Here is a 57,513-nt window from a genome sequence, read left to right as displayed (position 1 = left end):
GCCCTGAGCGCCAGCGCACCGCATGACAGCGTCAACACCATCAACCGGCGCATCCGCGTCCCCCGGGTAGTGGTGCTCTCCGCCTACGAGTACCTGCCCAAGGGCCGGGTCCGTTTCTCACGCCTCAACATCTACGCGCGCGACCACGACACCTGCCAGTACTGCGCCCGGCAACTGCCGCGCTCGGACCTGAACCTGGACCATGTCGTCCCCCGCTCGCAGGGTGGCAAGACGAGCTGGGAGAACGTGGTGTGCTCGTGCGTGCCTTGCAACCTCAAGAAGGGCGGACGCACACCGGCGCAGGCGAGCATGAAGCTCCTCAAGGTGCCCACGCGGCCGCGATGGACGCCCTTCTTCCGCGGTGCTTCCCGCCGCATCACCTACCGCGAGTGGCTGCCTTTCCTGAACCTGGCCGACGCCTCGTACTGGAACGTCGAGTTGCTCGACGACTAGGCCGCCCGCCACGGCGCTGGAGTTTTCCAAGCCGCTTGTATGGCGCCCGGGCCGTTGTGGCCGCTGTAGGCCCTGCGGGGTCTCCCACGAAGCACGGATTCTGTCCGCGCTCGGACTTTCAGGGAGACATCCATGGTGGGAAATCGCTGGCTGGTGCTGGGCGCGCTCGCACTCGTCATGAGCATCACGGGCTGTAACTGTGGCGGCGTCGATGGGCCGCCGGACTCGGGCGTCACCGACGACGGCGGCGGAAACAACAATGACGACGGTGGAGATGTCACCCCGGATGACGGCGGCGATGGGACGCTCCCGGATGGCGGTGAGCCCCAGGCGTGCCTGGCCACGGGCGCTGCCTGCAGCCGTGCCGAGGACGCGGGGACGGGTACCTTGTGTTGTAGCGGCGTCTGCGGTGCGGATAGCCGTTGTGCGGAGCCCGACACGCTCTGCCGGACCCCTGGCGAGGCCTGCACCTCCGGCATCAACTGCTGCACCAACGTGTGCCTGAGCAACGGCACGTGCGGCAGCACCCAGTGCCTCGACATCGGTGGCTCCTGCTCCGTCAACGAGCAGTGCTGCACCAAGACGTGCACCAACGGCACGTGCGCCCCGATTCCGAGTGACACCACCTCCGCGTGCAAGGTGGTGGGCCAGGGCTGCGGTGTGGATGGTGATTGCTGCTCCAAGAATTGCCAGGCCGGCATCTGCGCCCGTTCCTACTCCTGCCAGGCGTATGGCGACATCTGCACCTCCAACGCGGAGTGCTGCGGCAACGCGTGCTCGGCGACCGCCGGGGGCGTGGGCCGCTGCCAGATGATCACCGGCGGTGGCGGTGGCGGCTGCATCCAGGACGGCAACCCGTGCAGTGGCGGCTCCGGCTGCTGCTCGCGCACCTGCGTGGACCTGGGCTACGGCGCCACGGTCTGCCAGCCGGTGGGGGGTTGCAAGCTCACCGGAAATTACTGCCAGCAGGACAGCGACTGCTGCGGCGGTGGCAAGCTCCCCGATGGCGGAGTGATCAACCCCAACGGTACCGTGAAGTGCGTGGGCGGCCGTTGCGACAACGGCCAGTCCTGCAACGGCGTGGGCAACATCTGCGGCGCCGGCACGCTGCCGGACGGTGGCTCCGTGGACATCAACGCGTCCCAGAACTGCTGCGACGGCAGGAAGGAAGTGTGCCGGGTGGACTCCGCCGGCGTGCCGCGGTGCTTCGGCGGCGGTACCGGTCCGAGTGGCGCCTGCCCCACCGGCTACACGGGCGAAGCGCCCTGCTGCATCGCGCAAAGCAACACCTGCCAGTTCTCCGAGCAGTGCTGCGATGGCGCCCTGTGCCTCCCGGCGGGGGATGGAACCGGCCGGCTGTCCTGCCAGAAGCCGACGTGCGCCCCGGTGGGTACGCCCTGTGACGGCGATGGCGGCGTGACGTGCTGCGCGGGCACCGAGTGTCTGGCGACCTCCGAGCTGACCCGGGCGTGCCAGGTGCGCTACACCCCGCCCCCCTACGACGGGGGAACGCCTCCCACGGACGCGGGCACGGGCGGTACGTGCCAGGCCAACGGCACCACGTGCTCCTCCGGGTCGCAGTGCTGCTCGAGCATCTGCTCGGCGGGCAAGTGCGCGGCACCCGAGGCGTGCCAGCCCCAGAGCGGGACGTGTACCTCCGGCTCGGACTGCTGCTCCGGCCTGCGCTGCGAGGTCCCGCTGGGCTCCACCACCGGCACCTGCGAGCCGGGAGCCACCTGCTCGTCCAGCGGCCAGGCATGCTCGGGGAGCGGCTCGTGCTGCGCTGGCCTGGCCTGCCGCACCTCAGGCGGGGCGTCGTGTGATGGGACGTCGGCCTGCGTCTGCCAGATCGTCATCAACTAACTTGGCCAGGGAGTCGACGCGGAGCGCGGGACAGGTTTTGATACGGGTGCTTTGAGTCACCCCAGTCCCTCCTCCGCGTCGCAGCCCGCTCGTTCGTCCCCGCCCGCCCAGCCCGCGGGCGCGGCCGCGCGCACGGACCCCGAGTCTCCGGGGGTCGTCGCGCGCCACCGCCCCCACCGCATCATCGCGGTGGGAGGCGGCAAGGGCGGTATCGGCAAGTCGCTCGTCTCCGCCAACCTCGGTGTCGCGCTGGCCTCGCGAGGCCAACGCGTGCTGCTGGTGGACGCGGACCTGGGCGGTGCCAACCTCCACACCTGTCTGGGCGTGGCCCAACCCACGGCCACCCTGTCGGACTTCATGCTGCGCCCCAAGGCCCGGCTGGAGGACGTCATCGTGCCCACCGGTGTGGCCAACCTGTCGCTGATCGCCGGCGCGCTGGACGTGCTGGACGCCGCCAACATCAAGTACGCCCAGAAGCAGCGGCTGCTGCGCAGCCTGCAGACCCAGTCGGTGGACTACCTCATCATCGACCTGGGCGCCGGCTCCAGCTTCAATACGCTCGACTTCTTCATCATCGCGGACCACGGCGTGCTGGTGCTGCTGCCCGAGCCCACCTCGGTGGAGAACGCCTACCGCTTCATCAAGGCCGCCTTCTACCGGAGGCTCCAGCAGGTGGAGTCGCAGTACGGCATCGAGCGCCTGGTGGAGAAGGCCCTGTCCACCCGCGAGGGCGCCGCGCGCACGCCCCATCAGATCATCCAGCACGTGCGGCAGCAGAACGCCGCGCTCGCCGAGCGGCTGGAGAAGGAACTGGCCGCCTTCCGCGTGAAGCTGGTGCTCAACCAGGCGCGCTCCGACGGGGACCTGAACGTGGGCGCCGCGGTGGTCTCCGCGTGGAAGAAGTTCTTCGGCCTGGAGATGGATGACCTGGGGGCCATCCGCTACGACGACGAGGCCTGGCGCGCGGTGCGCAAGCGCCGGCCCATCGTCCTGGAGAAGCCCGAGTCTCCCGCCGCCATCGGTATCCAGCGCATCGCCGATCGCCTGCTGGCGCTCGACGGGGTGACGGAGTGATGTCCGCCATGAAGCACTTCGAGCAACAGTCCTATTACGAGCTCCTGGAGGTGGCAGTCACCGCCTCGGAAGATCAGATCCTCGACGCCTACGCGCGCGCGATGGAGACGTACTCACCCGACTCCATCGCCGTGTACACGCTGGCGGATCCGGAGCAGCTCGAGGCTCTGCGCGAACGGCTCACCCAGGCCATGGAAGTGCTCTGCGCGCTGGATCAGCGCATCGAGTACGACCGGAAGATCGGCGTAACGCGTTCGCCCGAGGAACTGGCCCGTCTGCGCGCCGAGTCCCTCAAGCGCGCGGCGGAGAACTCTACCGACACCGCACCGGCCAACGGGGCAGGGGAGGCGCCGGTCACGCAGGCCGCCGCCCCGGCGGAGCCCGTGGCCGAGGTGGAGCCGGAGGTCCAGGCCCGTCCCGCCACCCAGGAAGAGGAGCTGCCCGAGGCGGAGGTGGTGAGCGGGGAGGTGGTGGCCGAGGTGGAGCCGGTGGCCGAGGTGGAGCCGGTGGCCGCGTCCGAGCCGGTGGCCGCCGAGGCGAAGCCCACCATCCAGAAGCCGCCCTCCGAGCCGCCCGCCGAGCCGCCCGTCGCGGTCACTCCGCCGGAGCCGAAGCCAGGGCCGGGGCCCGTTGCCGCTTCCGCCGTTCCGGAGGACGAGGTCCCCGCGGCGGATCCATCCGAGTCCACCGACGCCCCGGCCGCGAGCACCCCGCCGCCCGCCGAGCCCACCCCGGCCACCCTCCCGCTGGTGCCCCTGGCCGCGAAGCCGGGCCACCTGCCCCGGTCGCTCACGCCCGCGCCCGTCTCGGGGTTCAAGCCGGCCATCCATGCCCGGCCCATGGCTCCGACGGCCCGTCACGGCTCGACCGTGCCGCCCCCGTTGCCGCCGCGCAATGGGCTCCGGGCTCCCGTGCGCCCGGAGGCCGAGTCCGCCCGCCCCGCGCCGCCTCCTTCCGCCACCCGTCCCAACGGCCAGCAGCTCGGCGAGGCCCCCGTGCTGGCGGAGGCCTCGGCCATCGCCAACGCCGAGTCGGCGCTCGCCCTCGTCTCGGCCAAGGCGCGCGACTCGCGCACCCGCCTCAAGACGGTGATGGACATCCCCTCGGATGCCGAGTTCAACGGCGAGCTGCTGCGCCGGGTGCGCGAGAGCCGCAACCTGTCGCTCCCGATGCTCGCGGACCGCACGCGCATCTCGTCCCGCCACGTGGAGAACATCGAGGCGGACCGCTATGACATCCTGCCCGCCTCCGTCTATCTGCGCGGCATGTTGATGAGCATCGCTCGCGAGCTGGGCCTGGATCCGCTCCGGGTGTCGAAGAGCTACATGGGGCTCGTCGCATCCGGTGAGAAAAAGGCGCGTTGAGCCTTTCCGGGACTCTCGGGCGTCCCCCAGGTGCCCATGGGCTGTCTGCGAAGTTGACACCCTGGGGGGGCCTGCTTAGAAAGGTCCAGGATGACTGAAGAAGAAAAGATCAAGGCCATGCGGCTGGCCCGCGCGATTGCCTCGGATATCTCGCTCTACAACGAGCAGAAGATCATCAAGGGCATCGAGCAGGACAACCTCTTCGAGGTCCTCAAGGAGGAGCTCGAGGAGGGCCGGGAGCTCTACAAGAGCCGCGTCAGCCCGGAGATCTTCCAGAAGATGAATTTCTTCGAGCGGGCCATCAACGACATCGTGTTGCGCTCCAAGGCGCACGTGAAGTCGAAGATCTGGTGACCGCCGAGGCGCGAGAGCTCCGTGCCCCGCCCGAGTCCCGTGGCGAGCGGCTGGATCAGGTTCTCGCGCGAGCTTTTTCCGATCTGACGCGCTCGCGCATCCAGGGTCTCATCGAGGCCGGGCATGCGCGCGTCGACGGCAAGCCCGCCAAGGTGGCCCAGCGGCTGCGCGGCGGTGAGTTGCTCACCCTCCAGATTCCCGCTCCCGTGGCGGCGGTGCCGGTGGCCGAGGAGCTGCCGCTCGCGGTGCTGCACGAGGATCGGGATCTCGTCGTGGTGGACAAGGCGGCGGGGATGGTGGTGCACCCGGGAGCGGGCCATGCCTCGGGGACGCTGGTGAACGCGCTGCTGCACCGGGTGAAGGACCTGGCCGGGGTGGGTGGCGAGCTGCGTCCGGGGATCGTCCACCGGCTGGACAAGGACACCACGGGCTGCCTGGTGGTGGCCAAGCACGAGTCGGCCCTGGTGGCGCTGCAGAAGTCCTTCAAGACGCGGGTGGTGGAGAAGACGTATCTGGCGCTCGTGCACGGGACGCCCAAGGCCGCCGAGGCGCGCATCGAGACGCTGTATGGCCGCCACCCGGTGCACCGCCAGCGCTTCACCGGCAAGGTGAAGGAGGGCAAGCCCGCCATCACCGAGTACCGCGTGCTCGAGGCCTTCGAGGACGCCGCGCTGGTGGAGGTGGATCTGCTCACCGGCCGGACGCATCAAATCCGCGTGCACCTGTCGGAGGCGGGCCATCCGCTGCTGTGTGACGGCGTGTACGGCGCGAGCCGCAAGGCGAAGGGGAAGGCGGCGGAGGCGGAGGAGGTGCTGGGCCGCCAGGCGCTGCACGCGTGGAAGCTGTCCCTTCCGCACCCGCGCACGGGCAAGGTGCTGCACGTGGAGGCGCCGCTGCCCGCGGACTTCACCGCCGCGCTGAAGGTGCTGCGCGCGAGTGGTGCGCCCACGGCTCCACCCAAGGCCCGGGCCAGGAAGAAGTAGGCCCGGCCAAGGGTTCTCCTGGACGCGAGGGGTGGGGCGCGGTTATTCCCCACCCTGTCTGGCGGGCTCATTGGGGAGCGCGCCGGGCCCGGACGAGGTGCGCCGTACCCGGTCACGACAAGACGACGCCTGAGAAGGAGTGTGCGTCATGGCGTGGATCCTGCTCGTGGTGGCCGGGTTGCTCGAGGTGTGCTGGGCCATTGGACTCAAGTACACCGAGGGTTTCACCCGGCTCGTGCCTTCGGTGCTGACGGTGGGTGCCATCATCGCCAGCATGGTGTTGCTGGGGGTGGCGGCGAAGAGCCTGCCGATTGGCACCGCCTATGCCGTCTGGGTGGGCATCGGGGCGCTGGGCGCGGCGGTGCTGGGCATCTTCCTGTTCCACGAGCCCATCACCCCCGCGCGTGCCTTCTTCCTCGTCCTTCTGCTGACGTCCATCGTCGGCCTGAAGGTCACGAGCGGCGGGGAGCACTGAGGGGCGGGTCTACACGCCGCCGAGCGTCATCGACTGCTGGCGCCGGCTCAGCACCTTCACCGGCTGGATGGCCATGACGCGCATGAAGACCTGGAGCAGCTCCGGGTCGAACTTGTGGCGCATCTCCGTCCACATCAGCATCAGTGCCACCTCGGGGCCGTACGCGTCGCGGTAGGGCCGCCTCGACGTCAGCGCGTCGTACGCATCGCAGATGGCGAGGATCTTCGCGTACACCCCGAGGTTCGTCTTCGGGATGATCATCTCGATGTTGCCCCGGCCGTCGCGCACCGCCGTGCCGAAGTCCGCCTTGTGCTCGAACGTCGTCACCACGCGCAGCAGCGTGGAGCGCGTGAAGCCCTTCTCCATCAGGATGTTGCGGATGGAGATGAGCGGCGCCTTCTGGATGAGCGCCTTCTCCTCGGAGCTCAGCGCGCCCTTCTTGGTGGACAGCTCCTCGGGCAGCGTCGCCATGCCCGCGTCGTGGAAGAGCGCCGTGTAACCCAGGTCCCGCAGCTGGGCCTTGGTCAGCCCCAGCTCCATGCCGAACACGACGCTCATCAGGCACACGTTCACCTGATGGTAGACGAGGTAGTCCACCTCGCTCTTCTTCAGCGTGGTCATCCCCAGGAAGTGCGTCTTCTGCTCGTAGGAGATGTCCACGAAGTCCTGGACGATCCGCAGCGCCTTCGCCGTGTTCATCGGCTTGCCGGCCTGCACCGACTCCAGGTACTTCGTCAGGAAGAACACCGCGCGCGAGTACACCGTCATCGCGTACTTCTTGCGGTCCACCTTCTGATCATCCGGGTTGGCCAGCTCGTCCCGGTTGAGCTTCTCCTTCAGCTTGGAGAAGCGGGTGACCTTCATGTTGAGCAGCTTGCGGCCCGCCAGGCCCTCCTCGTCCACCGACGCCGACTGATCCTTGCTGAAGATCCAGATGAAGTTCTTCAGGTCCGGCACCGTGACGAGCTTGTTCAGCGAGATGCCGCCCACGTCCTTGGCCCGCATCTCCCCCAGCAGGTAGCGCTGGTTGTCGATGGAGTTCAGGTCCACCTTCACCAGCATGTTGTTGAGGTAGAAGGAGTCCTTGACGCCCACCAGCTCCAGCCGGCCTTCCTTGGAGATGATCTGGTTGACGATGTCCTGCAGCTGGAGCAGCGGCTTCTCGAAGACCGAGTTCTCCGGGTCGTACATCTTCACCGAGCGGATCAGCATGTACAGGCCCGACACGAGCCCGCGCGCCAGCGTCTGCAGCTTCTCCGAGTAGCCGCGGCCGAACTCGCCGAGGTTCTCTTCCTGGGCCTGCGTGACCTTCAACGGGGTGTCCATCATGGCGTTCAGGCCTCCTCGGTGGTGGACGTCTCGCCGAACAGCGTCTTCTTCGTCTGGTACATGGCCTTGCGCGCGGCGTTGAGCACCTCGACGGGCTGGTTCTTGTCCTCCACCACGCCCTGCAAGGCCTTGTACGAGGGGATGGAGCACGCGCCCGCCAGCCCGGCGATGGCCAGCAGCTTGTCCTCCAACACCTTCTTCTTGTTGAGCAGCGTGGGCTTCACCGCGATGAGCTGCAGCAGCATCGAGATGGCCCCCGGCAGGCCCGTGGAGCCCAGCGCCGTGTAGACGGACGTGCGCTCCTCGATGCTCTTCTTCTCGAAGTCCTGGTGCTTCATCAGCTTCACCAGGTCCACGTAGGCCTTGTCCCGGTCGAACTCGGGCAGCAGCCGGGCCGCCAGCATGCGCACCTGGGCGGCGGGATCGTTGAATGCCTCGAAGATGAGCTTGCGCGCCTCGGCGGTGCGGCCCCGGGCGATGATGTTCATCACCTCCAGCTTCACCGCGAGGTTCTTGTTGAGCATCACCAGGCCGAACATCTTCACCCGTTCCGGGTGGTTGCTCTTCTCCAGGATGTAGACCATGTCGCGCACGGTCTGCGGCCGATCGGACTCCAACCGCTGCACGAAGGGCTGCGGATTCTCCTGCGCGAAGCGCGCCAGCACGTCACACACCAGCAGGCGGTTCTCGGGGATTTCGATCGTCTCCAGCGCGTTGAGCATCGTGAAGATGGTGGAGGCATCCAGCGCCTGCAGGTAGCGGGTGATGTCCACCGGCTGCTTGGGGCGCGTGCTCTTGAGCATCTCCGCCACGCGCATCACGCGCTGCTCCTCGCCCATCTTCAGGACGAAGTGCTCCAGCAGCGAGCCGATGCTGCTTCCGGGCGAGCGCTGCGCCATGGAGCGCATCTTCAGGACGATCTGGTTGATGGTGCCGTAGTCATCCTGGATGAGCATGGCGTCCAGCAGCTGCACGAAGACCTCCTCGAGCAGCGCCGTGTCGTCCACGCCTCCTTCGATCACCTGGAAGATGGCGCTCATCAGCTTGGGGAAGAGCCGGGCGTTCTCCTCCTCGGTGATTTCCCGCTGGAGCCGGGCCTTGAGGTCGTCCGAGGCGTAGTTGCCGGCCACCACCAGGCCGCGCATCTGCTCCACGCCCTCCAGCTTGGAGTCCAGGTCCTCCGCGTTCAGGCGGGCGAAGCGCAGGTAGTCGTCCGAGTTCGTCTTGAGGCGCGAGTAGAGGTAGCCGACCACCTTGTCGACCTCGACCTCGACCTCCTGCTCGGAGACCTCGTCCATCTTGAAGCCTTCGACGACGACGTACTCGACGTGCTCCAGGCCGGAGCGCCACAACTGGGCGAGCACGTCCTCGGCGCCGCGCTCGGGCTCGGACAGGGCGATGAGCGTGAACGTCACCAGCTCCGCGACGGTGAGGCCTGGCCGGAAGATGAGCTGGCGGATGCCGTCCCGGAAGAACTTGTAGGGCAGCGGCGTGTCCTCGGAGAAGGTGGGCTCGCCGTGCAGCATGAAGTTCTGCTGCTCCACCTTGAGGGACAGCGGGCCGTGCTTGCCGGTGTACGCGGCGAGCGCCTCGGTGGCCCGGGAGAGGAACTCGGGGAAGCGGGCCTCGTTGTGCCGGTACATGCCGATCTGCTTGATGCCCTTGAGCAGATGGAAGGTGAAGTTGCGCGCCGACTCCAGCTTCTCCTCGACGGCCGGGTCCGTCGTGGGGGCCTGGGAGGCTTTACTAGCGGTCTGTGCCTGGGGGGCCATGACGTCCTTGGCTGGGCGAGCGGGGGGGTGGGGGAAGTTCAGTCTACCCCGTTTCTTCCCGATTCGCCTCCCCGGAAAACGTCAGGAACCCGGAGGGTTTGCCCGCCACTGTGTCCAGTAGGGGTTACTCCGGGTGTAGGGTCTGTGCACCCCTCCTCGACCAGGAGGGTGGGCCATGGCGGAGGCCTTGGGGGGAGCCCACACTGTGGGAGCGTGCTGGCGGCGGTTTTCGGACGGGGCTTGGAGGAACACGCGGATGGGGCGTAGGAGAGAAGAGCCATGACGACCGCCGGAAACATCATGCGGAGCAAGGCTCTGCTGGTCAGCGAGAGCCTGCGCTACACCTCGGGAAACGTGCAGGGCCACCGTGTCGTTTCGATGTGGGGGGACGGTTTCATCGGAGTGGCCGCGGAGCTGAATGCCTCGGAGTATGTGGTCCTGCTGCTGCCGGGGGTCACGCTGCTGCGCGAGCGCAGGCCGGACACGAGCGTGGGGGAGGCCCTGTTCTGCGAGGCCCAGGTGCAGCGGGGCACGGTGGTGCTCACCATCAACGTCGCGTGGCGCGAGTCGGCGGCCACGCCCCAGCAGTGGCGGGACAGCTTCGCGGAAGACCTGGACCTCGAGCGGCAGTCGGCGGTGTTCCGGGACAAGCTGGAGTTCGTGGACGTGCCGGAGGCGTTCCAGCGCCTGCCGGATCGCGTCGTGCGCCGCTACGTGCCGAAGTCGAACCCCGCGCGGCTGTTCCAGGACGTGTGGCTGGGCGCGTCGCGCATCAACTTCGAGATCATGGCCTCGGTGGACAACCCGAACGAGTCCGCGCCGCGAGGACTGGATCCCCTCATCGAGGGGGCCGAGGTCTTCATGGATCGGGAGCTCATCTGCTCCTGGCCGGGTGTCGAGTCGGGGCCCATGAAGGCGCCGTGAAGCGAGCGCGAGAAGGAGGCCCGTGGGGGGTTACTCCTCCTCGCGCTTCCTGCCACGGCTGAGCCGTTCTTCTCCCGCCTGTCTTTCCCGTGCCAGATCGTCGGCCAGGGTGAACGGGTAGATGGCCCGGTGGTTCACGTTCTTCCAGTGGGCCGCCACATGGTGCTTCCCGCCGATGGTGATGAAGGCATGCCTTGGCGGTTCGGAGAGGGCCGCGAGCCAGGCCTCGGCCTGCTCGCGCGTGTCGAATGCGGCCACTACGGGAGGAAGACCTTTTTCCAGGCGGAGTTCGATGAACTCGGCCACGAGCGGAAGGGGAATGAAAGGCCAATCCCTGTCTTCGCGAGTCGCGAATACCACGTGGTATTCATCACCAATCAACACCATGGCCTTGTAGGGCGGAACAGGCTGCTGCTCCAACCAGCTCTCTGCCTCCTCAAGTGTCTCGAACGCGGCGATGACGGGTGGAAGCGTACTGCTTCGCCAGTAGGCCAGGTAGTCCTCGAGCCCCTCGTGCTGGCCAGAAGCCTCGATGAAGATGAGTGCGTCACTGGCGCCCCTCAGTGTTTCCTTCTCTTCGGCTGATTGCGCCTGGGTCCGCAGTTGCTCAAGGTAATGAACCACGTCGGCGAAGGAGAGTGATCGCACATGACCTGGCTGCAGGTTCTTTCGGAAATCCTCGAACCGGTACAGTTGTCCACTGGTGGAGAGAAACGACGATGCGCCGCCAGCGATTTCCAGGAGCTTCCTTTCCTCGTTGGAGCGGCTGTTGCGCCGGTATTCGAGGAGCAGGAGAACTGCGTCGCCAAGGGGGTTGTCGGAGCTCACTGAAATACCTCCGCGAGGTGGGGAGCGGCGGGAGCATTGGGCGACGTCAGGAGAAAGGCGGGTGCCAGTATCAGGATTCCCCCGCTGCTCATGACGACGTAGAAGACCACGCCCGTGATGATGACCGTGGCACCCACTGCGATTTCTTCTTTGTGGCGCTTCAGCCAATCGACAGCTTCGCCAGTAGCTCGAAACTCCAGGACTTCTGCCGCCTGTCGCTCGAGTCTTCTACGGCAGTTGTCGCTCTCCTTGCGACACTCATCCGTGCAATACGCCTTAAGGGCGGCTCGAGCATTCTTGTAGCTGGCAATGTAGTGCTCGGCATGAGGTGGAAGAGGGCTTTCATTGCACCTCTTCACGCATTGCTCCCATACTTCAAAGCAGGCACTGCCAATCGGGTCGTCATTCGTGGAATTGCTTGCCCGCTTGATGACGCCTGCGCTGCCTGCCATGCCAGGCTGGTACTGATACTGCTTCAGATCAAAGTCCTCGAGCGGCCTCCAGTCGTGCGTCACCCGCCCGTCTGGGGTCTCCTGGAGAACGAGCACGAATCTGCCCAGGTCGTGCGGGCCGGTGGGACCCTGGGCGGTCGTCGTTACAGGCTTCGTTGCCGTGCAGGAGACGAGGAGGAGGGCGAGGCTCGACGCCGCGAGCTTCTGAAGGAATGCGCTGATGCTCATGTCGCGCGCGTGTAGGGCAAGGCCTGATTCATGTCCAAGGGAAACGGATGAAGGTCCGTGCTCCTCATGCGGTGTGCGCTACTTCGCGGGCCGGGCCTGCGCGCCGCTCTCGCCCTTGAGGCCCGTGAAGAGCAGCAGGACGGTGAGGACAGCGAAGAAGCCGAGGCCCCACAGGTTGGACTCCTGCAGGAAGCGCGAGAAGGGTGTGTCGCCGAGCATCCCCGGAATGTCGATGGCGCGTGTCCAGGCTCCGTCGCTGGCGATCTCCAGGAAGGCGATGAGCACGCCCGCGATGGCGCCTCCAGCGATGTAGCCCGAGGAGAGCAGGGTGCCAGGGGAGAATTCGGCCTCGGCGGCGGTGCCCCCGCGCACCTTGTCCACCACGTAGCGCACCATGCCGCCCACGAAGATGGGCGCGGTGCTGGAGATGGGCAGGTATACGCCCACCGCGAAGGGCAGCGAGGACACGCCGCACAGCTCCAGCATCAGCGCGATGAAGACGCCCACCAGCACCAGGTCCCACGGCAGCTTCTGCGTGAGGATGCCGTCGATGATGAGCGCGAAGAGCTGCGCCTTGGGCGCGGGGTAGCGGGTGAGCGGAACGCCCTCGTAGTTGGTGATACGGCCGCCGATGCCCGGGTCCACCACGTAGTGGATGGCTCCCGCCCCATCCACCAGGTACGTGCCCGTGGGCACCGGCGTCTCCGCCCCCCGTACGTAGCCCACGCGCCAGGTGCGCTCGGGGCCCGGCGTCACCGTGCCGAGCTCCGACACCTTCACCGTCTGTCCCGATGCCAGCCGTACCTCCGTGGCCGCCACGCGCTCCACCGGATGCGCGGTCCAGCTCCGAAGCTCGAAAGCGCCGCCCTGTCCCTGCGCCACCTCGAGGCCCTGCTTCCACAAGGGGCCCTTCAGCTCGGCCAGCTTCACGCCCCTCGCCGTCAGCGCCTGCTCCGACACGCCCCACGGGTACGTGTGCTGCGTGCGCGTCTGGTCACCCACCGCGCTCACCGTCTGGCCCGGGTGCGTCTCCGGGATGACGGTGGTGGCGCCCCGGTTGAGCACCACCAGCACCAGTCCGATGAGCAGCGAGCTGGTGAGCACGCCCACGAAGAGGGCGATCTGCTGCCGCCGTGGCGTGCCGCCCACCAGGTAGGCCGTCTTCAAGTCCTGCGCCGTGGTGCCGCCGTTGGAGGCCGCGATGCCCACGATGGCCGCCGTGGTGAGCGCCATGAAGCGGTCCTCGGCGCTCGTCCACCCCAGCAGCAGGTACACGAGGCACGTGAGCAGCAGCGTGGCCACCACCATGCCGGAGATGGGATTGGACGAGGAGCCGATCTCTCCCGTGATTCGCGCGCTCACCGTCACGAAGAAGAAGCCGCACACCACGATGAGCAGCGCGGACAGGAGGTTGACGTGCAGCGGCGGCGCCAGCCAGATGGTCAGCACGAGCAGCGCGCTGCCCGCCAGCACCACGGTGATGGGCAGGTCCTGCTCGGTGCGCAGCATCACGGGCGCCGCTTCCTTGCTCCGTGAGGCCAGCAAGGTGTCCAACCCGCGCCGGAAGGCATTGATGATGGTGGGCAGTGAGCGGATGAGGCTGATGAGCCCTCCGGTGGCCACCGCGCCCGCGCCGATGTACAGCACGTACGCGTCGCGCACCGTGTCCGGATCCATGTCCCGGATGAGTGTGCCATCCGGTTGCAGCAGCGGCTGCTCGAGCCCGCCGCCGAAGAAGGTGATGAGCGGAATCAGGATGAGGTAGCTGAGCACGCTGCCCGCGAAGGTGATGGACGCCACCTGGGGGCCGATGATGTAGCCCACGCCGAGCAGCTCCGGGCTCACCTCCATGGACACCGAGCCGCCCGTGTAGCCCACCCGCTGCGCCACCCCGGCCGCCGTCGTCTTCACCCAGCTCAGCGCCGTGCCCACCACCTCCTTGAAGAGGTGCAGGCCCGCGTAGGCGAACTTGTAGAGCCCTCCCACCCCGAAGCCGAGCACCACCGTGCGGGCATTCGTCCCGCCCTCCTCGCCCACCACGAGCACGTCCGCCGCGGCGGTGCCCTCGGGATAGGTGAGCTTTCCGTGCTCGTGGACGATGAGGCCCTCGCGCAGCGGAATCATCATCAGCACGCCCAGCACGCCGCCCAGCGCCGCCACCAGGAAGGCGTGCATGAGATCGATGTCGTAGCCCAGCAGGAGCAGCGCGGGCAGCGCCGCGGCGATTCCGAAGGCGAGCGACTCGCCGGCCGAGCCCACCGTCTGGACGATGGTGTTCTCCAGGATGTTGGAGCGGCCGAACGCCCGGAAGATGGCGATGGACAGCACCGCTATCGGAATGGAGGCGGACACCGTCAGGCCCACCTTCACCGCCAGGTACACCGACGAGGCCCCGAAGACGATGCCCAGCACCGAGCCGAGCGCCAGTCCGCGCAGTGTCAGCTCCGGCCGAGACTCGTTGGCCGGCACGTAGGGGGTGTGGGCCAGGGGCGTGGCCGACTGGGCGACAGGGACGCGATCCTCGGAGATCGGCGGTTGGCCGTGGGACAAAGGGGGCGCTCCTCACTGCGAGGGAAGCGGCCCTTCTAGCAGACGGACGAGCCCGTGGATCGCCACTCGCTTCGCATGTGCGGCCCCGGAAACACGAAGGCGCCCCCACCGCGAACGGTGGAGACGCCTCGGGTGCTTGCCCCTCGGGGCTCCGCTGGCACTACTGCATGGAGGCGGCGGTGTCCGGATCCACCTCGGCCATCAGCGCGGCCAGCTCGGCCTTGAGCTTGTCCTTGGCGCGGATCTCCAGCTGGCGGGCGCGCTCGCGCGAGAAGCCGAAGTGCTCGCCCAGCTCCTTGAGCGTCATGGGGCGCTCGTTCATCACGCGCTGCTCGATGATGAAGCGCTCGCGCGGATCCAGCCGCATCAGCGCCGTGCGCACCCGGGCGTTGATGAGGCCCGCCTCCTCCTTGTCCGCGAACTCGTCGTCCTGCGGCGCGCTCGCGCTCACCACGAAGTCCACGTGGCTGTTGCCCCCGTCCTCGCCCATCGGCGCGTCCAGCGACAAGTCCCGCCCGCCCATGCGCTGCTCCATCTCGCGCACCTCGCCGGGCTTCACGTGCAGCCTCTTGGCGATCTCATCCACGTTCACCACCGAGCCGTCCGCGTCGCCCAGCTTCTCCAGCTCGCGGCGCGTGCGGGCCAGGCTGAAGAACAGCTTGCGCTGCGCCTGCGTGGTCCCGAGCTTCACCAGCGACCAGCTCTTGAGGATGTAGTTCTGGATGTACGCGCGGATCCACCACACCGCGTAGGAGATGAGGCGGATGCCCTTGTCCGGATCGAACTTCTGCACCGCCTTCATCAGGCCGATGTTCCCCTCCTGGATGAGGTCGGACATCTTGATGCCGTAGGAGCGGTACTCGTACGCCACCTTCACCACGAAGCGCAGGTTGGAGGTCACCAGCCGGTGGCCCGCGGCGAGGTCGCCCTTGATGAAGCGGCGGGCCAGGGCCTGCTCCTCTTCTACCGAGAGCAGGGCGTACTGGTTGATCTCCGAGAGGTACATGGCCAGCGAGCCCGAGTTGGACGACTGCTCAGTAGAGAGCTGCATGGTTTCTCCCGAGTGACCCCGTGCCGGGGCCGGTGAGAAGTAGTTTGGAACCGCGTGACAACCCGATGCAGGGTGGCTAGAGCAACGTGTGTGCCATGGCCTCACGCGGGAATTCGCCAGTCGCAACGCATACTTGGCCGATGCGAGCGCACGACGGTGGACGGAAGTCCGTAAGCGTTACAGCGCCGGTCCGCTTCCACCGGGCGAGGGGGGCTGAAAAGAATGCGCCTCGATTCTCAAATGGCCTCCAGGTCCCCCGTCCGCAATTGAACTGTGGGGCAGGGGAGACGGGGGGCTGTCATCGCCCCCTTCGTCCCAACGGGTAATAAGGAGGCCCCTTGCCGCTGGCCGGAAAAGTCCTCGTGCCCCGCCGGAGAGCAAGCGGAGGGACGGGCGCTCTCCGCCTCAGGACGCCCGGGCGCGCGGGGTCTGCTGCTGCTGCTTGTGCACCTCGACGCTGTGCTTCAGCTCCTTGAGGAGCCGGGCCGACTCGCCGGGTTGCAGCGGACGCTGGCCGAAGCGGGCCTCCAGGTAGCGGCGCGTGAGCGGCGACACCGCCGGGGCCAGCGGGTGCGCGTCCCGGGTGAGCCGCGCCGACACGTCCTCGAGCGTCTCGCCGTCGCCCGCGCGCACGCCCGCCACCGCGAGCTGGCGCTCCACCGAGTCCACGAAGCGCGTGGCCTCGAGCACCGGGGCCTTGGCCTTGCGCCGCGACAGGTACCTCCACGTCCAGTACACGGCCGCGCCGGCCATCGCCGCCGTCAGCCAGGCGCGCAGCGGTGGCAGCTGGGTGCGCTCCTTGCCCGGCTCGTTGCGCGGCGGACGCGACATGTCCCGCAGGAAGTTCATCTGGTCGCGGAACGAGTAGTCGACGACGGACGAACGCCACATGCCCTCGATGGCCTCGTAGAGCGAGATGAGCGACTCCAGCAGCTCCAGCGACTGGTTGGCGCGGAACGCGGGAGGCGTGGCGTCCACCGTGACGAAGCCGCGCCCGGGCACCAGCACGTGCGTCCACGCGTGGGCATCTCCGGCGCGCACGAGGTACTCGTCTCCCACGCGCTCGCCTCCGAAGAAGCCCGTGGCGAGCCGGGCCTCGAAGCCCTGGGTGCGCAGCATCAGCGTGAGCGCCGTGGCGAAGTGCTCGCAGTGGCCCGCCTTGCGCACGAAGAGGAACTCCATCAGCGGATCCGCCACGTCCCCGCCCAGCTCCAGCGTGTACGTGTACTCGCGCTGCAGCCAGTTGGAGAGCTTCTGGGCCGCGGCCAGCGGATCCGTCTCGTTGCCCACCACCTGGTGCGCCAGCTCCTCGATGCGCGGATCGATGTTCTCGGGCAGGGCCAGGAGCTGATCCAGCTCCTTCTGCGCCAGCTTGCCCGGATCCGTGTCCGTGCCCGGTGGCACGCTGTACACCTCGTACGAGTACCCGAGCGCTTCCTCCACGAAGCGCAGCTCGTCGCCACCCAGCTCCTGCAGCTGCGTGCGCCGGTCGCCGGTGGGCGTGTGCATGAGGGCGTTGCCCAGCTTGGAGGGAGTCTCCAGGGCGATCAGCGTGCGGGCGCCATAGGCGGGCAGCAATTCGATTCGCTGGTACACCTGCTTCTCCGCGCCCGGGCGCAGCGTCACGCGCGTGCGGCGGCGCTTGCTGGGCGCGCCGATCGTCGACCACTCCTGGCCGTTGAAGGTGTCATAGGTGCGGCCCAGCCAGTAGGCATCGAGCCGCTGGGAGCCCGGATCCGGCGTCAGCTTCGCCCGAAGCACCACGCGGGGGTTGCTCTTGAGGGTGCCCGAGCCGCCCAGGCGCACGGTGTCGGAGAAGCCGCTGGTGGCCGGGCCGAGCCCGGGAGCCGTCCGGCGCACGCCCACGTTCCAGTTGAGGCGCGGGAAGAGGACGAAGAAGGCCACCGCGCCGGCCATCGCGACGATCACCCCCTTGGACAGCGGGCGCAGCACGTGGCGCACGGGCACCGGCTCGCCCGGGGGCACCGCGGCTTCCACCACCGCGAGTCCCAGCGACAGGCTCGCCAGCACGGCGAAGGCCAGCAGGAACACGGCGAAGAGCAATTCACCGGAGAGCGCCGCGCCGCCGGCGATCATCAACAGGCCGGCCAGCAGCACCTGCCCGTCCGTGGTGGGGCTCGTCTCCGACAGCAGCCGTTGCGAGGCGACGAGGCCCGCGAAGGAGCAGGCGGCCACCACGAGGTCCATCTGCCCCGCGGCCACGGCCAGGTAGAGCGCGCCCGCCAGGGGCACCAGGAGGATCGCCGTCAGCCGGGGCGCTCGGGCGAAGGGATGAAAGCCCATCAGCGACACGAGCACCGCCACGATCACCAGCCCGAGCGCCCACACGGGCACCTGGCCGGACACGGCCATGGAGGCGAAGGCCGCCGCGGTGCCCAGGTCTCTCAGGATGAGGCGCAGCCGGTTGGGCCGGGTCGTCATGCCGCTTCCTCCCGTTGCTCCTCGAAGCCCAGCCATGCCAGGGCCCGGAGGATGGCGCGCTCCTGCCCGCTGCCCGCGCCCGGACGCAGCCGCTGCTGGGGCAGCTCCAGCCCCACCTCGTGGCCGGCCTCGAGCAGCCGGTGGGCCTGCTCCGCCACCTCCTCGCAGCGCCGCTCCAGCGCGTCACCCGTCAGCCCGGCCTGCACGCCGAGGATGTACGTGCGGCGCTCCTCGCGCTCGCGCTCCACCTTGAGCAGCTTGCCCACCGAGGCGCTCTTCAACCAGTGCACGCGCCGGGCGTCCTCGTGCTCGCCCAGCTCGCGCAGGCCCGCGATGTCTCCGGTGCCGTCCAGCCGGTGGGGGTTGTTGGCCTCGCCCACGTGCCCCACGGCCGCCTCGCCCGGATCCGCGCAGGCGAAGCCCCGCCGCGGGTAGACGAGCAGGGTGCCCTCCAGCGCGAAGACGCGCGTCTTGGCGAACAGGCCCAGGGGCCACGTGGTGGTGATGCGCACGCCCGTCAGCTTCACCGGGCCCCGGCGGGGTGCGGTGAGATCGGCGCGCACCACGTGCTCGGCGCCCGCTGGCAGGTAGCCCACGCCGCCCTCGCCCGCGAGGGGCGAGTCCACCTCGGACAGGGTGAGGGCGAAGGCGTGCCCCTGGCGGCGGGTGATGCCCCAGCGGAAGGCGAAGGGCTCTCCCGCGAAGGCTCCGTCCGTGCCGACGCGACGCACCGTCAGATCCTTGATGCAGCGCTCGGACAGCACGCCGGAGAGGATGATGACGCTCAGCAACAACCCCAGCACGAGGTAGAGGAGGTTGTTGCCGGTGTTGAGGGCGCCCAGGCCCACGCCGAACGTCACCACGAGGTAGGTGCGTCCCACGCTCGTCACCTTGAGGGTGCGAGGCGGGCGGAGGGCGGCCTTGATGCGGCGCCAGAGGGAGGGAGGCGGGGGGCTCACCGGGGCGCGACGACCTTCCGGGCGACCTCTTCGATGAGGTGGGTCGCCTCGTCACGGGTGTAGGCGCCCTGGTTGGCGCTGCGCAGCAGGAGCCGGTGGGCCAGACACGGCGCGAGCACCGCCCGCACGTCGCCTGGGGTGACGAAGTCGCGCGACTCCCAGAGGGCATGGGCACGGGCGGCCATGCCCAGCGCGAGCACCGCGCGGGTGGAGGCGCCGCGCTCGATGTCGCCGTGGGAGCGCGTGGCCTGGGCCAGCCGCACGATGTACTCGGCCACGGTGTCGTCCAGACGCTGGGCGGCCACCTGGGCGCGCAGCTCCGTCAGCTCCTCGGGCGAGGTCACCGCCTTCAGTGCCTCCACGGGCGAGGAGGCATCGCGCGTGGTGAGCAGGCGTGCTTCCACCTCGGGAGAGGGGTGGCCCAGCGACAGGCGCATGAGGAAACGATCGAGCTGCGAGTCCGGCAGCGGGTAGGTGCCGGAGAAGTCCACCGGGTTCTGCGTGGCCACGACGGTGAAGGGGCGGGGCAGGGCGTGGGTGGCACCGTCGAGTGACACCTGGCCCTGAGCCATGGCCTCGAGCAGGGCGGACTGGGTGCGAGGCGGGGCGCGGTTGAGCTCGTCGGCGAGGACGAGCTGGCGGAAGAGGGGGCCGGGCCGGAAGGAGAAGGTGGCCGTCTGGGCGTGGAAGACCTGGGCGCCGAGGATGTCGGCCGGCATGAGGTCCGCGGTGAACTGGACGCGGGAGAAGGAGAGGGCGAAGGAGCGGGCAAGGGCCTCCACCAGCGTCGTCTTGCCGACTCCGGGGACGTCTTCGAGGAGCAGGTGACCACCGGCGGCCACGCAGGTGACGGCGAGGCGGACCTCCTTGTCCTTGCCCTGGACCGCCAGGGAGAGGTTGGCGGCCACACGCTCCAGGGCGGCCCGCGCCGTGGCGGGAGAGGGAAGGGGATTGATGGCTCTGGCAGGGGAGTTCATCGCGGCCCGCACTCTACTCCAGCGGTGCCAATGCTGAACCCCTGGGGTTGCGGGAACCTGTGCTCGCCAGCCCGTACTCTGGGTAAAACGGGTTTGAGTGGGATTCGCCTCCCGCAAAGGAAATCGCCGCCCACCCCATGTCGGGCGAGCGGCGATTCAGAACCCCTGGGCACTGCCTTCCCTGGGGGAAGTCCTCAGGCGAGCACTTCTTCCGGCGTGTAGTAGGCCCGCGGCGGCGCGATCGTCCCGGTGCTCAGGCCGAAGTAGCGGAACATCCGCTCATGGTGGCCCGCCAGCCCACGGAACCGCACCTTGCGCTCGGCCAGCGGACGGGTCAGCACCGCCACCGCCGAGTCACGGAACTCCTTCAGGTGCGTGAAGTCCACCACCACGTCCCGCGCCTCCAACTCCTCCAGGGAGCTGCGCAGCGCCATCGCAGTGCGACCATCCAGCGTGCCCGTGAGCCGCAGGGTCAACTGCCCCGCGAGTTCTTCCCGTTGAATCTCAAGCCCCGCTACCATGGTTCGTCTCTCTCCGTCATGCCGCGTGCGTCCACTCGGAACCGGGCGTGTTGAGGCACCCGGTCCGGAGTGGACCCATCCACCCCGGCGCTCGTCTCTGGCTGCGTACAGTGCGTCCGTTCTCTTGGGAAAGGCAGTCACATCACTGAAAAAACCCCCACACTGTCGGAGATCAGTCGAGCTGACTGTTCTCCACCCATCATCCCGGTCCGCCAGAAGTTTGCTTCTGGGCTTCCAGCAGGGAGACTTGGCGCGCCTGCTGGGCCTTCAGGCGGCGGAACTCCTTCATCACCTTGGCCGGATAGCCCGCCATGAAGCGCTCGCGCTTGTCCTTCTTGGCGAGGATCTTCTTCGCCAGCCCCGGCCCCGCGTTGTACGCCACCAGCGCCCGCTCCGGAGAGCCGAAGCGCTCGATGAGATCGGCCAGATAGGCCGTGCCCAGCTCCACGTTCAGCTCTGAATCGAACAGATTGGTGTGGCGCCGCAGCTTGAAGCCCGCCCGGTCCGCCAGGTAGTCGCCCGTGTCGGGCATCACCTGCATCAGGCCCATGGCCCCCACGTGCGACACCGCGTAGTTGTTGAAGGAGCTCTCGCAGCGGATGACCGCCACCACCAGCATGGGGTCCACCTTGTTGCGCCTGGCCTCGCGGACGATCGCCGTGGCCAGCCGCCGCTGCTGGCGCTCGGGCAGCCGTGAGGCCTCCACCGCCGCCACCACCCCCAAAGCCTCCGCCTCCGTATAGAGCGCCGCCTCCTCCTCGAGCCGCGCCAGGTGGGCCTCCTGCGCCGCCAGCTTCGCGCGCAGCTCCGCCACCTCCGGACTGCTCTCCCCTGGGAAGTAGGGCTGGAAGGCCCCCGCCTCCATGCCCACCAGCATCCCCGCCGTCACCATCGCCACCGTCCACCCTCGCATTTCACACCCTCCCCACGCGCTCCGAACGGGCCACGCGTCCGTGTGGCAGATGAACGCGGCACAAAGCACCCCGCGTGCCATCCGGCAAACGCCTGGAATCACGAGGACGACGTGGGAGGTGGGAAGTGGGAGACCGGAAAAAATGTCCGATCTGGGAACGCCTTTGCCCACCGTGAGACTGTCGAAAGGAGGGGTTGCCGCAACCGGCCAGGCGTCCCAGCTTTGCGCTCGGTTCCGAGACCATCGGGAGAGGAGTGGGCGGCGTGTACTGGACGATGAGTGCGATCCTGTTCGTGCTGTGGGTGCTCGGGCTGATCAGCGGCTCGACCGAGGGCAGGTGGATTCACCTTCTATTGATCTTCTCCATGGTGACGCTGATCCTCGCGCTGGCGCGGCGGGGCAGGGGAGCCCTGGCATGAGGCAGGCTCCATCCATCATCGATCTGGAGCTGCCGCGGGACGCGAGCGGCTTCGTGCGGCGCGAGTGTCCCCAGTGCCAGCGGGACTTCAAGACGCGGCCCTGCCGCCACGACGCGAGCATCCTCCAGAGGCGGCTCGCCTCGCTCTTCCCCTTCGAGAACGCTCACGAGAGCTTCGACGAGGTGCCGGACTGGTGGTGCCTCTATTGTGGCCACCGGGCCTCGGGGGACGAGTGGCTCACCCCGAGCCAGCAGGCGCATGTGGAGGCCGTGGCGCGCGCCTGGGCCAACCACGTGCGCTACGAGCAGCTGGCCTACGTGTCGCGCACCCTGTCGCTCAACCCGCGGCCCACCTTCGTCAGCGTGGAGCCCGAGGCCCTGCCCGGACCCATGGCACCGGACACGGATGACCTGCGGATCATCCCCCTGGTGTGCTGCGGTGAGGAGGTGAAGGCCCTCTGGGACTGGGAGGGTCCGCTCTTCTGTCCGCGCTGCGGCTCCCGGCACGGGGGCTTGAGTGGCCGGCAGCAGATCCACCTGGAATTCATCCAGGAGTAGACGGAAGCCCGCCCCCGGGGGCAGTCTCCGGGCCGATGAGGCGGACGGCCCGGCTGGCGCTATCGCTCGTTCTCCTGGTGATGGCCGGGAGCGCGAGCGCCCACGATGCGGACATCCTCTATGCGCAGCTCTGGCGCCCCGTGGCGGGGGGGCCGGAGGTGCATGAGCGCATCACCCTCACGGCGGACTCGCTCGCCCTGCTCATCCCCGCGGACGCGGACGGGGACGGCGTACTCGCCCAGGCGGACCTGGACGCGCGGGCGCCCGCACTGGCCGTGGGCATCTGGGACGCCATGCCGCTGAGCGCCGGGGGCCAGCCCTGCACCCGTGGCGCCACCACCGCCCGGTTGCGCGCGTCCTACGTGGAGCTGAACGCCACCTTCCAGTGCGCGCCCGGCGAGCTCCGCCAGCGCTTCTCCCTGCTGTCCGTGCTGCCGTCCAACTACAAGGTGGTGCTCGGCAGCTACATCCAGGGCGAGCAGGGACAGCGCTTCGCGGATGCCTCCGAGCCCACACTCGTCGTGTCTGAATCCGGAGTGTCCGGGTCCGGACAGCCGGAGCGCGAACGTGTCTCGGGGCTGCTCGACTGGGTGGGCCTGGGCCTGGTCCACATCTTCGGGGGAATCGATCACCTGGCCTTCCTGCTGGCCCTGCTGCTGGTGGGAGGCAGTTTCCGGCGGATCCTGCTGCTGGTGACGGCCTTCACCCTGGCCCATTCCCTCACCCTGGGGGCCACCGCGCTGGGCTTCATCCTCCTGGACGACGCGCGCACGCGCTGGGTCGAGGCCGCCATCGCCCTCTCCATCATCTGGGTGGCCATGGAGAACCTGGTGCTGCGCGAGCACCGCCACCGGGCCCTGTTGACGTTCCTCTTCGGACTGATTCACGGCTTCGGCTTCGCCAGCGTGCTGGGGAGCTACGGCCTGGGCGACTCGGTGGTGACGGGCCTGTTCGGCTTCAACCTCGGCGTGGAGCTGGGGCAGGCCGCCGTGGTCGCCCTGCTGTTTCCCCTCGTCCGGCTCGTTCAGCGCCGGCCCGTGGTGCACCAGCGGACAGTGCGTGCTCTGTCGCTCCTCATCCTCGCGGCCGGCGGATACTGGTTCATGGAGCGCGCCTGGGGCCCGATCGGTTGAATCCGCGCGAGTCCATCCCTAGTTTGCTCGCGGGATTGGGGGCAGCACCTGGGGAGGGCCGATGGGCGCAAGGCATACCCGCTTGGCTGCAGCACTGGCCGCGGCATGGGAGTCCGAGGTTGTTTCGGCGCGTCGTATGACGATGTTGGCCGAGCGACTCGGTGATAGCCGCGGGCGGGCGCGGCTGATGGTTCTCGCCGCTTTTTGCAGGGCGCACGCCTCGCGGCTGCTGGCCCGGCTGGCGGCGCTCGGTCGAGGGCCCCTGCCGGTCCCGCCCGAGGAGATCACCCTCGACGATGACACGGTGATGGAGCTGCGCCGGGAGGGGGCCTTCGCCCGCGCCTCGGCCGCCCGCTACGAGTCCACCGCCGAACTGGCCCGCCAGCACGCGGACCTGTCCAGCGCCTGGGTCTGCGAGCTCAACCGCACCGAGGAGCAGGACCGGGCCCGGGAGCTCTTCGCCCTGGCCGAGGGCGCCGCCCAGGCCGCCGCCGAGGCCAGCCTCTCCTCGGCCGCCGCCGCTCCGGCCGATAGCTGACATTCCGCTGGCCTTGGGCGTAAAACACGCCCATGGCCAAGGTGGAGAGCTACAACGATCTGATGTTCCAGCTCGGCGACCTCGCGAGAGATCGCCTGGCGGGTAAGCCCAACTGTCCGCGGACCATGGACCGTGTCTACCGCGCCGAGGCGGCGCTGGTGGCCCGCCGGGACGAGCTCGCCGCGCTCGAGCAGCAGATGAACGAGGAGGACGCGGCCTGGCAGGACTACCTCGCCCAGTACGAGGACAAGCGGGCGGCCGAGTTCGAGATCGTCAAGAAGTGGAAGAAGGCGGTGGACGCCGTGGAGGGGCAGACGAAGACCCTCCGCAAGACGCTGTCCAACCGCCGCGCGGATCTCCGCTATGCCCAGGACGCGCTCAAGAAGCTGGAGAAGAAGCACGCGGACCTGGAGCTCACCACCCAGGATGAGTCCAAGCTGGGTGGCTCGCGCGACAACATCAAGAAGAACCGCATCACGATGATGCGCCTGGCGCGCGACGTGGAAGACCTGGAGAAGCACGTCGAGCTGGCGCTCACTCCCAAGCCCGGTCAGCCCGGTGCGCCCGGCATCCTGGCGCACAAGCGCAGGCTGGACATGGAAGACGAGATGACCGCTCACAAGGAGCAGGTCGACCAGGCGATGGCGGAGATCGACCAGGCGATCGCCGAGAAGGAGACCGAGGTCCAGGCCGCGGAGGATTATCTGGACCAGGCGTTGTTCCTGCTCGGCGAGGACGTGTACGCCCAGCGCATCCAGGACGCGCAGCTCGCGCCGTTCTACCCGCGATTGGATCGCGCCGAGTGAAGCCCCGCCCTCCCGCCGTGCTTGACGGTAGGGGGCGAGCTGCTACATTGCGCCGCTTCCTGGCGTCCGGGGAACTGAAGTCGGACGCAAGCTGCTGAAATCATTGATGTTTCCGCGCAATTGGCGCGGGTTGTGAGGACGACGTGAAGGGTTTGATTGGCAAGAAGATTGGAATGACCCAGGTGTTCAACGACGAGGGCAACCTCGTTCCGGTGACGGTGGTCGACGTCAACACCTGCCAGGTCGTGGGCAAGCGGACGCCGGAGAAGGACAAGTACTCGGCGGTGACGCTGGGCTTTGGCGAGGTTCGCGAGAAGAACCTGAGCAAGGCCGAGGTGGGCTTCTTCAAGAAGAACGGCGCGCAGCTGCGCCGTCACGTGAAGGAGTTCCGCGTCTCCACCGAGGAGGCCGCCGGCTTCAACGTGGGCGACGCCGTGAAGGCGGACCTGTTCACCAAGGGCCAGCTGGTCGACGTCACGGGCATCACCAAGGGCCGCGGCTTCCAGGGCGTCATGAAGCGCTGGAAGTTCAAGGGCTCGCAGACGGCCACGCGCGGCACGCACGAGTACCGCCGTCACCCGGGCGCCATCGGTCAGCGTAAGACGCCCGGCCGCGTGTACCCCAACAAGAAGCTGCCCGGTCACTACGGCGTGGAGCAGGTCACCACCCAGAACCTGGCCGTGGTGGACGTGGACGTGGAGAAGGGCCTGCTGCTCATCAAGGGCACCATCGCCGGCCACAACGACGGCATCGTCATCGTGCGCCCGAGCATCAAGGTGGCCATGCGCGAGCAGCACAAGGCGGCTCGCGGCAAGTAGTCCGTCTCCCCTGCGTGTGCCCCCTCCCTCATCAGGGGGGAGGGCCGGACCATCGTCCTACCGAGACTCCAGGCACCGCCGCAGGTTCATCGACGCCCCGCACCGGCTACCCTCCGGGCGGGGCGTTCGTGTTTCCGGACCCCGGAAACGTTGGCCAGCGTGCGCTGGCATGCCGTGTGTAGACGAAAGCACACCCCGAGTGAGGCTGGTCCCTTGCTCCTGGGTGATCGCGTGCCCACATGTCTGCGCCACACGGTCATGAATGCACGCAACCTTCCCCGTTTCGTTTCGCTGGCCCTGGTGCTGACGGCGCTGTCCGCCTCCGCCCAGGAGCAGGTGCTGGACCCGGCCGCCGTGCGCCACCGGCTCTTCTCTCCGGAGCAGCGGCTGGAGGCGTCCTTCTCGGTGGGCCTGCCCGCGCGCGAGTACCTCACCGCGCACTACAACCTGAACGCCGGCCTGGCCTACAACTTCTTCAACACGCTCGCCCTCGAGGCCCGCGCTGGCTACGCGCTCAGCCGCCACACGGGCCTGGCGCGCTCCATCTCCGAGAGCTTCCTCGCCCGTGAGGACAAGAAGATCACGGACGAGCTCGAGGACATGTGGGAGATGAATCTGCACGGCGTGGTGGGGGCCCGCTGGGCACCCATCTACGGCAAGCTGTCGCTGCTGGCGGATGAGACGGCCCACTTCCAGGCCTACCTCTGGGCCGGTGGCGGGCTGGCCTCGCTGCGGCGCCAGTCCGTCATCCAGTGCAGCCAGGTGGTGAATCGCGATCTGGGCATCTGCGACAACCGCTCGGATCCGAACAACAACCTCTCCGCGACGCAGTCCTTCTGGCGCGTGGACACGCGCATGGCGCCGGTGGCCACCGGGGCGGTGGGCTTCCGCTTCTTCCTGTCCAACGGGCACGCGCTGCGCTTCGAGCTGCGCGACTGGGTCTTCACGGACGAGTACCGCGTGAACGTGGAGCGCGAGCTCTGGGAGCGGGGCGAGGAGAGTGGCACGCCCGCGCCCAACCCGGGCCTGACGCATCTGGTGCAGTTCGATATCGGCTACTCCTTCATCTTCTGAGGCTGACGTCCCGCATGCGACCGACCGCGTTCCTCGCCGTTCTCCTGTCCGCCACGCTGGCGACCGCACAGGAGGAGACCCCGGCGCCGCCCTCGGAGACGGCGCCCATCCCCGTGAAGCCGCAGCTCGATCCCCCGGAGACCGACGTTCCCGCGCCGGCCGTGCCCGAGCCGCTGGACACCCAGGCGCCCGTGGCTCCCGCTGACGCGCCGCTGGCCACGGCCGGGGATCCCGAGCTGCAGCCGGTGTCGGATCCGAATTCGCAGCGCCTGGTGAACGGGGCGCCGCTGCACAACCCGAACGTGGCCGTGCACGTGGTGCAGAAGAAGCGCTTCGCGGACGAGGGCCGGCACGAGTTCACGCTCTACCCGGTGGTGGCGCAGGTGAATGGCCGCTTCACCGATCACGCTGGCAGCGCGCTGCACTACACCTACCACCTGCAGGAGAACTTCGGCCTGCAGGTGTCCAGCACGTACAACTGGTACTCCAACGAGAGCCTCTTCAACCTGGAGCTCATCGACAAGGTGCGCGAGCAGGCGCAGGCGGCCTCGGCGCTGCTGCTGGTGTGGGGCGCGCAGGCGGGCGTGGAGGTGACGCCGCTCTACGGCAAGTTCGCCTTCTACGACAACCACCTGCTGCAGTTCAGCCTGGTGCTCAACGGCGGCGCCGGCATCGGCTCCACGCGCGTGCTCGTCCGCCCCGAGGTCTCCAATCAGGTGGATGGCGAGTCCTTCACCGTGCCGGCGCGCTTCGGTGACACGGGCACGAAGTTCCTCGGCTCGGTGGGCGGCGGCTTCCGCGTGCAGTTCGGCGACTCCATGGCGCTGCGCCTGGAGGTGAGGGATCTCATCTACACCGCCCGCGTGGACCGGGTGGACGGCTGCAACCTCCAGGACTTCCAGAAGCTGGAGGACGCACGCGGCACTGGTCAGGATTTTTCGCAGCTGGGCCTGACGGGCAGCTGCCAGTTCAAGAAGTTCGACGGGGTGGACCCGAAGACGCGCAAGAACTACCGCGAGGACATCGTCCTGGGGAAGGACCTGGTCAGCAACCCGTCCTCGGACGTGCTCAACAACCTCAGCTTCTACGGCGGCTTCTCCATCCTCTTCTGAGACCCGCGCCATGCACCGACTGATTCTCGCCACCTTCCTGGTCCTCGCGCCGCTGGCCTCCGCGCAGGACATGAACGCATACAACCAGGCGCTCGCGAGCTTCAACGCGGGCAAGCTGGACGCCGCGGCCCCGCTCTTCTTCGAGCTGGCCGCCAACGCGGGGGACTCCGACCTGCGCGCCCGGTCCGAGTACTACCTGGCGCAGACGTACGCCCGGAAGAAGCTGCCCATCAGCGCGCTCGTCACCTACGCGGCCATCGTCAACGCCGGCCCCCAGCACCCGTCCTATTTCCAGGCGCTCGAGGGGCTGGTGGACGTGCAGCAGCAGCTCAACGAGCAGAACCTCGTGGCCAACATCCTCGACAAGGCCTACACGCCCATGGTGCAGGACAAGTGGGTGAGGTTGCCGCGCGAGGTGCTGGCACGCGTGCAGTACCAGGTGGCCACCATCCGCCAGCGCCGCGGCCGCTTCGAGGAGGCCCGCGCGCTGCTCGAGGCCGTGCCGTCCGACAGCCGCGTCTACGCCCGTGCCCGTTACCTGCTGGGCGTGGTGCTGGCGGATCCGCACTTCCCGGGCCGTCCCGCAGAGGCGGACTCGCTGGATGCCGCCGCCCTGGCCGCCTTCAAGGGCGCGCTGGACGCCAAGGGTCCGCAGATCGCCCATGACGAGGTGAAGCAGCTCGCCCTGCTGGGCATCGGCCGTCTGCATTACGGCCGCCACGAGTACCCGCAGGCTGTTGCCTCCTACGAGGACGTGCCGCGCTACGCCCGTTTCTGGGATCAGGCCCTCTTCGAGAACGGCTTCGCCCGCTTCCAGAACGAGGACTTCGGCGGGGCGCTCGGCAGCCTCCAGGCGCTGCACGCCCCGCAGTTCGAGGGCGCCTTCCAGCCCGAGTCGTGGATCCTCAAGGCGACCGTCTACTACTACAGCTGCCTCTTCGACGAGGTGAAGACCACGCTGACGGCCTACGAGCAGCTCTACGAGCCCATGGCGAAGCAGCTCGAGCCGTTCTCCGGCGAGGACGTGGACCTGCTGAGCGCCTACAACCTGGTGGCCGCGGAGAACCGCCGGCTGCCGCGCCCCATCTACCTGTGGATCCGCGGCAACGAGCGCATCCAGGACGTGATGCGGATGATCGAACAGGTGGACGCCGAGAAGCGTGAGGTGACCGCCATGAGCAACTGGTCGGGCACGGGCATGGTGCCGGAGATCACCTCCTCGCTGGAGGAGGTGCGCGGCACGCTGATGCAGATTGGTGGACGCTTCGCCAAGAGCCGCCTGCAGGAGGCCGCGCAGAACCTGCGCACCTTCGCGGACCAGGCGGAGATCATCCGCGTGCAGACGGCGCTCGACGAGAAGGACCTGCTGCTGGCGGGCGTGGATCAGAAAGCCGTCCTGAAGTCCCAGTCCATCTACCGGCCGAAGATGCCCGGGGCCGCGTGGAACTACTGGAAGTTCCAGGGCGAGTTCTGGCGCGACGAGATTGGTTACTACCAGTACACGCTGAAGCGCGGCTGTCCGGCCAAGCTCCAGCAACAATAGATCCTCTACGGGGGTGGAGGATCCGAAGGGGCGGGCTCGTGCGCATGCGCATGGGTTCCGCCCCTTCGTCTTTGTTCAGCCCTGAATCCTCGCCAGGCCCGCTCGGGTCGGATCCCACGGATCTTCCCAGGTGGAGCACTTCTCATTCCAACAGCGCATTTCTACTTTCCCTCGTCCCTTTCGGTAGGTGGTGAGGGAGGCGATGGGGGCGGCCCGGCTTCTCGTGGAGCTGGAGGGGCGCGCTCTTTTTTCCTCGCACCCTCCACAGGAGCTCGCATGAAGGCGGTCCTTCGTTTCGGTGCGCTGGCGGTGGGCGTGGCGCTCACCGCGGGCGGAGCAGGGGAGGCAGCACAGCCCTCGGGCAAGTCCTCCCAGGCGGCGGCGGAGTCGCGCAAGGGGGCCGCGCGTAAACAGGCCTCGTCCAAGCAAGGCCCATCCAAGGAGAAGGAGGCCTCCGCCAAGGGGGCCACCTCCCAGGAGAAGGAGCCCGAGCGTCAGGGTCCGGCCCGTATGGGCCCCGCGCGCATGGGTCCGGGATCGGACAACACGCCGCGCATCGCTGATGCCAAGAAGGACGGGCTGGCGGACCGCAAGCGTGACGAGGCCATCGAGGGCTTCAAGCGCCTGATCCCCAAGCTTCAGGAAGGCTCGCACCGCCGGGCGGACATGCTCTACCGCCTCGCCGAGCTCTACTGGGAGAAGTCCAAGTACCTCTACCAGCAGGAGATGAGCCGCTACCTCCAGGCGGAGAAGGCCTTCGACGCGGCCACTGCCCGCGGCGAGAAGCTGGAGGCGCCCAAGGAGGAGCACGGCGAGAGCGAGCGTTTCCGCGCCGAGACGATGCGCATCTACGAGGAGCTGCTGGGCGGCTACGTGGATTGGCCCCAGCGTGACGAGATCCTCTTCTACCTCGGCTACAACCTCCAGGAGCTCGGCCGGCGCGATGACGCGGTGAAGCGCTACCTGCAGCTCATCGAGGAGTTCCCCCAGTCTCAGTTCGTCCCGGACACCTACGTCCAGCTGGGCAACCACTACTTCGACAACAACAAGCTGAAGGAGGCCCGCTCCTACTACGAGCAGGCGCGCTCCTCGAAGGTGCCCAAGGTCTACGCCTACGCCGTCTACAAGCTGGCGTGGTGCGACTACAACGGCGGCGCCTACGACGAGGGTCTCGCGAAGCTCCACGAGGTGGTGGACTACGCGGGCGATCGCGGCGAGGAGCTGGGTGACCTCAAGACCGAGTCGCTCAACGACGTCATCGTCTTCTACGTCAAGCTGGACAAGGCGAAGGAGGGCATCGCCTATTTCAAGGCCAAGGCCCCCGAGAAGCGGCAGGAGCGGCTGATCTCCAAGATGGCCGCCCAGCTCATGGACGTGGGTCTGTACGACAGCGCCATCGAGACGTACCGCGTCCTGATCCAGGACAGGCCCATGGGCTCCGGAGCGCCGGACTACCAGCAGTCCATCGTCCGCGCCCATGAGGGCCTGCGCCAGCGCAACCAGGTGCGCGCCGAGATGAAGCGCATGGTGGAGCTGTACCGGCCCGGCAGCGAGTGGTGGCAGGCCAACACGAGCAACAAGTCCGTGCTGCGCAATGCCTTCAGCGTCACCGAGGAGGCCATGCGTGTCATGGTCACCGACTACCACCAGGAAGCGCAGAAGACGCGCCAGGTGGAGACGTACCGGCTCGCCCGCGACATCTACAAGCAGTACGTGGACACCTTCGCCACCAGCGAGGACCCCGAGTTCATCTCCGACTCCGCCTTCAACATGCGGTTCTTCTACGCGGAGATCCTCTGGGCCCTCGAGGAGTGGGAGGCCGCCGCCGCCCAGTACGACGCCGTGGTCGCCTTCAAGGTTCCGGATCGCGACTCGGCCCGCGAGGTCTCCAACGAGTCCTACCGCAAGAACGCCTCCTTCGCCGCCATCATGGCCTACGACAAGCTCGTGAAGATCGAGCGCGGCCAGCTCGCGAAGAGCGATCTCAAGGACGGCCAGAAGGTCGACGAGAACAAGTCCAAGGGCCAGGTCGAGAAGAAGGGCCGCATCACCAAGAAGGACACCGATCAGGCCGAGGAGCCGCTCACGCGCTTCGAGGAGCGCCTGGTCGCCGCGTGCGACATCTACAACGAGCTCTACCCGGACAACCCGGATGAGATCGACCTGCGCTACCAGTCCGCCCTCATCGTCTACGACCGCCACCACTACATGGACGCGGCCCGGCGCTTCGGGGAGATCATCAACAAGTTCCCCGCCGAGCGGCGCTCGCGTGACGCGGCGGACCTGACCATGTTCGTGCTCGAGTCCCGCGAGGAGTGGCTCGAGCTCAACAAGCTCTCGCGGCAGTTCCTCGCCAACGAGAAGCTGCTCAAGCCCAGCCCCGAGTTCGCCGCCCGCGTGGCCCGCGTCGTCCAGGGCTCGCAGTACAAGTGGATCCACGAGGTCGTCTACCAGAAGGAGAAGAACCCGGCGAAGGCCGCCGAGCTCTTCCTCGACTACGTGAAGGAGTTCCCCAGGTCGGAGAACGCGGACCGTGCGCTCACCTCGGCCATGGTCATCTTCCAGGAGGCCGGGCAGCTCGACCGCGGCGTGGCCGCCGGCGAGCGCGTCCTCACCGACTACGCGGGCAGCCCCTTCGAGCCGAAGATCCGCTACACGCTCGCACGCCTCTACGAGAAGCTCGCCGAGTTCCGCAAGGCCGCCGCCATGTACGCCGCCTTCGTGGACGCCCATGACGCCGCCACCCGCGCTGGCGCGGCTCGCAAGGCGAAGCCCGTGGCCAGCAAGGGCAAGGACGCCAAGGGCAAGGACGCGAAGAAGGAGTCCATGTCCGGTGACGCGCCGAGCGCCGGCGAGGCCCGCGCCAGCAAGGACGAGGAACGCCGCCAGTTGCTCACCGAGGCCAGCGCCTGGGTGCCGGATGCGCTCTTCAACGCCGGCCTCTGGTGGGAGGGCGTGGGCGAGTCCGACAAGGCCATCTCCGCCTACCGCGCGTACATCGCCCGCTTCAAGGACCGGCCGGACGTGCCGCAGCTCGCCTACAACATCGCGCTCGTCCACGAGAAGGACGGCAAGTCCGCCGAGGCCGCTCGCGCCTTCGAGTCCTTCGCCGGGACGTACGGGCGTGACTCGCGCACCTCGGCCGCACAGCTCTACCTGGCCCGCTACCGGCAGCTCATCGCCTACCGCAAGCTGAAGAACACCCGCGACGCCGAGCGCGTCCAGGGCGAGCTCGTCCGCGGCTGGGCGAAGCTGTCCCAGCAGGAGAAGCAGCGGCCGGACCTCCTGGACGCCTACGGCCACGCGCGCTTCCTCGCGGTGGAGGGCGATTGGGAGCGCTACGTGGACATCCGCTTCAAGCGTGTGGCCACCATCCGGCGCGACCTCGGCGCCAAGCAGCAGTCCATCCAGAAGCTGGAGAAGGCCTACGTGGACGTGCTCGGCACCGGCTCGGGCGAGTGGGGCATCGCCGCGCTCACCCGTATCGGCCTCGCCTACGCGGACTTCGCGCGCAACATCCTCGAGTCGCCGGATCCCGCGGGGCTCGACGAGGAGCAGACGGCCATGTACCGCGCCGAGCTGGAGAACCTCGCGCTCCCGCTGGAGGACAAGGCCACCGAGGCGCTCGAGAAGGCGCTGGGCAAGGCCTACGAGCTGTCGCTCTACAACGAGTGGACCCTGGCCGCGCAGGACCAGGTGAACCGCTACCGCCCCGGTGCCTACGCCCAGGTGCGCCAGGTGCCCTTCCGCGGCAGCGAGTTCTTCGTCACCTCGGACGTGGCCAAGGAGTCCGGCCTCCCCGAGGTCAGCCAGGCCACTCCCGCCGTCCAGGAGCCCGCCGCACCCGCGGCTCCGGCTCCCTCGTCCACTGAGACCCCGGCTCCCGCGGGCAACGCGGCGCCCATTCCGCCCACCGCTTCCGGGGAGGCCCAGCCGTGAAGGTGACGCACATGCATCCGCAGGCATCCGCAGGGAGTACGTTCATGGCGTTCCGCCGCACCCTCGCCGCCGCCACGCTGGCCCTCACGGCCGCGTGCGCCACGACCTCGCAGGTGAAGCCCGTGCCGGTGGCCACCACCGAGGCCCCGGCGCCCGTTGCTCCGGCTCCCGCTCCCGTCGCCGAGACGAAGAAGGAGCGCGACATGCGGGAGACCTTCGCCCAGGCCGTCGCCGCCTTCGACGCGGGCGACTACGCGAAGGCCGAGGAGGGCTTCCGCGAGGTGGTGGAGAAGGCGCCGCAGAGCCTCAATGCCCAGTTCAACCTGGGCGTCATCGCCGAGCGCCAGGGCCGCATCGCCGACGCGCAGGCCGCCTATGAGAAGGTCCGCTTCCTCGAGCCCGGCCATGTGCCCACGCTGCTCAACCTGGGCCGCCTGTACCGGGTGCAGGAGAAGTACGAGGACGCCATCGCCCTCTACGAGGCCGGGCTGAAGGTGAAGGGCCGCGAGCACGAGGCCTCGCTGCTCAACAACCTCACCGTGGCCTACCGGCTCGCCGGCAAGCACGAGCTGGCCGAGGCCACCGCCCGCCGCGTGCTCGCGCGCCACCCGGACGACGCCGAGGCGTACAAGAACCTCGCGCTCGTCTACTACGACCAGGGGAAGTACCGGCTCGCGGAGCTGGTGCTCGCCAACGCGCGCAAGCTCGATGAGAAGGACCCCGGCATCTACAACAACCTGGGGATGATCTACCTGAAGCTGGAGGACCGGCCCCGCGCGCTCGCGCAGTTCCAGAAGGCCGTGTCGCTCGACGAGCGCTTCGCTCCCGGCTACCTCAACCTCGGCGCCATGGCGCTGGCCTGGCGCGACTACGCCGGCGCCGAGCGCTCCTTCTCCAAGGCCGTGGAGCTGGAGCCCGGCTCGTCCGAGGCCTGGCTCTACTACGCCTATGCGCTGGACGGGCAGAAGGGCGTTGACGCCAAGAAGGGACTCGCCGCGGGCGAGGCCTTCGAGAAGGTGCTCTCGCTGCGCGCGGAGCAGCCCGAGGCCCTCTGTGGCGCGGGCTGGGCCTACGCCGTCGAGCGCGCTGGCTGGGACAAGGCCGAGGGCTTCCTCCAGCGCTGCAAGGACCTGGGCTCCACGAGCGCGCAGGACAAGCAGATGATCGACTCGAAGCTCCAGGGCATCGCGGCCATGCGCAAGAGTGGCCAGCCCGAGTCCGCGCCCGAGGAGAACGCACCCAATCCGGCCGCGGTCGGAGGCAGTGGTTCGATGCTCGACAAGGTGTCCGATGAGGCGGCGCCGCAGGAGGGCGCGCCCGCAGAGGGTGCTGCTCCCACCGAGGGTGCCGTGACGCCTTCGGGTGACGCCACGCCCGCGGAAGGTGCCGCGCCTGTCGATGGTGCGGCGGCGTCGCCGGAGCAGGGCGGGCCGGCGGCCGAGCCTCCGGCCGAGACCCCGCGGGCCGAATAACCTACCGGACCCGGTGGGAAAATTTTTCCACTTACTGGGTCCTCACGGGGAGCGAGTGGAAACGCTTCACAGGGATTTCGCGGCATTCCACGACCCGGGACGTTGGTGCAGAGCGTGCAAGGAAGCTGGAAGGAACCTCATCCGGGACCCGCTGTCCCATCCGACGAGGAGGCCTGACATGAGACGACTGGCAGCGGCAGTGACGGTGGTGGCGTTGTGGGCGGGGCCGGCGCTCGCGGAGGAAGAGCCGAAGACCCAGGTGAAGGTCATCCAGGAAGAGGACAAGGTCGTCGTCCGAAAGAAGACGACGATCGACTTCACCGACATGGCGGTGGAGGGCGAGCTCACGAAGCCCGAGGGCTCGTACGTGCTCAACCGGAAGAAGACGGACTTCCAGAGCCTCATCCGGGTTCGCGACAACTTCAATCCCGAGCTGCAGAAGTCGGTGGACAACCTCTAATGAGCGGCGTGGGCATGGCGGGTGGAAGGGAGGAGGAAGGATCCTCTATGGCGGCGGGGAAGAAGAACGGATTGAGGTTGAGGATCACCGGACCGGATGGCTCCGTGCACGAGGCCGTGTCCGAGGCCGAGAGCGTCATCGTGGGTTCGGGTGCCCAGGCGGCGGTGAAGCTGCTGGACCCTCGGGTGTCGAACCTTCACGTGATGTTGAAGGTCGAGTCCACGGGCTCGGTGACGGCCATCGATCTGGGCAGCGAGAGTGGCACGCAGGTCGGCGGTCAGCGGGTGGTGGGACCGAGGACGCTCGAATCGGGTGACGTGCTGATGCTGGGCAGTTCGCGGGTGGAGGTGCTCTTCGGCAACGCGGAGACGCCGCCTCCTCCAACGGGCGCGCAGGTGGAGGGTGGGGTGGGGCTGCAGGGCTCCGTGCTGCACCCTCGAGCCCCGGAGCCGCGCGCTCCCGAGGTGGGCAACCGGATGGTGCCTCCGGGCCTGCGCAACCGGACGGCTCCCGAGCAGGTGGTGCGGAGCAAGCAGGCTCCGGCGGCCCGGCCGGCTCGCTCGCTCGTGGCGGCGCACATCCGCGAGCCGTTGCCGCCCGAGGCACTGCCCACCAAGGACGCCAAGGTCCTCCAGGTGCAACTGCTCTGGGGCGATCAGATGATGTCCATCCAGCACTTCCGGGACGGAGTGCCGGTCACCATCGGCGAGGCGAAGAAGAACTTCTTCCACGTCTTCGAGTCCGAGGTGGGGACGCGTCACGTGCTGGCGGTGGGGCGCGGCGAGCTGTACGAGCTGCACGTGCCCGAGTCCTCTGGCGTCATCGTCACCCACAACGGCGACGTGCGCACCAAGGACAGCCTGCGCGCCGAGGGCAAGCTGACGGCCTCGGGCAAGGAGCACGCGTACACGCTGGGCCTGCATGACCGGGCCGAGGTGTCGCTGGGCACGCTCACCTTCGTGGTGCGCTACGTGAAGCCCTCGCCGGCCGTGGCGGTGAACACGCTGGAAGCGGCGGACTTCACCTGGTTCAAGATCGCCGGCATCAGCTTCCTGGCGGCCGGTGCGTTCCTGGCGGCCATGCTGCTCACGCCTCGCTCCGAGGCTCCGTCCACCGACGACATCTTCGCGAGCCAGCAGCGGGTGGCGAAATTCCTGGTGCAGCCGGCGAAGCAGATCGACACCAAGCGCTTCGAGCAGAAGGGCGCGGAGGAAGGCGCCAAGGCCAAGGACGAGGAAGGCAAGTTCGGCAAGGAGGAGGCGAAGAAGGCCGAGGCCGATCCCTCCAAGCCGGGCACCAACATCGTCAACAAGAACAAGCGCGAGCAGGACCGCAAGGTGGTGGGCCGGGTGGGCCTGCTGGGCGCGATGAAGGGCCTGAAGGGTGGCGCCTCCGACGTCTTCGGTCCGGGTGGCCTGGGCACGGGCATCAACAACGCGCTGGGTGGCCTCAAGAGCGGTGCGGGTGTTGGGGATGCGCAGGGCGTGGGCGGACTCGGCTCGCGTGGCTCGGGCACGGGCGGTGGTGGTACCGCGCTGGGGCTCGGCGGCCTGGGCACCAAGGGCAAGGGCCGCGGCGCGGGTGACGGCGGCGGCATCGACCTGGCGGGCCGTGGCAAGACGGTGACGAAGATCGTCCCCGGCAAGACCACGGTGATTGGCGGTCTGGACAAGGACGTGATCGCCAAGATCATCCGGAGCCACCAGAACGAGATCAAGTACTGCTACGAGACCGAGCTCAACAAGAACCCGAGCCTCGCGGGCAAGGTGGCGGTGGCCTTCACGATCGATCCTGCGGGAGGGGTGTCGGAGGCGAACGTGACGGAGACCACGCTGAACAGCTCGGCGGCGGAGAACTGCATGCTCTCGCGCATCCGCCGCTGGAAGTTCCCCGAGCCGAAGGGTGGCGGTGTGGTGGCGGTGACGTACCCGTGGCTGTTCTCGCCGGCGGGTGAGTAGCCGCACGCGTCTCGAACCGTAACGAAAACCCCTCTCCCCGCACGGGGAGAGGGTTCTTTGTGAGGGTTGTTCCGATATGAAGAAGCCGCTGTTGGCCGCCGTGCTCGCGATGCTGCCCACTACCGCTCTGGCGGCCACGCCGCCGGAAGGTGTCCCGCTGGAGGTCCGCCGCGGCTTCTTCACCGAGGCCGATATCGGCGCGTTCTTCACGCTGGGCGGGGAGAACATCTACTCGAACGCGCAGTCGTACCTGCAGTTGGGCGTGGGGTACGACCTGACGGACAAGGTCTCGATGGGCGTGCACTTCGGGCTGGGCTCGTCGGCGGCGAACTGCTTCGCCGGGTACATGCCAGGCACGAACGTGTGCAGCATGTCCGACAACTTCACGGTGATGTTCGCGGACGTGACGGCGGCATACATGGTGCCGTTGGCGGACCGTCTGTATTTGATGCCGAAGGTGGCGGCGGGCCTGTCGCGGTTGGATCCGGCGCCGGTGGGAAGTGGAGACCCGGGAGCGGCGCTGACGGCGCCGAACGCGGGGCTGGGCATCGGTATCGAGTACGCGACGCCGATGGACCACTTCTCGGTGGGAGCGGACTTCCTGGCCCGTTACATCATCGGGCCCAACATCCCCACCTTCGCCTTCTTCCCGCGGGTGAAGTACACGTTCTGAGGAGAGCTCGGGCCCGCTGCCGCACGCCGCTCCTGGCTGCTCGGCGAGGAGGGGAGGGCGGACCCCCGGTACACCGTGCTTGACTCACCGTCATCGCTTCGGGAAGCATCGGGCGTTCGGAGTTCCGCCTTCCCATGCCCGAAGCGGTCGACTACTTCTCCAATCACCAGCTCAAGCTCCGGTTCCCGTGGCGCCTGTACCATGGCCCCCTCGTGAGCACGGCGGCGCGGGTGGTGCGTGAGTCCAGCGCGGCCGAGGTGCTGAACGTCGGCTCGGGCCCCTTCTTCGAGTTCTCCTCGCTGCCCCAGGAGGGGCGCCGCTACACCATCTGCGACATCGAGCCGCGTGCCATCTCGCTCGCCCGCTCGCTCCATGGGGAGCGGCTGGCCGGGGCGGATGTGTTGCGGCCCGACGAGCCGCTGCCCTACGCGGATGGCCGCTTCGACCTGGTGCTGTCGATGGACGTCATCGAGCACCTGCCCCGGCCGGAACCCTGGCTCGCCGAGCTGGTGCGCGTGCTGCGCCCCGGGGGAACGCTCTTCCTCACCACGCCCAACTACGGCTCCTTCTCACTCCTGCCGTGGATCGAGAAGAAGGTGCTCGAGGCCATTGCCCGGATGCAGGGCTTCACGCGCCGCGGTATCCATCCCACGCCCTTCGACAAGCCATCCCTGATGTCCACCCTGCGCGAGGCGGGGACCACCGGCATCCAGGTCAACACCATCTCCTTCGGCTGGGTGCTCGCCGCCACGGCGCGCCGGCCACACGACTCATGAGCGACGAGATCACGCTCCGCGACTTCCAGAGCTACTACCCCTACGCCCCCACCGCGCTGGCCATCAAGGAGTGCGTGCGCCTTCACTCGATGCGGGGTCTCACGTGCGAGGGCCCCATCCTGGACGTCGGCTGTGGAGATGGCCTGTTCGCCCGGCTCGCCTTCCAGGACGCCGAGGTGTGGGGCATCGACATCGATGGCAACGAGGGCCGGCGGGCCCAGGCCTCGCGGGCCTACTCCCACGTGATGCTCGCCGACATCACCCGCGCGCGGCTGCCGGAGTCGTTCTTCGGGAGCTGCATCGCCAACTGCTCGCTCGAGCACGTCCCCGATCTGGGCGCGGCGCTGCGCACCATCTACAAGTCCCTCAAGCCGGGCGGGGTCGTCTACGCCTTCCTGCCCAACCGGGACTGGGCCTCGCACATGGCCACGCCGCGGACCCTGGAGCGGCTGGGGCTGGAGTCGCTCTCGCGCACGGTGTGCGAGGCCATCGACCAGCAGTTCCGGCACGAGCACCTCGAGGACGCCGAGGGCTGGGCGCGCTGGTTCCGGGAGGCGGGCTTCGAGGTGCCTCGCGTGGACCCCGTTGGCTCCACCGCCTCCACCGTCACCTTCGAGATGTTCCTCCTGCCGTCGCTGCTCGGGCTGATGACGAAGAAGCTGACCGGGCGCTGGACGCTGCTCCCCCGCCTGCGCAGCCTGGAGGCGGTTCCCGTCTTCGCGCTCGTGCGCACGCTGCTGTCGCTCCAAGGGGACTCTCCGCTGACGGCGGAGTTCCTCGTCGAGGGCCGCAAGCCCCTATGAGCGGGCGCCGGCTGCGGGCGTTCGGGCCGCTGCTCGTGCCGGTGGCCGTCGCGCTCTTCGTCTTCCGAGGGCTCCTCTTCCTGGGCGAGTTGCCCTTCCGGCGCGACATGGGCCGGTTGTTCGTACCCCTCAAGCGCGTGTTGAGCGAGTCGCTGCGCGCGGGCACGTTGCCGGAGTGGTGGCCGTGGGATGGTCTGGGCATGCCGTTCATCGCCGTGCCCGTGATCAGCGCGTTCCACCCGAGCACGGTGTTCTTCACGGTGCTGCCGTTCCACGCCGCCTTCGTGCTCCAGATGCTGGTGCCGGTGCCCGTCGCCCTGCTGGGCACCTGGCGTCTGGGCCGCGCGCTCGGCCTGCGTCCGGTGTTCGCGGCGCTGGCGGCCACCGCCTACACGCTGGGCCCCTATTTCCTCGGCGTCACCGAGTTCACCGCGACGTCCCTGGCGGCCGCGGCACTGCCGTGGTTGTGGTGGGGCGCGCTGCGGTGCCGGACGGGTGGGCGGCTCCGCCCGGTGGTGCTCGCACTGTCGCTCGCGTGGATGTTGCTCGCGGGGGATCCGCACCTGTCCATCATGGGCCTGATGGGCGCCGCCGTGCTGATGGTGCGGCCCACGCGGCCCCGGCGGTGGGTGCGCCCGGCCCTGTCGCTCGCGCTCGGGACGGTGCTCGCGGTGGCGCTGTCCGCGGTGCAGCTCCTGCCCTCGCTCCTGCTCTTCCGCGAGTCCCCGCGCTCGAGCGGGGCGGGAATCGTCAGCCCGGACTATTGGCGGTTCGATCTGCACCAGCTCTCCGGCCTGGTGGACCCCGGGGCGCTCGCGGGCCGCGACGTCATGTTCGAGACGACCTACCTGGGTCTCGGTGTGGTGGCGCTCGTGCTCGGGGGGAGCCTGGCGCGGGGAAGGCTGCGGCCTCAGTTGGTGGGCATCGCCCTGGTCTTGCTGGTGCTCGCCACGGGCTCGGCCACCCCCCTGTGGTCGCTCTTCTCGGCCGTCGTCCCGTTCTGGAAGTCGTTCCAGTTCCCCGTCAAGGCCATTGGCCCCGTCATGCTGGTCCTTCCGTTGCTGGCGGCGCGGGGCGCTCAACAGGTACTGAGGCGGGATCGCTCGCGCTTCCTCCCGGGAGCGTTGTGCGCGCTGGCCGCGGGGGCCGGAGCCTTCATGGGTGTATGGGGGCCCGCCTCGTGGGCCCTGTTGCTCGCCGGGGCCCTGGCGCTGGCGGCATGGCGCCGGGCGCTCGTGCCGGTGCTGTCGTACGTGGCGCTCGCGGGAGTGGCGCTGGACCTGGGACTCGCCAATGGCCGTCTGGTGCTCACCGCCCCGGTGGACTTCTACGCGCCGCCCCCGCTCGCGGAGGTGCTCCAGCGCAACGGCGTATCGGGCGAGGGCTTCAACTACGTCTTCCTGTGGAAGCCGGCGCGGTCCTACGAGCCGGGCCCGGAACTGGACGCGGTGCAGAACGCGGGGCTCATCCCCCTGCGGGGCGCGCTGCACGGGCTGCCCACGGCCAACGTGTACCTGCAGGGCTTTTCCGCCCGGTACAACGAGCTGGTGCTGCGCAACCAGGAGCAGTGGGTGGGGAAGCTCGCGGGCGTGCTCGGCTCGCGGCTCTTCATCGCCTCGCCGTCCGAGTTGAGGCCGGAGCAGCGCGAGCAGGCGTTGGGCCATGACGAGCGCGCCGATGCCATGGCGGTGCCGTTGCGGCGCTTCCTGCCGCGCGCGTATGTCACCGGGGGCGTGACTGTGCTGCCGCGTGCCCAGGTGGTGGACTACCTGGGCTCCTCGCGTTTCCGTCCCGGTGGGGAGGTGGTGTTGGAGGCCGAGGCGGAAGGGGTGGACGCGAGCCTGAAGCACGAGCCCACGGGTCCGGCCCGGCCGGCGGAGCGAATCCGCCGGGAGGGAGATGTGGTCGAGGTCGAGGTCACGCTCTCCTCACCGGGCATGCTGGTGCTCAACGAGTCGTACTTCGCGGGCGTGGAGGCGAGCGAGGAGGGCCGGCGTCTGCCGATGTATCCGGCGAACCACGCAGTGCGCGCGGTGCCCCTGTCCAAGGGGCGGCACGTGGTGCGCTTCGAGTACCGGACGCCGGGGCTCCTGGCGGGCGCCCTCACGAGCGCCGTGGCGGTGGTGATGCTCGCTGCCACGGGGGTGCTCCAGCGCCGGTCCCGGAGGCGGGCGGAGTAGACCACTGGGGCCACTCATGCCCGGGCCTGAGCCTCACCGCGTCCCAACCAGAGCGAGCCCAACCCGAGTGGCACCGCGTCGAAGGGCTCGGCGCGCACGACTTCCCCGTTGCCATGCGTCGCGGTGAGGAGCCAGCCCACGGGCTCGCGCCGGAACACCTCCAGCGTCTGCGTGCGCGGCTCCACCATCCAGGCGTGCGCCACGCCCTCCCGGTGGTAGATGGGGAGTTTGCGCGTCCGGTCGATGCGGGCCGTCGAGGGCGAGCCCGGAAGGGGTGATGCTCTCCGTCTCCGACGAGGGCGTGGGCATCCCCCCCGACGAGTACGAGCGCATCTTCGAGCCCTTCAGACGCAGCAAGGGCTCGAGCGCGGAGATCCCCGGCATCGGACTGGGGCTCTCCGTCTCGCGCCGCATCGTGCGCGCCCACGGCGGAGACATCGAGGTGGAGAGCCAGGTGGGAGCCGGCTCGACCTTCCGGGTCCGGCTGCCGCCTCCCCCCCGTAAGGGGTTACACGGACCCCGCTTCCGGTGACGTCCGAGATTCCCCGGGGCCGGGTCCACGCGTCCATGTCTGTAATTTGCGAGGCGGCGGCGGCCCGTGAAAAAAGGCCGCGCATGCCTTCATCCGCCGCATCCGGAGTCCCGATGTCTTCCTTCACTTCCTGGTCGGGCCGGCTCGTCCTGGCCCTGCTCGCGCTCCAGCTCGCGAGCGCGTGTAACCCTGATTCTCCGCCGCCGCCGCCGTCCCCCTCGGACACGACGCCTCCGTCGACCCGGGTCACTCCGAATGGAGGGGCCTTCAAGGAGAGCGTCTCCGTGTCGCTGCTCTGCGAGGACGGCACGGGCAGCGGCTGCGCGGCCACGCACTACACCACCGACGGCTCCACGCCCTCCGCGAGCTCGCCGAGCTACTCGGCCCCGCTGGTCCTCTCCGCCAGCACCACGCTGAAGTTCTTCTCCGTGGACACGGCGGGTAACGCCGAGGCCGTGCAGACGGCGGCCTACGTCATCAACACGTCGCCACCGGTGGTGTCCGCCTCGCCCGCGGGCGGCACCTACCGCACGCCCCAGAGCGTCACCTTGAGCTGTGTCCCCGGCGCCGCTGACGTCACCTGCGGCTCCATCCACTACACGCTCGATGGCAGCACGCCCACCGCGGACTCGGCCACGTACACCACGCCCCTCTCCGTGACCGCCGACACCACCCTCCAGTTCTTCGCGGTGGACTCGGTGGGCAACGCGAGCGCCGTCCAGAGGGAGGTGTACACCATCGGCGACCCGGACGCGCCCACCACCTCGGTCAACCCCGCTGGCGGCACGTACTACGCCCGTCAGGACATCACCCTGACCTGCGCCGACACCGACGGCAGCGGGTGCGCGGGCACGTACTACACGCTCGATGGCAGCACGCCCACCACGGACTCGACGCGCTACAGCGGCCCCATCTCCCTCTCCTCGGACACCACGCTGACGTTCTTCTCCGTGGACAAGGCCGGCAACGCGGAGGCCGCGCGGATCGAGACGTACGTCATCCATCCCGATGACACGACGGCGCCCACCACCACCGTCGACCCGGCGGGCGGGGTGTACCCCAACGGGGTCCTCGTCACCTTTCACTGCGATGATGTCGGCAGCGGGTGCGCGGGCACGTACTACACGCTCGACGGCAGCACGCCCACCACGGGCTCGACGCGCTTCACCGGCCCCATCTCCCTCTCCTCGGACACCACGCTGAAGTTCTTCTCCGTGGACAAGGCCGGCAACGCGGAGACCCCACACACCGAGACGTACGCCGTCCCCACCCCCGCCAGCACCTCGGCGCAGATCGCCAACATCCGCGCCAAGGCGGACGGGCCCATCAACGAGCGCATCGACTGGGGGCTCGTCACCTACTCGAAGCCGACCACGGGGAGCTCGGATCCGGCGGGCTTCTTCCTCCAGGCGGAGAAGAACGGTCCGGCGATCTTCGTCATGTTCGATAGCGCCACGAGCGGCTTGCGCATCGACGTGGGCAACCGCGTGAACCTGGTCGCTTCCGAGAAGACGACGCTGAACGGAGTGGTGCGGATCTCCAATTACCGCGCCCTCTCCGTGTCCAGGACAGGGGAGTCGGTGGAGCCCTTCCGCACCGACGTGAGCACCGTGGACCTCGTGGCGAAGCTGAACGACTACGACAGCGAGCTCATCTCCATCACCGGCACCGTGGCCAGTCCCTTCGCCTCGGCCGGCTCGGGCCACGCCGCGGCGAGCTTCGTGACGCTCGGCAATCACGACCCCGACCCCAACCTCAAGCTGCGCCTGACCACCGCCGTGGTGGGCATCCTCGACCTGGTGCAGGGCTGCGTCGTCACCGCGGACGCGCCGCTGTGGCGGTTCAACGCCCAGGCCCAGCCCTCCGCCTGGGCGCTCGGCGATCTCGAGGTCCTGTCGTGCCCGGTGCCCCAGGTGGTGGGGGCCTCGGCCTACTACACCGACACGTACGTGACGGTGACCTTCGACCGGGAGATCGACCCGTCCAGCGTGAATTCCGATGGCAGCCAGTTCACCTTCGACAACGGCCTGGTGGTCTCGTCCGCCAAGGTCAGGGGCCCCCAGGAGGCCCTGCTCGTCACCTCCCCGATGGTGTCGGGCCAGACCTACAAGGTGACGGTGGCCTCGAGCGTGAAGGACCTCCGGGGCAGCGGCGTCCCGCCGACGGCCAACACCGCCAGCTTCACGTACACCGCTCCCGCCTGGCTGACGCTCACCGAGGTCGCCCCCGGCCTCAACGGCGGGAAGGACCTGGTGGAGTTGTTCGTGGTGAAGGGAGGCAGCGTGAACAACTTCGTCCTGATGCAGGGCGCGCTCATCCTGGCCACCTTCCCGGATGCCGTGGTGGCCACGGGTGACGTCATCGTCGTCCACCTCCGGCCCACCACGGCGCCCGCCGACGCGCCGGCCTCCGAGACCACCAGCAAGACCGAGTTCCCCGAGAGCACCTACACCGCCAACTACAACAGCGCCTGGGACTTCCTCGGCAACGACAACGAGATTGGCTACTCCCAGCGCGTGCTGCGCGTGCGCGACGCCACGGGGGCCATCCAGGATGGCGCGGCCTTCTACCGCACGAGCCCGATGCCGCCCGCGGACTTCCTCCAGCAGCTGCAATGGCTCCAGGACGGGCGCCAGTGGTTGCCGGCCAACTGCGGCGGAGTGCCCTGTACCGACACCACCGTCCCCACGGCCGCGCAGGTCTCCGCCGACTGGACGGGGTTGCCGGCCGACAAGGGCACCTCGGTCCGCCGCGTGCTCGCGAAGGACCACGACCTGGCCAGTGATTGGGCCGTGGGCCCGTCGTCGTTCGGGTCGCACGCTCCGTAGTCCGGAGGAGTGACGGGCGGCTCCGGGCCCTGAGCTACTTCGGCGCGGAGCCGTCCCGGCGGACCTTCGAGGTGATGTATGGCTTGAACGTGTCGGGCGCGTTCGGTGGGGCGATCTCGAACGACAGGGCCACCTCGGCGGGGGTGGCGCCCGTCCACGAGTAGGTGAGCCGGAAGCAGGTGCGTGGTGCCGTCCGGCAGCGGGCGCTTCAGAAGACGCCGTCCGGCACCAGCGAGTGGAAGTGAGGCGTCACTTGCAACGCCGAGCCGAAGAACTGGATGAACGACACAGCCCCGGCCTGCCCACCCCACAGGCCCTGCCGCCGTGCCCTCCGGCGCTGCAGGGCGAACACCGCGCGCAAGAAGACGGTGAGGACGTCCGAGAGCAGTCCCACGTCATTGAGCAGCACCCACCGCACCCGGTGCGGAAAGGACAGCGTTCACTGCCGGTAGGGCACGTGCGGCAGCACCCGCTCCACCAGGTGCACCGCCGTCACATGCGCGCGCTTCGCATTGCAGGAGGGACAGACCCCTCGCCCCTTGCACGAGAAGGCGACGAGAAGCTCGTCCTTGCAACTCTCGCAGCGCACCCGCGCGAAGCCGTGTGCCAACACTCCACACTCCAGGTACCTGGCGAAGTCCCGCTCCACGTACCGGGGCAGGCCGCGCCCCAGCTCGCTCGCCTCCGCCAGCAGCGTGGTGAGGTTGTCCCTCACCGCCGCATACAACACCGTCCCCTCCGGCCGTCTCCGCCGGTACTCCCACCCGCGCTCCCCCACCTGCCCCTCCCCGGCCACACCTCGCCAGGGCACACGCTACCGCCAGGCTCCCACGAGACTCCTCCAGGCCCGCTCTGGGAGTGGAGGCGGCAGGTTCGATTCCCGCCGCCTCCACTAAAACTGCGCCTGACGCCTCACGGAGGGCCCGGCCTGGCCAGGGAGCTCGGCATCGGAGACAGTGGGTAGACGATCTTCCCCTGCCTCAACACCAGGCGCACGTTGCCGAGCGCCTCGATGTCCCGGGACGGGTCTCCGTCGATGACCACCACATCCGCATCCAGTCCCGGCGCGAGCCGGCCGGTCCGCGCTTCCCGGCCGAACTGGTTCGCGGGGTTCGTCGTCAGGCTCGCCAGGATGTCGCGCAGCTCGAGCCCCGCCCCCCTCAGCAGGACGTACTCTCGCCGTGGCTCGTAGTCGGTCATGTAGCCCACGTCCGTGCCGAAGAGGATGCGGCCTCCGAGCCGGGCGTGGCGGCGGACCTGCTCGGCCCCCACCTGGGTGAAGCGCTCGAGCAGGGCGGGCGCCTCGTTGGCGCGCTTCAGCTCCCACTCGAACAGGGAGAGCGTCGGCACGAGCGCCACCTTCCGGCGCACCATGGCCTCGTGGAGAGCGTCCGGCAGCGGGCCGGCCATCGGCGCCGTGTGCACCACCACGTCCACGCCTCCCTCCACGGCCGCGCTCAGTCCCGCCGCGTTCGTCGGGTGCGCGAAGACGGGCTTGCCGTGCGCATGCGCTTCCTCGGTCACCGCCTGGACGATGGCGAGCGGCATCACCGGAAAGGGTTTGCGTTCCGTGAGGGAGCAGGTGAAGAGCTTGATGGCATCCGTGCCTCCCGCGAGCTGCTCCCTCACGAGCACCCTGGCCTGCTCCGGCGTCCGGAGCTCCGGCAGCTTCACCGGAACGTACCAAGGCGTGCCCTCCACCGTGACCAGTGGGGCTCCCGCGGTGATGATGCTGGGGCCGGCCAGCTCGCCGGCCTCGATGCGCCGCCTCAGGGCCAGCGTGGCCTCCGGGAACGAGCCGGTATCGACGACATGGACGAAGCCGTGGCGCAGCAGCATGTCCCGCAGGTGCTGCTCGAGCTCGGACGTGGGGAGAGCCGCCGCGTCCTGCCCCCACGGCTCGGTGAAGTGAACATGGCTGTTCCAGAATCCGGCCAACAGTGTCTGGCCCGAGGTGTCGAGGACGGTCGCCCCCGCTGGAATCTCCACCTCCGACCGGGGCCCCACCGCGGAGATCCGCCCCGAGGAGATCAGCACGACTCCTTCTGGGATGGGAGTTGCGTCCGGGGACGGGTAGACCGTGCCCCCAACGAGTGCCAGGGTGGGTAGTCCCGGGTCCGTGACCCTCCCAGAGCTGGCTGGCGTCCTGCACCCCATGAGGCCCAACACTCCGGCGACGAACAACACCTTCCAATCCATGCGCTCTTTCCTTCCGAGATCGATGCTTCCTCCTCCCTACGTCCACGGGAGCGGGTCATTTCCTGTCTGGATGCGCTGTGAGGCCCTGAGGAGCGGACGCCTGTTCTGCCGCGCTGGGAACTGAATCCGGCCCGCGTTGTCTCACCCGCCGTTCTGAACGGGAGCACACACATGTCGTCACGAGGGTGGAGCACGGGGCTCGTTCTGGGTGCCTTGCTGCTGGCGGGGAGGGCGGGGGCGGACAGTCCTCCGAGCCCGGACCTGCAGGAGGTCCTCTGCACGAGCGTTTCGCGCTCGGACGACTTGCGGTGTGTCGAGCACCCGGCGACCCTTCCGGGCGCGCGCCCTCCGAGTCGCCAGGGACCCGACCTGTACTGTGAAACCCCGATGGAGGGCAGTCCCTTGCTGTGCCACGCTTTGGACTGACGCTTCACCTCGGAGACTGGTCGTCCTTACAACTCTCACAGTACCGGGGCAGGCCGCGCCCCAGCTCGCTCGCCTCCGCACCACGTGCTCAAGCTTGTGCTGGGGTCAGCCGCGCCGGTAGTGCATGGCGACCGCGCCGCAGCGGAGCGGCTTCGCCGAGACCAGCTCGAGCCGTCGTGTGCTGGGCAGCCCGCTCTGGTACAGGGTCGGGCCGTGGCCGGCGATCCTGGGGTGGACGAGGAACTTGTACTCGTCGATCAGATCCAGCCGGTCCAGCTCGGTCGCGAGCTTGCCGCTACCGAGGAGCACGCCGGACGGGGTTGCATCCTTGAGCTTCTGCACAGCCGTGCGTAAGTCGCCGGCGATGTGGTGGCTATTGGTCCACGGGAAGTCCTTTCGCGTCGACGACACCACGTACTTTGGCTTGTCCTCCAGCTTGATCGCCCACTCGCGCAGCGCTGGCGGCGCCGGCTCATCGCCCCGGGCGACCGCCGGCCAATAGCTCTCCATCATCTCGTAGGTGACGCGGCCCCACAGCATCGCCCCGCTCTCGTCCATGAGGCGGGTGAAGAGGGCGTGTGTCTCGTCGTCGGCGATTCCCTCCTGGTGGTCGACGCAGCCGTCCAGGGTGACGTTGATGCTGAAGGTCAAGAGTCCCATGCGGCCAGTCTAAGCACACAGCGGGCTGAATCACGGCTCGAACCACGTCCGCCATGTTGCACGTATGTCGCAGGAGACTGCGGAATAGCCTGGAATGGGGCGGGACAGGACGGGACGCGGCGGGATACCGACTCTCAAGCATTCCGGGCGGTTACGAACCTCCTGCCGCTCCTGGCTCACGGCGAATCCTCCACTCTAGGGCTCATGGAGCGTGGGGACGGGGGTCACCTTCCACAGCTGCCCCGAGTCATTGCAGCCTGTCTTGGAGAGGATGGGGATGTTGTTGGCCCTGCTGTCATTGACGATGTCCAGTGACAGTGCGTCGCCCTGCGCCTGGGTCGTCAGCCGGTAGATGCCGTTGGGCTCCGGAATCAGCTTCCATCGCTGCTCCGGAACAGCCGCCGATTTGACGAGGAGGGGGCGATTGCCGGCGCCGTTGGCCAGGGACAGGCTGGTCCCACGCCACTTGGTCGTCAGCCGGTAGAAGCCGTTGGCCTCCGGAGTCAGCTTCCACATCTGCCCCGCGGGGTTGTCCGTCCTGGCGAGGATGGGCACGTTGTTGTCCTTGCCGTCATTGAGAATGTCCAGCGACATGCCATCGCCCTGCCACAGGGTCGTCAACCGGTAGTAGCAGCGGGCATCGAAGGCTGCGGGCACCGGCGGGGTGGGTGTCGTGGGCGGGGTGGGTGTCGTGGTCGTGGGCAGCTGCCACAGCTGCTGGAGCAGCGCGAGCATGCCCGGGTCGTGCTTGCCCAGCTCTTCACGTGTGAAGGGATAGAAGTCGTTGCGGCCGAAGAGCGCCTCCGAGTTCTCCGCGAAGTACTCCCCCACGTCGAGCATGGCATAGGCACGCTCGAACGTTTTGGGCACCTCGGGCCCACGCCAGCGCTCCACGCAGTCGTAGCTCTTGCTTGCCATTGCGCGCGCATAGACAGCCGCGAGGCCGGCGTGCTCCCAGCCGAGCACCTGGTCGTGATAGGCGTGGCTGAGCTCGTGGAGCACGAACACGGGCATCCGCCTGGTTTCCTTCTCGAAGATGAAGACGTTCGAGAACTCGATGCTCTTCACCATCGCCGGGTGGCGACCATTCTGGAGCATCCAGGTCTCGCCAGCATGGTACCGAGCCGCCTCCGGCTCGTTGGGATAGGGCGGCGACAGCCACAGCGTCACCTTGCGGAGCTGAGCCACAGGGCCCGCGGGGACGATCCGGACGACCTCCTTGAGCTGCGCCGCCAGGAGCACCAGAGCCTTGTCCGTCGCGGGCTTGTTCGCCGCTGCCAGCAGACGGTCATCGATGCGAACCGTCCAGCCCTCGATGGTTTGGGTCTGGTAGGTGGGCACGGGGCTGGCCGCGGAGGCGACGCAAGCGAATGCCAGGGCGGCCAGGAGGAGCCATTTTGGAGAGTGCATGCCTCATCCTACTCCCCGCGTGGCAGGCAGCGCCCCCCGCCATGTTGCGCGTAGGTCGCATGAGCCTGCGGAATGGGTTGGAACGCGCAGCTACTGCTCGTTGAAGCGCAACGGGAGCTGGATCGTGAGCTCGGGTTGGTTGGTATTGCGCGGGAAGGCAACGCGCTTCATCTGGCCCTCCAGGCATTTCGCCAGGCCCGGCGATACGGTGGCGGGCTCGGTCACCTTGGCGGCGCTCACGTCGCCCGAGCGAGCAATCGTGATCAGGAGCATGACCCGGCGGTCCGCGGGAAGCTCGGCGCGGAACTGCTCTCCGCACTCGAGGATCTTCCGCGAGTTCTTCTTCATGACGCGGCTCACGTCCCCGGCGGTGAGCGGAGAGGGCAGGGGGGCCGGCTTTGGCGTCACCGGTGGAGGCTCGGTCTTCTGCTCCACGGGGGGAGTGGGCGTGGGGAACGTTGGCGTGGGAGCGGGCTCCACCTTGGGTGCCGGGCTCGGGACCGGCGCGGCCACCACGGTGACGGGAGTGGGAGGCGCCGCTCGAGGCACCAGGTACCAGACCGCGCCTCCACCCAACGCCAACAGGGCCACGGCCCCGATGGCGCCCATCGCCACGGACAGCCCCGTGCTCCGCGCGGGAGGAGGACTGACGGGGACGGTGACGGCGGCGAGCGCGGGAGGCGGACTGGCGGGGACGGGGACGTTGACGGCGGGGAGCGTGGGAGCTGTGGGGCGCCGTGGGGGTTCTTGGGCGGGAGGCTCCTGGGCCTCGACGGCGGTAAGCCGAGCCGACGGACGGACCAGGGTCCTCGCGGTGCCGAGCGGCTCATCATGCTGCTGGACCAGTGTGTGCGCACCCAGCTCGGAGAGCGGGGGAATCTTCGTCTTTCGCTCGACGCCGGCCGCGCCGAACATGCCCTGCATGTATTGGGCGAGCTGCGACACGCCCGGGATCGACGCCGTCCCGCGCAGGAACTCCTCCAGGTCCACGCGCATCTCGGCCGCGCTCGCGTAGCGATCCTCCCGGCGGCGCTCCAGCGCCTTCATCACGATGCGATCCAGGGCGGGAGGAACGTCGGGCCGGTGGGTGCTCGGCGGGGGGATGGGTTGATCCATCAGCGCCAGCAGCACGCCGAGCTCCGTGTCCCGCTCGAAGACGCGGCGCGTGGTGAGCAGCTCATGGAAGGTGACGCCCAGCGAGAACAGATCGCTGCGTCCATCGAGCTGCTGATCGCCCCGCGCCTGCTCGGGGGACATGTAGCCCCACTTGCCCTTCAGGAACCCGGGCTGCGTCTGCGTCATCCGCGAGGAGGCCTTGGCGATCCCGAAGTCGAGCACCTTCACCGTGCCCTGGTACGTGACGAAGATGTTCGAGGGCGAGATGTCCCGGTGGACGAGCTCCAGGGGCCGCCCCTGCTCCTGATAGCCGTGGGCGAACTCCAGGCCCTCGAGCGCGGAGAGGATGATGCGGGCGGCGATCGGGATCGGCACGCCCTGGCCCTGGTATTGGGTGGCGCCGAACACCGCCTCCAGGTCCTCGCCCGCCAGGTACTCCATGCAGATGAAGTACCGGTTGTCCGCCATGCCCAGATCGGTGATCTGGACGATGTTCGGATGGTGCAGCCGCGCCGCCAGCCGCGCCTCGTCCAGGAACATCGAGACGAACTCCCGATGCTGGGTGAGGTGCTCGTGCATGCACTTGATCACCACGTCCCGCTCGAAGCCCTCGGCGCCGAGATGCTTGGCGAGAAAGATCTCCGCCATGCCGCCCTCGGCGAGCTTGCGGACGAGCACGTACTGGCCGAAGCGGCGCGGTGACATGGCCGGCCAGGACAGGGGAATCACGGGTTGGGGAGCTGTCATGGCCGGGCTTTCCGAAGAGTTCGGATCCAGTATGCCTCGTCTTGACCCGAGACGAGGCGGAACACCAGAGCCTCCGTGGGAGGCAGGCGCTGGGAGAAGCGGCCCTTGGCGTCGAGCTTCATCGCCTGCCCGTTGAGGAAGAGCCGGGAGCCGCGGGGGACCACGCCCTCCACCGGAACCCCCTCGCGTCCGACGCGTTCACCCGGGCGGGGACGGCTGAGCGCCAGCCCCTTGCGCTCGTTGTCATACACCAGCTCCAGCTTGTTCATCCGGCCGCCCGCCAGCTCGTCTCCCCCAGGGCCGAGCGCCGCCACGTACCAGAGGTAGCGCCCCTCGCCGAGCGCGCCGGGCTCCAGGCTGTACTGGTTCTGGTTCGTCACCCGCTGCAGGAGCGGCTTCTGGACGTCGGCGGCGCGGTAGATGCGCAGCTGATACGAGCGCGCCCCCGGCCGGGGCTCGAAGCTGAAGTGCAGCGAGGGCACCGCGCTCTGGAAGTAGATCGTGGCCTTGAGCCCGGTCTCGAGTACCTCGGCCTTCGGGTTCGAGTCCGCCAGCGCGGAGCGGCCGCGATCCGGCTGGAACCGGGCCGAGCCTTGTACGAGCACGTTTCCGTCCTCACCGAGGAAGCGCCAGTGCAGCTCGCCTCGGGCCGGCGATTCGAATCGCACCGGGTCCGCGCCCGCGCGCCCCGCGAGCAGCGGCTCCCGGAAGGAGGACTCCTCCGCCACCTCCACCCGGAGGGGCGCTCCGGACGCGGAGGGAACCTGGATCCCCGCCTCGCCGGGCCCGTCGGTGAACACGCGTGCGCCCTTCGCATCCGGGGGCAGCACGAGCAGGGGCGCCGAGGCCTGCTCGGCCCGTGGAGACTCCGAGGCGCGGCGTACTCCTTCGCCCGCCTTGAGGAGGGTGGTCTTTCCATCGGCCACCAGCTCGGCCTGCCCGGCGAGGACGGTGACGGTGGCGCCTGCCTCGGGATTGCTGATGGAGAGCGTGCTCTGCTCGGAGACCTTGAGCTCGATCTCACCGCGAGCGTCCGTCAGCTTCAGCGACTGCTTGCCCGTGCCGAACAGGAGCCGCGCCTTTCCGCGGCTGAGCTGCAGCGTGTAGGAGCTCTGGTCTCCCCGCTGGGAGGCCTCCTGGAGCGTCCCGGCGGTGTCCCCGGCGAGGCTCACCTGCAGCGACCTGGAGGACAGGCGGGCGCTGGAGTTCGCGGGGATCTCGAACGCCGCGCCGCGACCGAGCTCCCGGTTCTGATCAGGGGTCACGTCGGCGAAGGCGCTGTCCTGGGCACCACGCACGCGGGCCTTGCCGCCCTGGGGCTTGAGGGTGAAGACGATCTCCTCCGCGACCACGGCCTGCGGGGCTTGCCTGGGCTTGCTGAGCGAGAGCGCGAGCTCCTCGCCCGCCACGACCTGTATGGGCTGGCCCTGCGGATCGAGCACGCGGATGTCGCCGTACTGGAGCGTCAGCTTGGGATCCTCCTCGCGCAGGTCGAACACCATCTCCGACGCGGTGACCAGCTCCGCCCGGCCGAAGCGGCCCGTGACGGTGAGCCCGTTGCCGCCGGCCTTCGGCGAGGTCGAGACGATCCTTCCTTCCTCCAGCTCCAGGGTGAGCGCTCCCGGCGCGCCGTTCACCCGGAAGCGGCTGTTCTCGGCCACCTCCACCTCGACGCCGTTGATGTAGCGCACGCGCGCGGTGCTCCCGGGACCGGTCACCACGGTCTCGCCCGGGTAGATCGGCTCGTCCACGCGGCCGGGGCGGGAGGCCGCATCCTGCTGCACCATGACCTGGCCCTGGAGCTGGATGAGCTTCGCCAGTTCCGGCGCGCCGGTTCCCGCGGGGGACTTCTTGTCACACCCCCCGCATCCCCCCAGGAGGAGCAGGAGCAGCGGGAGCATGAGGGAGAGGACGCGCACGGCTCAATTCTCCAGGGGTGACAGATCCACGTAGAACAGCGCCTGGTCTCCAGCGCCCACGTCCACCACCTTCGTCTGCGGCACATAGCCGCGTGCCTCGAAGGTGACGTGATAGCGGCCCGCGGGCAGGCGGAACTCGAAGTCTCCCGTCGCGCGGGTGCGAGTGCGGAGACCGGCCTCCTCGACACGCAGGGTGGCCAGGACGGGGCGCCCCTGGGTGGAGCGCACACGCCCGCGCATCCAGGCCCGTACCTCCGAGCCCTTCTGCAGGATGACCTCCACCGAGGCCTCGCCATGGGAGGGCACGACCACCACCTCCTCCTGCGGCCGGACTCCGGTGCCAGCGAGCTTCAAGGTGACGGGGCCCGGGCCCGCCTCGGACACCACGAAGTAGCCGTCCGCATCGCTCCGGGCGACCACCTGACCGCCGAGCTGCACCTCGATATTGGCCACGGGCACCTTCGTGCCCTCATTGCCCTGTTCCCACAGGAGCCGGCCCTTCACGGTGCCGGGACCCGGGATGCGCTCGAGCGGCAGGAACACACTGGCCTGGCCTCCCGGGGGCACGAGCACCTTGCGCTCCACGGGTTGATAGCCCTCGGCCGAGGCGGTGATGGCCACCTGGCCCGAGGCGAGCCCCTCCACGCGGAAGGCCTCCCCCGCGGCGATGGCTTCCTTGCCACCGGCCTGGATGCGCGGGCTCTTCAGCGGCAGGGAAGGGTGGGGCCGCAGGGTGATCCACACCGTCCCGGACGTCTCCGGCGAGGGCGCGGCGGCCAGGGCGCCGGTGCTCAGCAGCGCGAGTACGAGTGTCATCACGCACGGTCTCATGGGCGCGGCCCCCCTCCGAGCGTGAGCTGGTAGCCCACTCCGAGAGACAACCCACCCAGGTTGCCGCTCACCTGCTGGCTTCCCGGCGCGTAGCCCCACTGCACCTGTCCGGCCACGCGGCCCGGGCCCAGCCTCCAGGCGAACCCGGCTCCCACCGTCACGTCGAGGCCCGTCGAGCGGAGCTCCTGGGTGACGGTGTCTTCGTGGCTCTTCAGCTCCAGGCCGCCCCGCATGTGCAGGACGCCCGCGCTCGCGTCCGCGAAGAGCAGGCCCCGTGACAGGACCGGGTGGCTCCAGCGGGCCCCGAGCCGGAGGGCTCCACCGCCGAGGGTGAACGTCTTGGTGACCGGGTTCGGTCCGTCCGCCGCGAGGGCCGTGCTCACCGTGTTGTTGCCGCGCAATTCGACCTGCACCAGCGCCTCCACGGGCAGCGTGGCGAGCCGGAGCGCGCCCTCGAGCTGGAGTCCCGGGCCATTGGACTGAGCGGCGTTGCTGTGCACGAACAGGAAGGCGCCCAGCGTGGGCTGCCAGGACGGCCACGGGGAATGCGGGGACTGCCCGGTGGATGCAACCAGCGCGGGGGAATCCGGCCGCGCCGGCCCGCCGGGTGGCGCCGGACGAGGCTCGACCTGGAGCGTGAACGAGCGCTCGGTCTCGTCGAGCGGTGAAGCGGAGATGTTCACCGGAGCCGTGCTCGTGGTGGAGGCGGTGAAGGGGAGCTCGAAGACGCCGCCCTCCTTCGCTTCGATGGGGCCGAGCGTGCCCTGCTCGGCGCTCACGGCGAGGGGCGGGAGCGCGACGGCGGGGTTGCCGCTGTCATCCACGACGAATCCCTGCAGCCGGACGGGCTGCCCCTGGATCGGAGCCTCCATCGCCACGAGTTGGACGCGGGGGAACCTGGGCTCGGGGAGCGGCACGGTCTGCGTGCGGCTCTTGCGCGAGCGCTCGATGATGGTCACCTGAGCGCTCGTGACTCCGGGCGGAAGCAGGACCGGCACCACGGCCTCTCCGCTGGCGGCCGCGGCCACGGGCCCGTAGGAGGCGGCCCCGATCGAGACCTGCACCCGCGACCGGGGCGGCGCCTTGACCCGGAGCGAGTAGGGACCGTGGACGGGCAGGGCGAGCCACGCCCTGGAACTACGGGTTCCCCGCTTCACCGTCGCATGGAACAGGGCCACCAGGGGGCCTTGCCGCGAGGGCGGCCGGTAGGTGGCGTGGAAGGTGCCGTCCCGCGCGGGAGTGGGCTCGGTGACGGAGCCGGTGTTGACGCTCAGTGAGACCTGCGCGTCACTCAGCGGCTGGCCCGCCTCATCGAGCACGCTGAGCTCGAGCCGCGCGGTGTCCTCGGAGGTGACGAAAGGCTTGTCGGAACGCAGCGCGACAGCCTGACCCGTCATGGTCAGAACCAGAAGAGTGAGAGTCGCTGCCGCCATGACGCCTAGGGGTCGTTCCTTTCGCCTCGGCGCAGTCTACGCAATCCACCCCGGGGGCGCGATGCCACCGCGAGCAGGGCCAGCCAGGTGACGAGCTGACCCGGGATGCCGCCGGTCTGGCAACCGCACCCGACGTCTACACCCAGGTCCTTTTGTTTGAAGTCCACGCGCTCCTTCCGGGTGAGCAGGGTTCCCTCCGGACCCACGACCCAGACCTCCGTCTTCACCGTCTGGTCGAGCTGGGTCGTCGTCTGGGCGGTGACCTTGACCGTCAGCGGCGAGCCCTTGCGCAACTCCGGGAGCTCGAATCCGCCTCCCTTGGCCGGTAGGGCCTGGCCGCTGGTGCTCGCCCCCATCACTGTCAGTCCCTGCGGTTCCTGCATCAGCACACTGCCCGTCACGGTCAGGTCACCCTCGGTCGACACCTGCACCTCGAACTCGACCACCTCGCCGGGCTCGGCCACCAGGCTGTCCGCCGGGGTCAGCACCGAGAGCGTCGCGAGGGTCGGGCACTGAGGCAGGACGTGCCGCTTGACCTGCACGCCGTCCGGCTTCTTCAGCACCTCATCGTTGATGAGCGGCCAGACTGCCAGGGTCTTCGTTGCATCGGCGGGGCACTCGGGCAGGCTGACGGAGGTCTTCCACTTGCCCGGAGCGTCCTCGACGGGCGAGGTGACGGTCAGGGGCGGAGTGGCCGCGAAGGAGAGGACCTTGTCCGTGGGCAGCGTCGCCGGGTCTCCACACTGGTCACGCAGGGTGAGCTGGGCGGTGAGCTGTCCACTGCGGACGAGCAGCGGAGCGGGCTCCTCGCTGCTCTCGCTGAACGAGAAATTCGAAGTCAGGGGGCTGGGAATCCCCGCCTTGAAGTGGAGGGTGAGCGGTGACCTGGCGGCGACGCCGGAGAGGGTGAATTCCACGTCCTCTTGCTTCGTGTTCTTCCAGACCACCTCCGCGGTGCCCGCAAGGGTGCCCCTGACACATGGGGCGGCGTATGCCGGCCGCTCGAGGGTGCTGCTGACGAAGGTGGCCGAGCTGCCCGGTGCCGTGCAGAGCGTCACCGGGGTGGCGGGTATTTCCGTCACGGGATTGTCCCAGGCGTCCTCGGCCGTGAGCACGAGCGTCGTCTTGGCGCAGGTCGGCGCCGGGTCCGGGGCGGTGGTGGACAGCTTCACACGAGCGAACGGGCCGGCGCTGACCACGGTGGAGGCGCTCCCCGTGAGGTTCTGGCCCGTCACATCCGTGACGGTGAGGGTCTTGGGGTCCGGAGCGGCGCTCGAGAAGGTGACGGAGAACTCCGGAAGCGGTGTCTCTCCGGGACTGAAGTAGAAGTCCGTGTCAGGTGGGAGCAGCGCCCGGAGAACGGTCGTCTCGAAGTGCACCCGGCCGGTGTAGCTGGTGCGGTTGCCGGACTCGTCCACCGGGATCACCTGGAGGGAGTAGGGGGTTCCGGCGACCGTCGCCGGGTCGAGCTCGACGATGAAGCGCACGGGCGGACCGGGCATCACGGTGATGCTCGGGACGTGGGATTTGATGTTGGCGATGTGGATGTCCTGGACCAGCAACTCCCACAGGCCGAACGACTGGAACGTGACGACGAACTCCTTCGTGCCGCGGTCCACGGAGGGGTTGAAGGTGTAAT

Annotated in this window: 48 protein-coding genes, 1 pseudogene and 1 riboswitch (2 of these 50 only partly in view); of the genes and pseudogenes, 27 read left to right on the top strand and 22 right to left on the bottom strand. The window is 68.8% G+C overall.

Features of this window, described 5'->3' with window-relative positions; all coding sequences use genetic code 11:
* From BO221_RS21995 to sugE, 7 genes are all read left to right on the top strand, one after another.
* Positions 1 to 453, top strand: the 3' portion of a protein-coding gene (locus BO221_RS21995) for an HNH endonuclease (RefSeq protein WP_073562456.1). 147 nt of this gene lie to the left of the window's left edge; the window shows 453 of its 600 coding nt (coding positions 148-600); its start codon lies beyond the left edge, outside the window; it ends in the stop codon at positions 451 to 453.
* A gap of 132 nt (positions 454 to 585) precedes the next feature.
* The gene (locus tag BO221_RS21990; protein WP_073562455.1) at positions 586 to 2,316 is read left to right on the top strand and encodes a hypothetical protein; all 1,731 of its coding nucleotides are present in this window, start codon (positions 586 to 588) and stop codon (positions 2,314 to 2,316) included.
* Positions 2,317 to 2,505: 189 nt separating this feature from the next.
* The gene (locus tag BO221_RS21985) at positions 2,506 to 3,390 is read left to right on the top strand and encodes a P-loop NTPase (RefSeq protein WP_073562816.1); all 885 of its coding nucleotides are present in this window, start codon (positions 2,506 to 2,508) and stop codon (positions 3,388 to 3,390) included.
* Complete coding sequence (locus BO221_RS21980; RefSeq protein ID WP_073562454.1) at positions 3,390 to 4,754, top strand: helix-turn-helix domain-containing protein; 1,365 nt, start codon at positions 3,390 to 3,392, stop codon at positions 4,752 to 4,754. Before BO221_RS21985 ends, BO221_RS21980 begins: the two co-directional genes overlap by 1 nt.
* Before the next feature lie 90 nt (positions 4,755 to 4,844).
* Positions 4,845 to 5,108 carry a hypothetical protein gene (locus BO221_RS21975; protein WP_047858179.1) on the top strand — a complete coding sequence of 88 codons (264 nt, stop codon included), beginning with the start codon at positions 4,845 to 4,847 and terminating at the stop codon, positions 5,106 to 5,108.
* A complete protein-coding gene (locus tag BO221_RS21970) occupies positions 5,102 to 6,091 on the top strand; it encodes an RluA family pseudouridine synthase (protein ID WP_073562453.1) in 990 nt (329 codons plus the stop codon). Before BO221_RS21975 ends, BO221_RS21970 begins: the two co-directional genes overlap by 7 nt.
* Positions 6,092 to 6,165: 74 nt before the next feature.
* Positions 6,166 to 6,223: riboswitch (guanidine-III (ykkC-III) riboswitch) on the top strand.
* Between the two features lie 16 nt (positions 6,224 to 6,239).
* A complete protein-coding gene (gene sugE, locus BO221_RS21965; protein ID WP_073562452.1) occupies positions 6,240 to 6,566 on the top strand; it encodes a quaternary ammonium compound efflux SMR transporter SugE in 327 nt (108 codons plus the stop codon).
* Positions 6,567 to 6,575: 9 nt separating this feature from the next.
* On the opposite strand, the gene BO221_RS21960 is transcribed toward sugE, so the two are convergent.
* Entirely contained in the window at positions 6,576 to 7,892 is a 1,317-nt protein-coding gene (locus BO221_RS21960) for an HD-GYP domain-containing protein (protein WP_073562815.1), read from the bottom strand.
* An 8-nt stretch (positions 7,893 to 7,900) separates the two neighbouring features.
* The gene (locus BO221_RS21955; RefSeq protein WP_073562451.1) at positions 7,901 to 9,667 is read right to left on the bottom strand and encodes a HEAT repeat domain-containing protein; all 1,767 of its coding nucleotides are present in this window, start codon (positions 9,665 to 9,667) and stop codon (positions 7,901 to 7,903) included.
* Between the two features lie 279 nt (positions 9,668 to 9,946).
* Between BO221_RS21955 and BO221_RS21950 the strand changes: the two genes are divergently transcribed.
* Positions 9,947 to 10,591, top strand: a complete 645-nt coding sequence (locus BO221_RS21950) for a hypothetical protein (protein ID WP_073562450.1) — start codon at positions 9,947 to 9,949, stop codon at positions 10,589 to 10,591.
* 30 nt (positions 10,592 to 10,621) lie between these two features.
* On the opposite strand, the gene BO221_RS21945 is transcribed toward BO221_RS21950, so the two are convergent.
* The 9 genes from BO221_RS21945 to BO221_RS21905 all read right to left on the bottom strand — a co-directional run bounded on the left by BO221_RS21945 (position 10,622) and on the right by BO221_RS21905 (position 21,512).
* Positions 10,622 to 11,419: a hypothetical protein gene (locus tag BO221_RS21945; protein ID WP_073562449.1), complete on the bottom strand. Its 798-nt coding sequence runs from the start codon at positions 11,417 to 11,419 to the stop codon at positions 10,622 to 10,624.
* Positions 11,416 to 12,099: a hypothetical protein gene (locus BO221_RS56295; protein ID WP_233166202.1), complete on the bottom strand. Its 684-nt coding sequence runs from the start codon at positions 12,097 to 12,099 to the stop codon at positions 11,416 to 11,418. Before BO221_RS56295 ends, BO221_RS21945 begins: the two co-directional genes overlap by 4 nt.
* 78 nt (positions 12,100 to 12,177) lie before the next feature.
* Complete coding sequence (locus BO221_RS21935; RefSeq protein ID WP_073562448.1) at positions 12,178 to 14,649, bottom strand: OPT family oligopeptide transporter; 2,472 nt, start codon at positions 14,647 to 14,649, stop codon at positions 12,178 to 12,180.
* A gap of 160 nt (positions 14,650 to 14,809) precedes the next feature.
* Positions 14,810 to 15,700 carry an RNA polymerase factor sigma-32 gene (locus BO221_RS21930; protein ID WP_043395369.1) on the bottom strand — a complete coding sequence of 297 codons (891 nt, stop codon included), beginning with the start codon at positions 15,698 to 15,700 and terminating at the stop codon, positions 14,810 to 14,812.
* Between the two features lie 405 nt (positions 15,701 to 16,105).
* Positions 16,106 to 18,142 (bottom strand): DUF3488 and transglutaminase-like domain-containing protein, encoded by a 2,037-nt coding sequence (locus BO221_RS21925; protein ID WP_233166201.1) that lies wholly within the window; start codon positions 18,140 to 18,142, stop codon positions 16,106 to 16,108.
* Positions 18,139 to 19,101, bottom strand: coding sequence for a DUF58 domain-containing protein (locus tag BO221_RS21920; protein ID WP_073562446.1), 963 nt, complete (start codon positions 19,099 to 19,101; stop codon positions 18,139 to 18,141). Before BO221_RS21920 ends, BO221_RS21925 begins: the two co-directional genes overlap by 4 nt.
* Entirely contained in the window at positions 19,098 to 20,078 is a 981-nt protein-coding gene (locus BO221_RS21915; RefSeq protein WP_073562445.1) for a MoxR family ATPase, read from the bottom strand. Before BO221_RS21915 ends, BO221_RS21920 begins: the two co-directional genes overlap by 4 nt.
* 194 nt (positions 20,079 to 20,272) lie before the next feature.
* Entirely contained in the window at positions 20,273 to 20,599 is a 327-nt protein-coding gene (locus BO221_RS21910) for an STAS domain-containing protein (protein ID WP_073562444.1), read from the bottom strand.
* Between the two features lie 199 nt (positions 20,600 to 20,798).
* Positions 20,799 to 21,512: a lytic transglycosylase domain-containing protein gene (locus BO221_RS21905; RefSeq protein WP_073562443.1), complete on the bottom strand. Its 714-nt coding sequence runs from the start codon at positions 21,510 to 21,512 to the stop codon at positions 20,799 to 20,801.
* A gap of 263 nt (positions 21,513 to 21,775) precedes the next feature.
* Between BO221_RS21905 and BO221_RS53890 the strand changes: the two genes are divergently transcribed.
* From BO221_RS53890 to BO221_RS21825, 17 genes are all read left to right on the top strand, one after another.
* Positions 21,776 to 21,931: a lmo0937 family membrane protein gene (locus BO221_RS53890; protein ID WP_143195608.1), complete on the top strand. Its 156-nt coding sequence runs from the start codon at positions 21,776 to 21,778 to the stop codon at positions 21,929 to 21,931.
* On the top strand, positions 21,928 to 22,488 hold the full coding sequence (locus tag BO221_RS21900) for a hypothetical protein (RefSeq protein ID WP_073562442.1): 561 nt from the start codon (positions 21,928 to 21,930) through the stop codon (positions 22,486 to 22,488). Before BO221_RS53890 ends, BO221_RS21900 begins: the two co-directional genes overlap by 4 nt.
* 35 nt (positions 22,489 to 22,523) lie before the next feature.
* Positions 22,524 to 23,621 carry a HupE/UreJ family protein gene (locus BO221_RS21895; protein WP_073562441.1) on the top strand — a complete coding sequence of 366 codons (1,098 nt, stop codon included), beginning with the start codon at positions 22,524 to 22,526 and terminating at the stop codon, positions 23,619 to 23,621.
* Between the two features lie 136 nt (positions 23,622 to 23,757).
* Positions 23,758 to 24,159 carry a hypothetical protein gene (locus tag BO221_RS21890; protein WP_233166200.1) on the top strand — a complete coding sequence of 134 codons (402 nt, stop codon included), beginning with the start codon at positions 23,758 to 23,760 and terminating at the stop codon, positions 24,157 to 24,159.
* 32 nt (positions 24,160 to 24,191) lie between these two features.
* Positions 24,192 to 24,965 (top strand): hypothetical protein, encoded by a 774-nt coding sequence (locus BO221_RS21885; RefSeq protein ID WP_073562439.1) that lies wholly within the window; start codon positions 24,192 to 24,194, stop codon positions 24,963 to 24,965.
* 143 nt (positions 24,966 to 25,108) lie between these two features.
* Positions 25,109 to 25,783: a 50S ribosomal protein L3 gene (gene rplC, locus BO221_RS21880; RefSeq protein WP_073562438.1), complete on the top strand. Its 675-nt coding sequence runs from the start codon at positions 25,109 to 25,111 to the stop codon at positions 25,781 to 25,783.
* Between the two features lie 258 nt (positions 25,784 to 26,041).
* On the top strand, positions 26,042 to 26,857 hold the full coding sequence (locus BO221_RS21875; protein ID WP_083681310.1) for an outer membrane beta-barrel domain-containing protein: 816 nt from the start codon (positions 26,042 to 26,044) through the stop codon (positions 26,855 to 26,857).
* Between the two features lie 14 nt (positions 26,858 to 26,871).
* A complete protein-coding gene (locus BO221_RS21870) occupies positions 26,872 to 27,969 on the top strand; it encodes an outer membrane beta-barrel domain-containing protein (RefSeq protein ID WP_073562437.1) in 1,098 nt (365 codons plus the stop codon).
* A 10-nt stretch (positions 27,970 to 27,979) separates the two neighbouring features.
* Positions 27,980 to 29,512 (top strand): hypothetical protein, encoded by a 1,533-nt coding sequence (locus BO221_RS21865; protein WP_073562436.1) that lies wholly within the window; start codon positions 27,980 to 27,982, stop codon positions 29,510 to 29,512.
* A gap of 276 nt (positions 29,513 to 29,788) precedes the next feature.
* Positions 29,789 to 33,451, top strand: coding sequence for a tetratricopeptide repeat protein (locus BO221_RS21860; protein WP_073562435.1), 3,663 nt, complete (start codon positions 29,789 to 29,791; stop codon positions 33,449 to 33,451).
* 44 nt (positions 33,452 to 33,495) lie between these two features.
* Positions 33,496 to 34,923: a tetratricopeptide repeat protein gene (locus tag BO221_RS21855; protein ID WP_233166199.1), complete on the top strand. Its 1,428-nt coding sequence runs from the start codon at positions 33,496 to 33,498 to the stop codon at positions 34,921 to 34,923.
* A 178-nt stretch (positions 34,924 to 35,101) separates the two neighbouring features.
* The gene (locus BO221_RS21850; RefSeq protein WP_073562434.1) at positions 35,102 to 35,383 is read left to right on the top strand and encodes a hypothetical protein; all 282 of its coding nucleotides are present in this window, start codon (positions 35,102 to 35,104) and stop codon (positions 35,381 to 35,383) included.
* Between the two features lie 47 nt (positions 35,384 to 35,430).
* Positions 35,431 to 37,341, top strand: coding sequence for an AgmX/PglI C-terminal domain-containing protein (locus BO221_RS21845; protein ID WP_073562433.1), 1,911 nt, complete (start codon positions 35,431 to 35,433; stop codon positions 37,339 to 37,341).
* Positions 37,342 to 37,417: 76 nt separating this feature from the next.
* Complete coding sequence (gene cglE, locus BO221_RS21840; protein WP_073562432.1) at positions 37,418 to 38,014, top strand: adventurous gliding motility protein CglE; 597 nt, start codon at positions 37,418 to 37,420, stop codon at positions 38,012 to 38,014.
* 134 nt (positions 38,015 to 38,148) lie between these two features.
* The gene (locus BO221_RS21835) at positions 38,149 to 38,790 is read left to right on the top strand and encodes a class I SAM-dependent methyltransferase (protein WP_073562431.1); all 642 of its coding nucleotides are present in this window, start codon (positions 38,149 to 38,151) and stop codon (positions 38,788 to 38,790) included.
* Positions 38,787 to 39,593: a bifunctional 2-polyprenyl-6-hydroxyphenol methylase/3-demethylubiquinol 3-O-methyltransferase UbiG gene (locus tag BO221_RS21830; RefSeq protein ID WP_073562430.1), complete on the top strand. Its 807-nt coding sequence runs from the start codon at positions 38,787 to 38,789 to the stop codon at positions 39,591 to 39,593. The genes BO221_RS21835 and BO221_RS21830 overlap by 4 nt, the downstream gene beginning before the upstream one ends.
* Positions 39,590 to 41,773, top strand: coding sequence for a hypothetical protein (locus BO221_RS21825; protein WP_073562429.1), 2,184 nt, complete (start codon positions 39,590 to 39,592; stop codon positions 41,771 to 41,773). The genes BO221_RS21830 and BO221_RS21825 overlap by 4 nt, the downstream gene beginning before the upstream one ends.
* Before the next feature lie 14 nt (positions 41,774 to 41,787).
* Here BO221_RS21825 and BO221_RS21820 read toward each other — a convergent pair whose 3' ends face one another.
* Entirely contained in the window at positions 41,788 to 41,976 is a 189-nt protein-coding gene (locus BO221_RS21820) for a hypothetical protein (protein ID WP_073562428.1), read from the bottom strand.
* Between the two features lie 71 nt (positions 41,977 to 42,047).
* Here BO221_RS21820 and BO221_RS21815 point away from each other — a divergent pair.
* Both BO221_RS21815 and BO221_RS21810 read left to right on the top strand, forming a co-directional pair.
* Positions 42,048 to 42,305, top strand: a pseudogene (locus BO221_RS21815) (sensor histidine kinase); the annotation flags it as partial.
* Between the two features lie 113 nt (positions 42,306 to 42,418).
* Complete coding sequence (locus BO221_RS21810; protein WP_158079893.1) at positions 42,419 to 45,133, top strand: chitobiase/beta-hexosaminidase C-terminal domain-containing protein; 2,715 nt, start codon at positions 42,419 to 42,421, stop codon at positions 45,131 to 45,133.
* Between the two features lie 208 nt (positions 45,134 to 45,341).
* Here the strand turns inward: BO221_RS21810 and BO221_RS21805 are convergent, their stop codons facing one another.
* The 10 genes from BO221_RS21805 to BO221_RS21755 all read right to left on the bottom strand — a co-directional run.
* On the bottom strand, positions 45,342 to 45,542 hold the full coding sequence (locus BO221_RS21805) for a transposase (RefSeq protein WP_158079892.1): 201 nt from the start codon (positions 45,540 to 45,542) through the stop codon (positions 45,342 to 45,344).
* Between the two features lie 30 nt (positions 45,543 to 45,572).
* Positions 45,573 to 45,944 carry a transposase zinc-binding domain-containing protein gene (locus BO221_RS21800; protein WP_143195607.1) on the bottom strand — a complete coding sequence of 124 codons (372 nt, stop codon included), beginning with the start codon at positions 45,942 to 45,944 and terminating at the stop codon, positions 45,573 to 45,575.
* 101 nt (positions 45,945 to 46,045) lie between these two features.
* Positions 46,046 to 47,170, bottom strand: a complete 1,125-nt coding sequence (locus tag BO221_RS21795; RefSeq protein WP_158079891.1) for an amidohydrolase family protein — start codon at positions 47,168 to 47,170, stop codon at positions 46,046 to 46,048.
* Positions 47,171 to 47,863: 693 nt separating this feature from the next.
* Entirely contained in the window at positions 47,864 to 48,418 is a 555-nt protein-coding gene (locus BO221_RS21785) for a dihydrofolate reductase family protein (RefSeq protein WP_073562423.1), read from the bottom strand.
* 195 nt (positions 48,419 to 48,613) lie between these two features.
* On the bottom strand, positions 48,614 to 49,828 hold the full coding sequence (locus BO221_RS21780) for an RICIN domain-containing protein (RefSeq protein WP_073562422.1): 1,215 nt from the start codon (positions 49,826 to 49,828) through the stop codon (positions 48,614 to 48,616).
* A 90-nt stretch (positions 49,829 to 49,918) separates the two neighbouring features.
* Positions 49,919 to 51,691 carry a protein kinase gene (locus tag BO221_RS21775; RefSeq protein ID WP_073562421.1) on the bottom strand — a complete coding sequence of 591 codons (1,773 nt, stop codon included), beginning with the start codon at positions 51,689 to 51,691 and terminating at the stop codon, positions 49,919 to 49,921.
* Positions 51,688 to 53,610, bottom strand: coding sequence for a hypothetical protein (locus BO221_RS21770; protein ID WP_073562420.1), 1,923 nt, complete (start codon positions 53,608 to 53,610; stop codon positions 51,688 to 51,690). Before BO221_RS21770 ends, BO221_RS21775 begins: the two co-directional genes overlap by 4 nt.
* Before the next feature lie 3 nt (positions 53,611 to 53,613).
* Complete coding sequence (locus BO221_RS21765; RefSeq protein WP_073562419.1) at positions 53,614 to 54,426, bottom strand: carboxypeptidase regulatory-like domain-containing protein; 813 nt, start codon at positions 54,424 to 54,426, stop codon at positions 53,614 to 53,616.
* An 11-nt stretch (positions 54,427 to 54,437) separates the two neighbouring features.
* Positions 54,438 to 55,838: a hypothetical protein gene (locus tag BO221_RS21760; RefSeq protein WP_143195606.1), complete on the bottom strand. Its 1,401-nt coding sequence runs from the start codon at positions 55,836 to 55,838 to the stop codon at positions 54,438 to 54,440.
* A gap of 41 nt (positions 55,839 to 55,879) precedes the next feature.
* Positions 55,880 to 57,513, bottom strand: partial view of a hypothetical protein gene (locus BO221_RS21755; RefSeq protein ID WP_073562417.1) — the 3' portion only. Its footprint extends 283 nt past the window's final position; 1,634 of the gene's 1,917 nt are visible here — the last part of the coding sequence; the start codon falls outside the window, past its right edge; the stop codon is at positions 55,880 to 55,882.

This window comes from Archangium sp. Cb G35, assembly GCF_001896145.1.
Classification (GTDB): Bacteria; Myxococcota; Myxococcia; order Myxococcales; family Myxococcaceae; genus Archangium; species Archangium violaceum.
The sequence above is the reverse complement of the archived record's forward strand: the minus strand, read 5'-3'. Positions and strand labels throughout refer to the sequence as shown.

What these genes read in the sequence shown, in the direction of transcription:
- BO221_RS21950 (WP_073562450.1), top strand. Translation starts at nt 9,947, where the DNA reads ATGACGACCGCCGGAAACATCATGCGGAGCAAGGCTCTGCTGGTCAGC.
- BO221_RS21850 (WP_073562434.1), top strand. Translation starts at nt 35,102, where the DNA reads ATGAGACGACTGGCAGCGGCAGTGACGGTGGTGGCGTTGTGGGCGGGG.
- BO221_RS21955 (WP_073562451.1), bottom strand. Translation starts at nt 9,667, where the DNA reads ATGGCCCCCCAGGCACAGACCGCTAGTAAAGCCTCCCAGGCCCCCACG.
- BO221_RS21980 (WP_073562454.1), top strand. Translation starts at nt 3,390, where the DNA reads ATGTCCGCCATGAAGCACTTCGAGCAACAGTCCTATTACGAGCTCCTG.
- BO221_RS21900 (WP_073562442.1), top strand. Translation starts at nt 21,928, where the DNA reads ATGAGGCAGGCTCCATCCATCATCGATCTGGAGCTGCCGCGGGACGCG.
- BO221_RS21830 (WP_073562430.1), top strand. Translation starts at nt 38,787, where the DNA reads ATGAGCGACGAGATCACGCTCCGCGACTTCCAGAGCTACTACCCCTAC.
- BO221_RS21775 (WP_073562421.1), bottom strand. Translation starts at nt 51,691, where the DNA reads ATGACAGCTCCCCAACCCGTGATTCCCCTGTCCTGGCCGGCCATGTCA.
- BO221_RS56295 (WP_233166202.1), bottom strand. Translation starts at nt 12,099, where the DNA reads ATGAGCATCAGCGCATTCCTTCAGAAGCTCGCGGCGTCGAGCCTCGCC.
- BO221_RS21990 (WP_073562455.1), top strand. Translation starts at nt 586, where the DNA reads ATGGTGGGAAATCGCTGGCTGGTGCTGGGCGCGCTCGCACTCGTCATG.
- BO221_RS21890 (WP_233166200.1), top strand. Translation starts at nt 23,758, where the DNA reads ATGACGATGTTGGCCGAGCGACTCGGTGATAGCCGCGGGCGGGCGCGG.
- BO221_RS21910 (WP_073562444.1), bottom strand. Translation starts at nt 20,599, where the DNA reads ATGGTAGCGGGGCTTGAGATTCAACGGGAAGAACTCGCGGGGCAGTTG.
- BO221_RS21870 (WP_073562437.1), top strand. Translation starts at nt 26,872, where the DNA reads ATGCGACCGACCGCGTTCCTCGCCGTTCTCCTGTCCGCCACGCTGGCG.
- BO221_RS21975 (WP_047858179.1), top strand. Translation starts at nt 4,845, where the DNA reads ATGACTGAAGAAGAAAAGATCAAGGCCATGCGGCTGGCCCGCGCGATT.
- BO221_RS21825 (WP_073562429.1), top strand. Translation starts at nt 39,590, where the DNA reads ATGAGCGGGCGCCGGCTGCGGGCGTTCGGGCCGCTGCTCGTGCCGGTG.
- BO221_RS21930 (WP_043395369.1), bottom strand. Translation starts at nt 15,700, where the DNA reads ATGCAGCTCTCTACTGAGCAGTCGTCCAACTCGGGCTCGCTGGCCATG.
- BO221_RS21905 (WP_073562443.1), bottom strand. Translation starts at nt 21,512, where the DNA reads ATGCGAGGGTGGACGGTGGCGATGGTGACGGCGGGGATGCTGGTGGGC.
- BO221_RS21925 (WP_233166201.1), bottom strand. Translation starts at nt 18,142, where the DNA reads ATGACGACCCGGCCCAACCGGCTGCGCCTCATCCTGAGAGACCTGGGC.
- BO221_RS21960 (WP_073562815.1), bottom strand. Translation starts at nt 7,892, where the DNA reads ATGGACACCCCGTTGAAGGTCACGCAGGCCCAGGAAGAGAACCTCGGC.
- BO221_RS21855 (WP_233166199.1), top strand. Translation starts at nt 33,496, where the DNA reads ATGGCGTTCCGCCGCACCCTCGCCGCCGCCACGCTGGCCCTCACGGCC.
- BO221_RS21765 (WP_073562419.1), bottom strand. Translation starts at nt 54,426, where the DNA reads ATGACACTCGTACTCGCGCTGCTGAGCACCGGCGCCCTGGCCGCCGCG.
- BO221_RS21785 (WP_073562423.1), bottom strand. Translation starts at nt 48,418, where the DNA reads ATGGGACTCTTGACCTTCAGCATCAACGTCACCCTGGACGGCTGCGTC.
- BO221_RS21780 (WP_073562422.1), bottom strand. Translation starts at nt 49,828, where the DNA reads ATGCACTCTCCAAAATGGCTCCTCCTGGCCGCCCTGGCATTCGCTTGC.
- BO221_RS21915 (WP_073562445.1), bottom strand. Translation starts at nt 20,078, where the DNA reads ATGAACTCCCCTGCCAGAGCCATCAATCCCCTTCCCTCTCCCGCCACG.
- BO221_RS21760 (WP_143195606.1), bottom strand. Translation starts at nt 55,838, where the DNA reads ATGACGGGTCAGGCTGTCGCGCTGCGTTCCGACAAGCCTTTCGTCACC.
- BO221_RS21885 (WP_073562439.1), top strand. Translation starts at nt 24,192, where the DNA reads ATGGCCAAGGTGGAGAGCTACAACGATCTGATGTTCCAGCTCGGCGAC.
- BO221_RS21835 (WP_073562431.1), top strand. Translation starts at nt 38,149, where the DNA reads ATGCCCGAAGCGGTCGACTACTTCTCCAATCACCAGCTCAAGCTCCGG.
- cglE (WP_073562432.1), top strand. Translation starts at nt 37,418, where the DNA reads ATGAAGAAGCCGCTGTTGGCCGCCGTGCTCGCGATGCTGCCCACTACC.
- BO221_RS21875 (WP_083681310.1), top strand. Translation starts at nt 26,042, where the DNA reads ATGAATGCACGCAACCTTCCCCGTTTCGTTTCGCTGGCCCTGGTGCTG.
- BO221_RS21895 (WP_073562441.1), top strand. Translation starts at nt 22,524, where the DNA reads ATGAGGCGGACGGCCCGGCTGGCGCTATCGCTCGTTCTCCTGGTGATG.
- BO221_RS21860 (WP_073562435.1), top strand. Translation starts at nt 29,789, where the DNA reads ATGAAGGCGGTCCTTCGTTTCGGTGCGCTGGCGGTGGGCGTGGCGCTC.
- BO221_RS21865 (WP_073562436.1), top strand. Translation starts at nt 27,980, where the DNA reads ATGCACCGACTGATTCTCGCCACCTTCCTGGTCCTCGCGCCGCTGGCC.
- sugE (WP_073562452.1), top strand. Translation starts at nt 6,240, where the DNA reads ATGGCGTGGATCCTGCTCGTGGTGGCCGGGTTGCTCGAGGTGTGCTGG.
- BO221_RS21810 (WP_158079893.1), top strand. Translation starts at nt 42,419, where the DNA reads ATGTCTTCCTTCACTTCCTGGTCGGGCCGGCTCGTCCTGGCCCTGCTC.
- BO221_RS21845 (WP_073562433.1), top strand. Translation starts at nt 35,431, where the DNA reads ATGGCGGCGGGGAAGAAGAACGGATTGAGGTTGAGGATCACCGGACCG.